Source organism: Actinacidiphila glaucinigra (assembly GCF_900188405.1).
Classification (GTDB): Bacteria; Actinomycetota; Actinomycetes; order Streptomycetales; family Streptomycetaceae; genus Actinacidiphila; species Actinacidiphila glaucinigra.
The window spans coordinates 114,026-170,895 of record NZ_FZOF01000020.1 but is presented as its reverse complement, the minus strand read 5'-3'; the positions used below and the strand labels follow the sequence as shown (position 1 = coordinate 170,895).

At 73.3% G+C, this 56,870-nt stretch carries 48 protein-coding genes, 4 tRNA genes and 1 pseudogene (2 of these 53 running past the window's edge); 21 read left to right on the top strand and 32 right to left on the bottom strand.

The window, feature by feature from the left end:
• The 13 genes from CHF15_RS30535 to CHF15_RS30470 form a co-directional block, all read right to left on the bottom strand.
• Positions 1-54, bottom strand: the 5' end (the start) of a protein-coding gene (locus CHF15_RS30535; RefSeq protein WP_089227128.1) for a phosphorylase family protein. The gene continues 549 nt to the left of window position 1, outside the view; 54 of the gene's 603 nt are visible here — the first part of the coding sequence; it begins with the start codon at positions 52-54; its stop codon lies beyond the left edge, outside the window.
• The gene (gene shc, locus CHF15_RS30530; protein ID WP_089227127.1) at positions 54-2,081 is read right to left on the bottom strand and encodes a squalene--hopene cyclase; all 2,028 of its coding nucleotides are present in this window, start codon (positions 2,079-2,081) and stop codon (positions 54-56) included. The genes CHF15_RS30535 and shc overlap by 1 nt, the downstream gene beginning before the upstream one ends.
• A 98-nt stretch (positions 2,082-2,179) precedes the next feature.
• Complete coding sequence (locus CHF15_RS30525; protein WP_179280035.1) at positions 2,180-3,301, bottom strand: polyprenyl synthetase family protein; 1,122 nt, start codon at positions 3,299-3,301, stop codon at positions 2,180-2,182.
• Positions 3,298-4,743: a hydroxysqualene dehydroxylase HpnE gene (hpnE, locus tag CHF15_RS30520; protein ID WP_089227125.1), complete on the bottom strand. Its 1,446-nt coding sequence runs from the start codon at positions 4,741-4,743 to the stop codon at positions 3,298-3,300. The genes CHF15_RS30525 and hpnE overlap by 4 nt, the downstream gene beginning before the upstream one ends.
• A 186-nt stretch (positions 4,744-4,929) precedes the next feature.
• Positions 4,930-5,838, bottom strand: coding sequence for a presqualene diphosphate synthase HpnD (hpnD, locus tag CHF15_RS30515; protein WP_089227124.1), 909 nt, complete (start codon positions 5,836-5,838; stop codon positions 4,930-4,932).
• 26 nt (positions 5,839-5,864) lie between these two features.
• Entirely contained in the window at positions 5,865-6,794 is a 930-nt protein-coding gene (gene hpnC / locus CHF15_RS30510) for a squalene synthase HpnC (protein WP_378355778.1), read from the bottom strand.
• A 594-nt stretch (positions 6,795-7,388) separates the two neighbouring features.
• A complete protein-coding gene (locus tag CHF15_RS30500) occupies positions 7,389-8,183 on the bottom strand; it encodes an ABC transporter ATP-binding protein (protein WP_089227121.1) in 795 nt (264 codons plus the stop codon).
• On the bottom strand, positions 8,176-9,099 hold the full coding sequence (locus CHF15_RS30495; RefSeq protein WP_089227120.1) for an ABC transporter permease: 924 nt from the start codon (positions 9,097-9,099) through the stop codon (positions 8,176-8,178). The genes CHF15_RS30500 and CHF15_RS30495 overlap by 8 nt, the downstream gene beginning before the upstream one ends.
• 72 nt (positions 9,100-9,171) lie before the next feature.
• On the bottom strand, positions 9,172-10,017 hold the full coding sequence (locus CHF15_RS30490; protein ID WP_179280038.1) for a glycosyltransferase family 2 protein: 846 nt from the start codon (positions 10,015-10,017) through the stop codon (positions 9,172-9,174).
• A gap of 53 nt (positions 10,018-10,070) precedes the next feature.
• A complete protein-coding gene (locus CHF15_RS30485; protein ID WP_089227119.1) occupies positions 10,071-10,856 on the bottom strand; it encodes a CDP-alcohol phosphatidyltransferase family protein in 786 nt (261 codons plus the stop codon).
• Positions 10,834-11,895: an iron-containing alcohol dehydrogenase family protein gene (locus CHF15_RS30480; protein ID WP_089227118.1), complete on the bottom strand. Its 1,062-nt coding sequence runs from the start codon at positions 11,893-11,895 to the stop codon at positions 10,834-10,836. The genes CHF15_RS30485 and CHF15_RS30480 overlap by 23 nt, the downstream gene beginning before the upstream one ends.
• On the bottom strand, positions 11,883-12,632 hold the full coding sequence (locus CHF15_RS30475; protein WP_089227117.1) for a phosphocholine cytidylyltransferase family protein: 750 nt from the start codon (positions 12,630-12,632) through the stop codon (positions 11,883-11,885). Before CHF15_RS30475 ends, CHF15_RS30480 begins: the two co-directional genes overlap by 13 nt.
• Positions 12,629-14,398: a DUF5941 domain-containing protein gene (locus tag CHF15_RS30470; RefSeq protein WP_089227116.1), complete on the bottom strand. Its 1,770-nt coding sequence runs from the start codon at positions 14,396-14,398 to the stop codon at positions 12,629-12,631. The genes CHF15_RS30475 and CHF15_RS30470 overlap by 4 nt, the downstream gene beginning before the upstream one ends.
• Before the next feature lie 545 nt (positions 14,399-14,943).
• On the opposite strand from CHF15_RS30470, the gene galE reads away from it, so the two are divergent.
• The 3 genes from galE to idi all read left to right on the top strand — a co-directional run bounded on the left by galE (position 14,944) and on the right by idi (position 17,789).
• A complete protein-coding gene (gene galE, locus CHF15_RS30460) occupies positions 14,944-15,933 on the top strand; it encodes a UDP-glucose 4-epimerase GalE (RefSeq protein ID WP_089227115.1) in 990 nt (329 codons plus the stop codon).
• 173 nt (positions 15,934-16,106) lie between these two features.
• On the top strand, positions 16,107-17,057 hold the full coding sequence (locus tag CHF15_RS30455) for a cation diffusion facilitator family transporter (RefSeq protein ID WP_089227114.1): 951 nt from the start codon (positions 16,107-16,109) through the stop codon (positions 17,055-17,057).
• Between the two features lie 123 nt (positions 17,058-17,180).
• Positions 17,181-17,789, top strand: a complete 609-nt coding sequence (gene idi / locus CHF15_RS30450; protein ID WP_179280034.1) for an isopentenyl-diphosphate Delta-isomerase — start codon at positions 17,181-17,183, stop codon at positions 17,787-17,789.
• 23 nt (positions 17,790-17,812) lie between these two features.
• Here idi and CHF15_RS30445 read toward each other — a convergent pair whose 3' ends face one another.
• Together CHF15_RS30445 and CHF15_RS30440 are read right to left on the bottom strand one after the other, a co-directional pair.
• Complete coding sequence (locus CHF15_RS30445; RefSeq protein ID WP_410169668.1) at positions 17,813-18,304, bottom strand: ATP-binding protein; 492 nt, start codon at positions 18,302-18,304, stop codon at positions 17,813-17,815.
• 211 nt (positions 18,305-18,515) lie between these two features.
• The gene (locus CHF15_RS30440) at positions 18,516-19,124 is read right to left on the bottom strand and encodes an HdeD family acid-resistance protein (protein WP_089227113.1); all 609 of its coding nucleotides are present in this window, start codon (positions 19,122-19,124) and stop codon (positions 18,516-18,518) included.
• Between the two features lie 150 nt (positions 19,125-19,274).
• On the opposite strand from CHF15_RS30440, the gene CHF15_RS30435 reads away from it, so the two are divergent.
• Complete coding sequence (locus CHF15_RS30435) at positions 19,275-20,051, top strand: enoyl-CoA hydratase/isomerase family protein (RefSeq protein ID WP_089227112.1); 777 nt, start codon at positions 19,275-19,277, stop codon at positions 20,049-20,051.
• Here CHF15_RS30435 and CHF15_RS30430 read toward each other — a convergent pair.
• Positions 20,029-20,712: a pyridoxamine 5'-phosphate oxidase family protein gene (locus CHF15_RS30430; RefSeq protein WP_089227111.1), complete on the bottom strand. Its 684-nt coding sequence runs from the start codon at positions 20,710-20,712 to the stop codon at positions 20,029-20,031. The genes CHF15_RS30435 and CHF15_RS30430 overlap by 23 nt on opposite strands.
• Before the next feature lie 170 nt (positions 20,713-20,882).
• On the opposite strand from CHF15_RS30430, the gene CHF15_RS30425 reads away from it, so the two are divergent.
• The gene (locus CHF15_RS30425) at positions 20,883-21,767 is read left to right on the top strand and encodes an SCO6745 family protein (RefSeq protein WP_089227110.1); all 885 of its coding nucleotides are present in this window, start codon (positions 20,883-20,885) and stop codon (positions 21,765-21,767) included.
• A gap of 605 nt (positions 21,768-22,372) precedes the next feature.
• Here CHF15_RS30425 and CHF15_RS30420 read toward each other — a convergent pair.
• A complete protein-coding gene (locus tag CHF15_RS30420) occupies positions 22,373-23,338 on the bottom strand; it encodes an EamA family transporter (RefSeq protein WP_089227109.1) in 966 nt (321 codons plus the stop codon).
• Positions 23,339-23,402: 64 nt separating this feature from the next.
• On the opposite strand from CHF15_RS30420, the gene CHF15_RS30415 reads away from it, so the two are divergent.
• Entirely contained in the window at positions 23,403-24,323 is a 921-nt protein-coding gene (locus CHF15_RS30415; protein WP_089227108.1) for a LysR family transcriptional regulator, read from the top strand.
• Positions 24,324-24,362: 39 nt separating this feature from the next.
• On the opposite strand, the gene CHF15_RS30410 is transcribed toward CHF15_RS30415, so the two are convergent.
• The 5 genes from CHF15_RS30410 to CHF15_RS30390 all read right to left on the bottom strand — a co-directional run bounded on the left by CHF15_RS30410 (position 24,363) and on the right by CHF15_RS30390 (position 30,505).
• The gene (locus CHF15_RS30410; protein ID WP_089227107.1) at positions 24,363-25,280 is read right to left on the bottom strand and encodes a DMT family transporter; all 918 of its coding nucleotides are present in this window, start codon (positions 25,278-25,280) and stop codon (positions 24,363-24,365) included.
• A 44-nt stretch (positions 25,281-25,324) separates the two neighbouring features.
• A complete protein-coding gene (locus CHF15_RS30405; protein WP_089227106.1) occupies positions 25,325-27,385 on the bottom strand; it encodes an FUSC family protein in 2,061 nt (686 codons plus the stop codon).
• Between the two features lie 162 nt (positions 27,386-27,547).
• Positions 27,548-28,264, bottom strand: coding sequence for a L,D-transpeptidase family protein (locus CHF15_RS30400; RefSeq protein ID WP_089227137.1), 717 nt, complete (start codon positions 28,262-28,264; stop codon positions 27,548-27,550).
• 2 nt (positions 28,265-28,266) lie between these two features.
• Positions 28,267-28,755: a glutathione peroxidase gene (locus CHF15_RS30395; RefSeq protein WP_089227105.1), complete on the bottom strand. Its 489-nt coding sequence runs from the start codon at positions 28,753-28,755 to the stop codon at positions 28,267-28,269.
• 109 nt (positions 28,756-28,864) lie between these two features.
• Entirely contained in the window at positions 28,865-30,505 is a 1,641-nt protein-coding gene (locus CHF15_RS30390) for an ABC-F family ATP-binding cassette domain-containing protein (RefSeq protein ID WP_089227104.1), read from the bottom strand.
• Positions 30,506-30,604: 99 nt separating this feature from the next.
• On the opposite strand from CHF15_RS30390, the gene ddaH reads away from it, so the two are divergent.
• Together ddaH and CHF15_RS30380 are read left to right on the top strand one after the other, a co-directional pair.
• On the top strand, positions 30,605-31,381 hold the full coding sequence (gene ddaH / locus CHF15_RS30385; protein ID WP_089227103.1) for a dimethylargininase: 777 nt from the start codon (positions 30,605-30,607) through the stop codon (positions 31,379-31,381).
• A gap of 89 nt (positions 31,382-31,470) precedes the next feature.
• Entirely contained in the window at positions 31,471-32,436 is a 966-nt protein-coding gene (locus CHF15_RS30380; protein WP_089227102.1) for an acyl-ACP desaturase, read from the top strand.
• On the opposite strand, the gene CHF15_RS30375 is transcribed toward CHF15_RS30380, so the two are convergent.
• The gene (locus CHF15_RS30375) at positions 32,354-32,956 is read right to left on the bottom strand and encodes a GNAT family N-acetyltransferase (protein WP_089227101.1); all 603 of its coding nucleotides are present in this window, start codon (positions 32,954-32,956) and stop codon (positions 32,354-32,356) included. The genes CHF15_RS30380 and CHF15_RS30375 overlap by 83 nt on opposite strands.
• Positions 32,957-33,053: 97 nt before the next feature.
• Positions 33,054-34,034, bottom strand: coding sequence for an AEC family transporter (locus CHF15_RS30370; RefSeq protein WP_089227100.1), 981 nt, complete (start codon positions 34,032-34,034; stop codon positions 33,054-33,056).
• 198 nt (positions 34,035-34,232) lie between these two features.
• Between CHF15_RS30370 and CHF15_RS30365 the strand changes: the two genes are divergently transcribed.
• The 10 genes from CHF15_RS30365 to CHF15_RS30320 are packed head-to-tail and all read left to right on the top strand — an operon-like array spanning position 34,233 to position 46,946.
• On the top strand, positions 34,233-35,030 hold the full coding sequence (locus CHF15_RS30365) for a TIGR03084 family metal-binding protein (RefSeq protein ID WP_089227099.1): 798 nt from the start codon (positions 34,233-34,235) through the stop codon (positions 35,028-35,030).
• A gap of 20 nt (positions 35,031-35,050) precedes the next feature.
• The gene (locus CHF15_RS30360) at positions 35,051-36,589 is read left to right on the top strand and encodes an acyl-CoA carboxylase subunit beta (protein WP_245939109.1); all 1,539 of its coding nucleotides are present in this window, start codon (positions 35,051-35,053) and stop codon (positions 36,587-36,589) included.
• A 13-nt stretch (positions 36,590-36,602) separates the two neighbouring features.
• Positions 36,603-38,495 carry an acetyl/propionyl/methylcrotonyl-CoA carboxylase subunit alpha gene (locus tag CHF15_RS30355; RefSeq protein WP_089227097.1) on the top strand — a complete coding sequence of 631 codons (1,893 nt, stop codon included), beginning with the start codon at positions 36,603-36,605 and terminating at the stop codon, positions 38,493-38,495.
• Positions 38,492-39,694, top strand: a complete 1,203-nt coding sequence (locus CHF15_RS30350; protein WP_089227096.1) for an acyl-CoA dehydrogenase family protein — start codon at positions 38,492-38,494, stop codon at positions 39,692-39,694. Before CHF15_RS30355 ends, CHF15_RS30350 begins: the two co-directional genes overlap by 4 nt.
• A 37-nt stretch (positions 39,695-39,731) precedes the next feature.
• On the top strand, positions 39,732-41,321 hold the full coding sequence (locus tag CHF15_RS30345) for a 4-coumarate--CoA ligase family protein (protein ID WP_089227095.1): 1,590 nt from the start codon (positions 39,732-39,734) through the stop codon (positions 41,319-41,321).
• Positions 41,321-42,070 (top strand): enoyl-CoA hydratase family protein, encoded by a 750-nt coding sequence (locus tag CHF15_RS30340; RefSeq protein WP_089227094.1) that lies wholly within the window; start codon positions 41,321-41,323, stop codon positions 42,068-42,070. The genes CHF15_RS30345 and CHF15_RS30340 overlap by 1 nt, the downstream gene beginning before the upstream one ends.
• Entirely contained in the window at positions 42,058-42,678 is a 621-nt protein-coding gene (locus CHF15_RS30335) for a TetR/AcrR family transcriptional regulator (RefSeq protein ID WP_089227093.1), read from the top strand. The genes CHF15_RS30340 and CHF15_RS30335 overlap by 13 nt, the downstream gene beginning before the upstream one ends.
• Before the next feature lie 37 nt (positions 42,679-42,715).
• Positions 42,716-43,771, top strand: coding sequence for a hypothetical protein (locus tag CHF15_RS30330; protein ID WP_179280033.1), 1,056 nt, complete (start codon positions 42,716-42,718; stop codon positions 43,769-43,771).
• Complete coding sequence (locus tag CHF15_RS30325) at positions 43,660-45,060, top strand: vWA domain-containing protein (RefSeq protein WP_089227092.1); 1,401 nt, start codon at positions 43,660-43,662, stop codon at positions 45,058-45,060. Before CHF15_RS30330 ends, CHF15_RS30325 begins: the two co-directional genes overlap by 112 nt.
• Positions 45,057-46,946: an AAA family ATPase gene (locus CHF15_RS30320; RefSeq protein WP_089227091.1), complete on the top strand. Its 1,890-nt coding sequence runs from the start codon at positions 45,057-45,059 to the stop codon at positions 46,944-46,946. The genes CHF15_RS30325 and CHF15_RS30320 overlap by 4 nt, the downstream gene beginning before the upstream one ends.
• Here CHF15_RS30320 and CHF15_RS30315 read toward each other — a convergent pair whose 3' ends face one another.
• The 7 genes from CHF15_RS30315 to CHF15_RS30285 all read right to left on the bottom strand — a co-directional run bounded on the left by CHF15_RS30315 (position 46,947) and on the right by CHF15_RS30285 (position 50,649).
• Positions 46,947-48,125 carry a leucine-rich repeat domain-containing protein gene (locus tag CHF15_RS30315; protein ID WP_089227090.1) on the bottom strand — a complete coding sequence of 393 codons (1,179 nt, stop codon included), beginning with the start codon at positions 48,123-48,125 and terminating at the stop codon, positions 46,947-46,949. It lies immediately after the preceding gene.
• A 1-nt stretch (position 48,126) separates the two neighbouring features.
• A complete protein-coding gene (locus CHF15_RS30310) occupies positions 48,127-49,488 on the bottom strand; it encodes an SDR family NAD(P)-dependent oxidoreductase (RefSeq protein ID WP_089227089.1) in 1,362 nt (453 codons plus the stop codon).
• Between the two features lie 30 nt (positions 49,489-49,518).
• Positions 49,519-49,591 (bottom strand) — tRNA-Ala (locus CHF15_RS30305).
• Positions 49,592-49,606: 15 nt separating this feature from the next.
• Positions 49,607-49,678, bottom strand: a tRNA-Arg gene (locus CHF15_RS30300).
• 20 nt (positions 49,679-49,698) lie between these two features.
• A tRNA-Glu gene (locus CHF15_RS30295) sits at positions 49,699-49,770 on the bottom strand.
• Between the two features lie 14 nt (positions 49,771-49,784).
• Positions 49,785-49,857 (bottom strand) — tRNA-Gly (locus CHF15_RS30290).
• Positions 49,858-49,977: 120 nt separating this feature from the next.
• On the bottom strand, positions 49,978-50,649 hold the full coding sequence (locus tag CHF15_RS30285) for a recombinase family protein (RefSeq protein WP_089227088.1): 672 nt from the start codon (positions 50,647-50,649) through the stop codon (positions 49,978-49,980).
• Between the two features lie 215 nt (positions 50,650-50,864).
• On the opposite strand from CHF15_RS30285, the gene CHF15_RS30280 reads away from it, so the two are divergent.
• From CHF15_RS30280 to CHF15_RS30270, 3 genes are read left to right on the top strand one after another with little or no spacing between them, the layout of a single operon-like run.
• Positions 50,865-51,407, top strand: a complete 543-nt coding sequence (locus CHF15_RS30280) for a PadR family transcriptional regulator (RefSeq protein WP_089227087.1) — start codon at positions 50,865-50,867, stop codon at positions 51,405-51,407.
• Positions 51,404-52,198 (top strand): ABC transporter ATP-binding protein, encoded by a 795-nt coding sequence (locus CHF15_RS30275; protein WP_089227086.1) that lies wholly within the window; start codon positions 51,404-51,406, stop codon positions 52,196-52,198. The genes CHF15_RS30280 and CHF15_RS30275 overlap by 4 nt, the downstream gene beginning before the upstream one ends.
• A 2-nt stretch (positions 52,199-52,200) precedes the next feature.
• Positions 52,201-53,979 (top strand): FtsX-like permease family protein, encoded by a 1,779-nt coding sequence (locus CHF15_RS30270; protein ID WP_089227085.1) that lies wholly within the window; start codon positions 52,201-52,203, stop codon positions 53,977-53,979.
• 26 nt (positions 53,980-54,005) lie between these two features.
• Here CHF15_RS30270 and CHF15_RS30265 read toward each other — a convergent pair.
• Positions 54,006-56,870: pseudogene (locus CHF15_RS30265) on the bottom strand (Tn3 family transposase); it runs 270 nt beyond the window's last position.

Sequence of the window (56,870 nt, the reverse complement as noted above, 5' to 3'; positions counted from 1 at the left end):
CCGTTCCACCCGCAGCGCGCAGACGATGACCAGGGCTGGGCCGGACGGCCCCATCAGGCCCCCTTCCGTAGCCCGCCGAACGGCTCCCCGCGCACGTAGCGCCCGAGCGCGGTGAGCGGGAAGACCATCCGGTAGAGGTGGTAGTTGATGGAGAAGTCCCTGGGGAAGCCGGTGCCGGTGAAGTACGGCTCGTCCCAGGACCCGTCCTCGTTCTGGGTCCCGGCCAGCCAGCGCACCCCGCGCCGTACCGCCTCCCCCTCGCGTTCGCCGGCCGCCAGCAGGGCCAGCAGCGCCCAGGCCGTCTGGGAGGCCGTGGACTCGCCGCGGCCGGCCCACTCGGCCAAGGAGTACGAGCGCAGGTCCTCGCCCCAGCCCCCGTCCTCGTTCTGCACGGACTCCAGCCAGCCCACCGCCCGCCGGATCGCGGGGTGGGCCGCCGGGAGGCCGGCCGCCACGAGGGCCGGGACCACCGACCCGGTGCCGTAGATGTAGTTGACGCCCCAGCGGCCGAACCAGGCACCGCTGCGCTCCTGTTCGGCGAGCAGCCAGTCGATCCCGCGCCGGGTGTGCGGGGCGTGCTCCAGGCCGAGGGCGGCCAGCATCTCGACCACGTGGGCCGTGACGTCGGCCGACGGCGGGTCGATGACCTCGCCGAAGTCGCAGAAGGGCAGCCGGTTGGGGAAGGCGCTGGTGTTGTCGGCGTCGAAGGCGCCCCAGGCGCCGTTCTTCGACTGCATCCCGACGTTCCAGCGCACCCCCCGGTCGACCGAGGCCTTCACCCGCTCCGGCTCCGGGTGGTCGACCCTGATCAGGGCGAGGACGACCTCCGCGGTGTCGTCGATGTCGGGGTAGGTGTCGTTCTGGAACTCGAACGCCCAGCCGCCCGAGGGCAGCCCGGGCCGTTGCACGGCCCAGTCCCCGGACTTGGTGATCTGCTCTCCCAGCATCCAGTCCACCGCCTTGACCAGCGCGGGGTCGTCGGCGGGCACACCCGCGTCGGCCAGCGCGATGGTGGCGAGGCAGGTGTCCCAGACCGGGGACTGGCACGCCTCGATCATCCGCGTGTCCTTGTCCGGCCAGACCGCGAACTCGTCGAGCGCCTTGAGTCCGGCGCGCAGCACGGGGTGGTCGAGGTCGTAGCCGAGCAGGTGGAGCGCGATGACGGAGTACACGGCGGGCGGCTGGATGCCGCCGAAGCAGCCGTCGTTCTCCTGGCGTTCGATGATCCAGCGCGCCGCCGAGCGCATCGCGGCCCGCCGCAGCGGACGGACGCTGACCTTGCGGTAGGCGTGCAGGGCCCGGTCGAGCCGCTGGAAGAACCCGTCCCAGCTGGACAGCGGCGCCCGCGGGACCGGCGGGTTGGGCCGCGCGGGGTCGGTGTGCAGCTCGTCGAGGACGAACGGGGCGGGCCGTACCGGCCGGTGGGCGGCGACGATGGTGAGCGGCACGATGGTCTGCCGGGCCCAGCTGGCGAAGGAGTAGATGTTGAGCGGGACCCACTTGGGCAGGTAGATGAGCTCGGGCGGCAGCTCCGGGAGGTCGTCCCAGCGCCACCAGCCGAACAGCGCGAGCCAGATCCGGGTGAAGACCCGGCACCGGGCGATGCCGCCCCGCTCGCGCACGAAGGCCGACGCGGCGGCCATCCACGGCTCCTCCGGGGCGTCTCCCGCGAGCCGCAGCGCGACGTAGGCCTCGACGGTGGCCGACAGGTCGCCGGGCCCGCCGTGGAAGGTGGGCCAGGCGCCGTCCTCACGCTGCTGGGACCTGATCCAGCGGCCGGCGGCCCCGGTGACCGTCTCGTCCTGGATGCCGAGGAACTGACGGAGCAGCAGGTCCTCGGCGTCCATCGTGACGTTGGTCTCGAGGTCGCCCTTCCACCAGCCGTCAGGATGCTGGCGGGCCAGCAGGTGGCCGGTGGCCCGGCGCGCGGCCTCGGCCGCGAGCTCCTCGGTCCGGCCGGAGAGGCCGCCGGTCCCGGGACCTGACGCCGGCTCCGGGATCGCGCCCGAGGTCTTCGTTCTGGCCGAGGGTGTCCCGCGGGCCGCCTCGCCCCCGGGACCGCCGTCGGTCGTCGCTGTCATGGCTTCCCCTTTGCACAGTCGTTCCGTCTGCGGTGTTGGGGCTGCCGTCGGCCGTCACGCGCGCCCGGCCGGCGACGTACTGCGCTCCAGTTGTGTCTTTACTTCTCGCGAACCACCACGAAATCCGCCAGACCCACGAGCTTACGGCGAACTTCTCCCGGCATGTCCATTTTGTCGAGTGCGGCGATCGCGGTGGCGTACTGCCGGCGGGCTTCCCGGGAAGTCCACTCCCGGCCGCCGGCTTCTTCGATCAACGCCGCGCGTGTGGCGAACTCTTCCTCGTCGAAGGACTCGATGTCGCTGCGTTCCGACGAATCCGCGGCCTTCGCGTCCGCGGCCAGGAGTTCGGCGAGGCGCCGCGAGGCGGAGCCGCCCGCGGCCAGCGCGGCGACCACCGGCAGGGACTTCTTGCGCTGCCGCAGGTCGCTCCAGGTCTGCTTGCCGGTGGCGGCCGGGTCGCCCCAGATGCCCAGCAGGTCGTCGATGGCCTGGAACGACAGACCGAGGTGGTAGCCGTACTCCTCCAGGGCGTCGGCGTCGGCCTCGGAGGCGCCGCCGAGCACCGCGCCGATGGAGCAGGCGCAGGCCAGGAGGGCGCCGGTCTTGTTGCCCTCCATCTCCAGGCACTCCTCGACGGTGACCCGCTCGCGGTGCTCGAAGGAGATGTCCTGGGCCTGACCGTCGATCAGCTTGCGGGTCGCGGTGGTGATCCGGCGGGTGGCCCGGCCGGCCTCGACGGTGCCCTGCTCCAGCAGGATCTCGTTGGCGAGGGCGAAGAGCGCGTCGCCGACCAGGATGGCCTGGGCGGGGCCGTGCACCTTCCAGACGGTGTCGCGGTGGCGGCGCTGCTCGTCACCGTCCATCAGGTCGTCGTGCAGCAGGGAGAAGTTGTGCACCAGCTCCACGGCGACCGCCCCGGGGACGCCCACCTCCGGAGCGGCGCCCGCCGCCTCGGCGGACAGCAGGGCGAGTGCGGGACGTACGGCCTTGCCGCTGTCGCCGTGGGACGGGTTGCCCGCGGCGTCGATCCATCCGAAGTGGTAGGCGGCGACGGTGTCCATCGGGGGTGCGAGGCGGTCCACGGCGGCGCGCAGCACCGGCGTGGACAGCTCGCGGCCGCGCTCCAGGAGCGCGGTCACGGTCGCTCTGTCGACGCCCGCGGTCATCTGCTCGTTGCCAGCGGTCACATTCTCTCCTCTGATTGCACTGGTCATGCTCATACCGGCTCCAGGCCTTCGATTGCGAAGGTACGTGGGTCGAAGGGATGGCGGAGTGCGGTCAAAGCTGCTCGGGAGGCTTGCAAACCGCTGCGGACCGCGCTTTCCATCGTCGCGGGCCAGCCGGTGGCGGTCCAGGCGCCGGCGAGCCAGACGCCGTCCGCCCGGGTGCGGGCACCCGGGCGGAGGGCGCCGACACCGGGGAGGGGCGCGAAGGTCGCGGTCCGTTCCCTGGTGACGAAGAAGTCCAGTACGGCGGCTTCGCGCGCGACCGGGAGCAGCCGCTCCAGCTCCGGCAGGTAGCGCTTTCGCAGCTCGGCCACCGGGAGGTCGATCTCCTCCTGGGCCGCCGACTGGGACAGGGCGACGTACTGGCCGCCGCCGGTGAGTCCGGAGTGCTCCGTGCGGTCGAAGACCCACTGCACGGGGCTGCCGAGGGCGGCGAAGAACGGCTGCCGCATGACCTGGCGGTCGTACACGACGTGCACGTTGAGGATCGGCGCGGTGCCGATGCGCAGCAGCGCGTCCTGGTCGGCCAGGGCGCCCGCGGGGAGCAGCCCGTGGGCCTCCTGCTGGGGCACGGCCAGGACGACCGTGTCCGCCGTGAAGCGCTCGGCGCGTCCGGGTCCGGTCTCGGCCTCGACCTCCCAGACCGGTCCGCCGCCCCCGGGGCCGCCGTCGCCGGACCGTACCGGCTCGGACGCGTCCGTGCGGGTGAGCGAGGTGGCGCGGGTGCGCAGCAGGGTGCGCACGCCCGCCTTGTCCAGGGCGGTGCGGGCGCGGTCGTCGTGCAGCTCGCCGAGCGGCCGGGCGGCCCAGCCGATGTCCGCGGCGCCCGGGGCGGAGAGCAGGCCGGTCTTGAAGACCTTGGCGGCCAGGCCCAGTGACGCCTCGTCGGCCGTGGCGTTGAGCGTGGCCACGCCGACCAGGTCCCACAGCGCCTCGATGGTGCGGGCCGACTGGCCGTGCTCGCGCAGCCAGGTGCCGAAGTCCACGTCGTCGAGCGCCGGGTCGGCGGGGTCGAGCGAGCGCAGCGCGAGCGCGGCGCGCCCGACGGACGCCCGCTCGGCCAGGGAGAGATGCGGGTACGTGGCCAGGCTCGCGGCCAGGTGCAGCGGTACGGGCAGCCCCGCGCGGCGCAGCCGGCCGAGCCGGGGCCGCGGGGTCGCCACGTCGAGTACCGGTACGTCGAGCCGGTCCTGGAGGGTGACGAGGTCGGCCGCGTCGATGCGCTCAAGGAACCGCAGGTAGGCGACGCAGCAGCGCAGGAAGACGTGCTGCCCGTTGTCGACGGTCAGGTCGCCGCGCTGGAAGGAGAAGGCGAGCCCGCCCAGCCGGGGCCGGGCCTCGAGCAGGGTGACGCGCAGTCCGGCGTCGGCCAGTGCCAGTGCCGCCGTCGTCCCCGCGAGCCCGCCGCCGATCACGACGGCCGTTCGCTCAGCCATGCGCCCTCCCCCGGGTGCCGCCGCGCGTGGCGCGGCGCACCATTGCCGACAGTGACGCCGCCGGCACGGCGGCGGTTGCCTCACGGCGGCGGAAAACAGTGGTTTTCCGCGATGCTGCCGCTCCCGTGCCGGTTGCGGTGCTTTTGCCGGTGCGGGTGAAGGGGCCCGCGGCCGGTGGCGCGGGTGTCACACGCGCCTCCTGGCGGCACGTCGGGCGTCGAGACCGGCGAGGCCGCGCGCCGCGACGTACGCCTTCTGGTGGCCGGGCAGCGAGACCCGGCCGCGCAGGACGGCCTCGGGATCGGCGGCGATGCGTTCCAGGAGGCGGCGGTAGATGCCGGCCATGGCCGAGACGCAGGCGCCGCTGCGGCGGTCCAGCATCGGCAGCAGCCGGTACCCCTCGGCGAACAGGGCGCGGGCCCGCTTCACCTCGTACTCGATCAGGCCCGCGAAGTCGGACCCGGGCGGCGGGGTGTCGGTGAGGAACCCGGCGGAACAGCCGAACTTCGCGAGGTCGTCCGCGGGCAGGTAGGTGCGCCCGTTGGCGGCGTCCTCGCGCAGGTCCCGCAGGATGTTGGTGAGTTGCAGGGCGAGGCCCAGGGTGTCCGCGTACTCCGCCGCGCGCTCCCGGCCGGGTGCGCCGGGCGCGGTGCCGAAGACGCCGAGCGAGAGCCTGCCGATGGCGCCGGCGACGCAACGGCAGTAGGACGCGAGGTCCTCCCACGTCTCGTAGGTGTCACCGCGCAGGTCCATCTGGACGCCGTCGATCAGTTCCTCCAGCCCGCCGAGCGGGATCGGGAAGCGGCGGCCGGCGTCGGCGAGCGCGACGGCCACCGGGTCGGTGTCGTCCTCGGTGACGGCGCCCTCCTGGACCCGGGTGAGCAGGTCCCGGGTGCCGTCGAGCCGCCGCTGCTTCTCCGGGAGGTCGAGGTCGCCGTCGCCGATGTCGTCCACCCGCCGGGAGAAGGCGTAGAGGGCGGACATCGCCTGGCGTTTGGGGGTGGGCAGCAGCCGGATGCCGTAGGCGAAGTTCCTTGCCTCGTGGCCGGTGACGACCTCGCAGTAGCGGTAGGCCGCGAGCACAGGTCCGGACATGCGATCGGAGCCGTTCACAGTCCGGCTCACCCCTCTCTTCGCAATGTCGACCCCACCTCGCGCAGCAGGCTCAACCTGCCCGCCTTGGGCGGCCCGGGCAGCACGTCGTACCCCGCGTCCGCGATCGCCCGCAGGGCGGCGCGGCCTCCTCCGGCGAACCCGGCGAGCAACAGCCTGAGCCTGCCGTGGACGCTACCCACCAACGGGGTGCCTTCATTCAGGAGGTCTCGGGCGCGTTCCGCTTCGTACGCAACCAGTGCGCGCACCTGTGCGCCCGCGGTCGCGGCGGTGAGATCGGTTTCGGTGACGCCGAAGCGCTTCATGTCCTCGGCGGGCAGGTAGATGCGGTCGCGGCCGAGGTCCTCGGCCACGTCCTGGAGGTGTTCGATGATCTGCAGCGCGGTGCAGATCGCGTCCGAGCGGCGGATCCGCTCGGGTGTCGCCGTGCCGGTGATGCCGAGCACGAGGCGGCCGACCGGGTTCGCCGACAGCTCGCAGTAGGCGAGGAGGTCCTCGTAGGTGGCGTAGCGGCGGACGACCTGGTCCTGGCGGTTGGCCTCGACCAGGCCGAGGAAGGGGGCCGGCGTCAGGCCGTGCCGCCGGACGGTGGGCCGCAGCGCGCGGAGCAGCGGGTGGCGGACGTCGTCGGGGCCGTCGCCGAAGACCCGGCGCAGGTCCGCCTCGAAGGCGTCGAGCATGGCGAGGCGGTCCTCGGCCGCCTCCGCGGGCAGCCCCAGCCGCACGGCGTCCGTGCGGCCGCCGTCGGCCAGGTCCCCGTCGCCGATGTCGTCGACGAGCCGGGCGAAGCCGTAGACCGCCATCAGGTCGGCGCGCCAGGAGCGGGGTACGAAGAAGGGCGCGACGGGGAAGTTCTCGCGGGCCGCCTTGTCGAGGACGGCACGTGAATGGGGGTCCGGCACCGTGATCGCCCGAGTCTCGGGCTTGAATCCGGTCACCGTGGACATCCCGGCGTGCGGGCGGTGGGCGTTTTCTCCCCAGGGGTCCACAGAGCCATTTCCGTCACATCCCCCGTTCTACACCGATAGCCCATTACACCCAATTTCGGACACGCCGCTCCTATAATTCCTGCTCCCGGCTGTCCCCGCACCCGACCGGCTCTCCGGACGTATCGCCCGAGATCCGGCGATTGAGTACCGCTACAGCTTACGGCGCGGATCCGCTCCGGCGTGCGCCGGGGGGCGGACCTATGCCGATCCGAAAGCAGGAACGCACAAACCTCGGGTTCGCGTCCCCGGTGTCTCGCAAAATCCCGGGAAAATCATCGGCCCCATTCGCCCCGCGAACCGCGCGCCGCGGATGCGCCGGGCGCGCGCCCACTCACTTGGCGTATCCGTACCGGGCCCGGACGGCGTTCCGCGGGACGGGGGGCGCGACCGGCGCGGGAGCGCGGCCGAACGGCGCGCGGAGGTGGGTGAGTTCGCCGGGCCGCCGGGCCCGGGCGCACGCCGGTGCGCCCTGCGGGCTCGCCTCCGACCGCAGGCATGCGCCGGCCCGCGCACCCGGTCGGGAGCGCGGGCCGGTCCGCGGGGTCACTTGGCGGTGAACTCCTCGTACGCCTTCAGGACGACGGCCGTCGGGCCGTCCATGCGCAGTTCGCCCTTCTCCAGCCAGAGCACGCGGTCGCAGGTGTCGCGGATCGACTTGTTGTTGTGGCTGACCAGGAAGACGGTGCCGGCCTCCTTGCGCAGCTCGCGGATCCGCGCCTCCGAGCGCTTCTGGAAGGAGCGGTCGCCGGTGGCGAGCGCCTCGTCGATCATGAGCACGTCGTGGCTCTTGGCCGCGGCGATCGAGAACCGCAGGCGGGCCGCCATGCCGGAGGAGTAGGTCCGCATCGGGAGCGAGATGAAGTCGCCCTTCTCGTTGATCCCGGAGAACTCGACGATCTGCTCGTAGCGCTCCCGCACCTCGTCCTGCGACATGCCCATGGCGAGGCCGCCGAGGATGACGTTCCGCTCGCCGGTCAGGTCGTTCATCAGGGCGGCGTTCACGCCGAGCAGCGAGGGCTGGCCCTCGGTGAAGACCCTGCCGCTCTCGGCGGGCAGCAGGCCGGCGATGGCGCGCAGCATGGTCGACTTGCCCGAGCCGTTGGAACCGATCAGGCCGATCGCCTCGCCGCGGTAGGCGGTGAAGCTCACGCCGCGCACGGCGTGCACCTTGCGGACGTTCGGGTTGCCGCCCTTGCGGGTGACCAGCCGGGACAGGGCGCCGACGGCGCTGCCCTTGCCCGAGCCGGCGCCGTGCACCCGGTACACGATGTGCAGGTCGTCCACGATCACGGTGGGGACGCGCTCGCCGCCCGGGGCGGTGTCGTTGTGCTCAGCCACGGCCGTACCTCTCCTCGGCCTTCCAGAAGTAGACGAAGCCCCCGACGCCCATGACCACGGCCCAGCCCAGCGCCAGCGCCCACACGTGCGGGGGCAGCTGCTCCGAGGTGAAGCTCTCGATCAGGGCGAAGCGCATCAGGTCGATGTAGACGGCCGCCGGGTTGACGTCCAGGGCGATCTTGACCACGGCCGGTGCGTGCGCCGCGAAGTGGCTGATGCTGTACATGACACCGGATGCGTACATCCAGGTGCGCAGGATGAACGGCATCAGCTGCGCGAGGTCGGTCATCTTGCTGCCGAGCCGGGCCATGACCAGTGCCAGGCCGGCGTTGAAGACGCACTGCAGGACGAGCGCGGGCGCCACGAGCAGCCAGGACGGGCCCGGCACTTCGCCGGTCATCAGCACGATCGCCAGCAGCACGAACATCGACATCAGCAGCTGCTGGAGCTGCACCAGGGTGAAGGCGATCGGCAGGCTCGCCCGCGGGAAGTGCAGCGCGCGGATCAGCCCGAGGTTGCCCGAGACGGCGCGCACCCCCGCGAGCACCGAGGACTGGGTGAAGGTGAAGATGAAGACGCCGGTGACCAGGAAGGCGATGAAGTTGTCGACACCGCGGTCGGTGCCCAGCAGCAGGCCGAAGATGAAGTAGTAGACGGCCGCGTTGAGCAGCGGCGTCAGCACCTGCCACAGCTGGCCCAGCCGGGCCTGGGTGTACTGCGCCGACACGCGGGCCCGGGCGAACGCCGAGATGAAGTGACGGCGGCTCCACAGCTGCCGTACGTACTCGGCGAGGCCCGGCCGGGCGCCGCTGACGGACAGGCCGTACTTGGCTGCCAGCTGGGACGGCGTGAGGCCGCCGCCCGCCGGGGGCACAGGGCCCACGGCGACCGCACCGTCGTGCGTTGTCTCGCTCACAGTTGACACTTTCGTCCTCTTGGCGCGCCTGGGGCCCTGCCCGTCGCGCGGGGTCACTCTCGTCCGAGCTTGTCAGATGATCGGGGGTCGCCCCAGTCGGGTGAGGCGCCACACCGTCCGCCACCGCATGGGCCGGCGCGTGCCGCTCGGGGCCGTCCAGCCCTCCTTGAAACCGCCGAACCACGCCCTCAGCGCGGGGCCCGAGGGTCTGCGCAGCAGGGTCAGCAGCATCCACACGCCGAGGTAGACGGGGACCAGGGTCCACGGCAGGTTGCGGCGGGCCAGCCACACGCGGTTGCGGGCCACCATGCGGTGGTAGACCGCGTGCCGACTCGGGGCGGTCAGCGGGTGGAACAGCACCATGTCGGCGCGGTAGTCGATCATCCAGCCCGCGTCGAGGGCCCGCCAGGCGAGGTCGGTCTCCTCGTGGGCGTAGAAGAACTCGCCGGGCAGGCCGCCGACCTCCCGGAAGACCTCCGTGCGGACCGCGTTGGCGCCGCCGAGGAAGGTTGTGACGCGCGAGGAGCGCAGGGGGTCGGAGGCCCGCAGCCGGGGGACGTGGCGGCGCTGGGTGCTCCCGGACTCCGGATCGGCGATCCGGAAGCTGACGATGCCGAGCGCGGGGTCCGCGGCGAAGGCCTCACGGACCAGCTCCGCGGTGTCCTCGTTCGGCAGCAGCCCGTCGTCGTCCAGGAACAGCAGCACGTCGACCTCGCCGCCATCGGGGCCGAAGGCCTCGATGCCGACGTTGCGGCCGCCGGGGATGCCCAGGTTCTCGGGCAGCTCGACGGTCCGCACGCCGGGGGGCAGCTCGGGCAGCGGCGACCCGTTGCCGACCACGGCGATCTCGATCGCCGAGCCGCGCTGCTTGGCGACCGAGTCCAGCAGGTCGCGCAGCTCCTCGGGGCGGTTGCCCATGGTGATGATCACCGCGCCGAGGCGGATCGTTCCGGCCGACGTCCCCACGGCGCTCACCTCAGCCTGCTCGACGCGAGGATCGACACCAGGTGCAGCAGCGTCTGCAGCACGGCGATGGCGGCCAGGAGGCAGACGACGATGCGGGTGAAGAGCAGGTCGCCGTGGACGAAGTCCGCGACGCCGGCGGCGAGGATCAGCAGCGAGGCCTCGACACCGCCCACCAGCCGGTGGAACTTCAGCGCGGCGGCGGCCTTGCGGGCCACCGCCAGACCGGAGGACCGGGGCACGGAGGCCTCGTCCTGGACGGCGGGCAGGCCGCTGCGGGAGCGGGCCACGTCCACCAGGTCCGTCTCGGCCTTGATCAGGATCGCGCCGAGCGCGGCCAGCGTCCCGAGGAACGCCCAGCCCCACTGGGTGGTGGCGCCGTCGCGGTGGAAGAGGTCCGCCGCGCGCAGCCCGAACCCGACCAGCAGCGCCGCCTCGGACAGGTAGTGCCCCACCCGGTCGAGGTAGACGCCGGTGATCGAGGTCTGCTTGCGCCAGCGGGCGACTTCGCCGTCGACGCAGTCCAGCAGCAGGTACAGCTGGATCAGCAGCGCGCCGGCCACGGCTCCGGCCAGGCCGGGCACCAGCAGCGCCGCGCCGGCCGCGATGCCCGCGACGATCATGAGGTACGTGAGCTGGTTGGGGGTCACCCGGCTGTTGACGAGGTGCCGGGTCCAGCGCAGCGAGATCTCCCGCATGTAGATGCGCCCGGCCCAGTGCTCACCGCTGCGACGGTCCTTCAGCCCGGAGGGGTGAACGACCGGCCGCAGCTCAGCTACCGATGGTTTTGGCATAGTCGGCGTATGCGTCCCTGATCTGGTCGGTGGAGAGCTCCAGGTGCTCCAGGATGGTGTAACGCCCGGGGCGGGTCTGCGGAGCGTATTCGACGGCCGTGACGAACTCGGCTTCGGTGAAGCCGATTTCACCCGGCGTGGTGGGCAGCCCGTGGCGGTGCAGGACCTCCGCGAAGAGGCCGGCCTCCTCCTCGGCGCCGCGCAGGAACATCGCGAAGGCGGCGGCGATGCCGACCTGCTCGCCGTGGGCGGCGGCCCGCTTGGGGTACAGCAGGTCGATCGCGTGGCTGATCTCGTGGCACGCCCCGGAGGCGGGGCGGCTGTCGCCGCTGATCGACATCGCGATGCCGGTGAGCACCAGCGCCTCGGACAGCACGGTCAGGAACTCGTCCTCGCCCGTGCCGCCCGGGTGCCGGAGCACCGACTCGCCGGCGGTGCGCGCCATGGCGGCCGCCAGTCCGTCGATCGGCTCCCCGGTCTCGCGGTGGGACAGCTCCCAGTCGGCGATCGCCGAGATGTTGGACAGGGCGTCGCCGATGCCGGAGCGCACGTAGCGGACCGGCGCCTCGCGGATCACGTCGAGGTCGATGACGAGCCCGATGGGGGTCGGCACGCCGTAGGAGCCGCGGCCGTTGTCGTTGTCCAGGGTGGACACCGGCGAGCAGATGCCGTCGTGCGACAGGTTCGTCGCCACCGCCACCAGCGGCAGGCCGACGCGCGCGGCGGCGTACTTGGCGGCGTCGATGATCTTGCCGCCGCCGAGCCCGACCACCGCGTCGTAGCGGCTGCCGCGCATGGCGTCGGCGAGCTTCACGGCACCGTCGATGGTGCCCCCGGCCACCTCGTACCAGTCCGCGCCCGGCAGCGCCGGGGCGAGCCGCTCGCGCAGTACGGCCCCGGAGCCGCCGCTTATCGCGATGGCGAGCCTGCCGGAGCTGGAGATGCGCTGGTCGGCGAGCACGCTCGCCAGGTCGTCCAGGGCTCCGGCACGGATGTCGACGACGACCGGCGAGGGGATGAGCCTCGTCAGTACCGGCACGCGATCTCCCGGGCCCGGTTCAGGTCGTCGTGGTTGTCGATCTCGACCCAGGAGACCTCGCCGATGGGGGCGACGTCGACCTGGAAGCCGCGGTTGACCAGCTCCTGGTAGCCGTCCTCGTAGTACAGCTGCGGGTCGCGCTCGAAGGTGGCCTTCAGCGCGTCCGCCAGGTCGGCGCCGGCCTCGGCCTCGATGAGGGTGACGCCGATGTACTCACCGGTCGCGGACGCCGGGTCCATCAGCTTGGTGATCCGCTGGACGCCCTTGCCGTCCGCGGTGATGACCTTCATCTCCTCGTCGGCGAGCTGCTTGACCGTGTCGAGGGCGAGGATGATGCGCTGCCCGTCGCCGCGGGCGGCGAGCAGGGTCTTCTCCACGGAGACCGGGTGCACGGTGTCGCCGTTGGCGAGGATGACGCCTTCCTTGATGACGTCACGGGCGCACCACAGGGAGTAGGCGTTGTTCCACTCCTCGGCCTTGTCGTTCTCGACGAGGTGGAGCTTCACGCCGTACTTGGCCTCCAGCGCGGCCTGCCGCTCGTAGACGGCCTCCTTGCGGTAGCCCACGACGATGGCGGCCTCGGTCAGGCCGACCTCGGCGAAGTTGCCCAGGGTGAGGTCGAGGACGGTGGTGGTGCCCTCACCCGCCGGGTCCACCGGCACCAGGGCCTTCGGCAGGGTGTCGGTGTAGGGGCGCAGTCGCCGTCCGGCGCCGGCCGCCAGCACGAGGCCGATCATGCAGGTCCTCCAGTTTCGTCGTGTACAGCGGGTGCTTGCGAGGACACCCAGAAGCCGATGCTCTCGGTGAGCACCACCACCGCCAGCGCGACGGCGAGAACCGTCAGCGCGACCGTGAAACCCGTGTTGTGCGCCAGGGCCGCGGCCGCCGCGGTGACCAGCAGTGCCCGGCCTTCGTGACCGCCGGTCGCGCGGACCAGGCGCCTCGGGGGCGCCCCGGTCCCGCCGCGGATGCGGTACACCGTGTCGTAGTGATGGTAGGCGACCGCGGCCACCAGCCCGAAAGCCGCGGGCAATGCTCCGTTCACGTCGGAGACCGCCGCCAGCACCAGGATGGTGGTGTATTCGGCGGCGCGGAAGACCGGCGGCACGATCCAGTCGAGGGCTCCCTTGAGCGGCCCGGAGACGGCGAGCGCCGAGGTCACGGCGTAGCAGCAGGCGGCGGCCACCGGCCACGGACTGCCGGCCGGGGCGAGCAGGGACGTGGCGATCATCACTGCCGCGCCCAGCAGCGCGGCCGCGGGCACGCCGCGGCCCCGGAAGAGACGCGTCAGGCCCTCGGCGAGCGGCCCGCTGTCGGCGAGGTCGGCCAGCGCCCGGGCGGCGGCGTCGCCCGAGGGCGTCCTGCGGCGCACGGAGCGCAGCACGCGGCCGACCGTGGTGTAGCAGGCGGCGAGCCCGGAGGCGACGATGAGCACGGTGAGGGTGATGCGCGGCGTGGTCACCGCCGTGAGCACCGCGATCAGCGCCCAGCGTTCGCCGATGGGCAGCACGATCATGCGGCGCAGCCACACCGTCCAGCCGACGCGGTCGAGCGTGCGGGAGAGCACCGCGGCACCGGCCCGGGCGTCCTGGTCGGTCTCGGCGAAGGCGAAGTCCACGACATGGCGGCAGGTCTGCAGCACCATGGCGCCGAGCGCCAGCGCCCAGACGTCGTCGCCGCCGCGGGCCGCGCCGAGCGCCAGGCCCGCGTAGTAGGCGTACTCCTTGGCGCGGTCGAAGGTCGCGTCCAGCCAGGCGCCGAGCGTGGAGTACTGCAGCGAGTAGCGGGCCAGCTGGCCGTCGGTGCAGTCCAGGACGAAGGACGCCAGCAGCAGCGCGCCCGCGGCGACGAAGCCCGGCCGGGTCCCGGTGGCCGCGCAGCCGGCCGCGATCACGGCCACCAGCAGCGAGGCGGTCGTCACCTGGTTCGGGGTGAGCCCGCGGCGGGCGCACCAGCGCGCGATGTAGCGGGAGTAGGGGCTGATGAAGAACGTGGTGAAGAAGCCGTCGCGGGACTTCACGGCGCTGCGCAGCCGCACCGCCTCGTCGTCGACGGCGGCGACGGCCGCCGCGGCGCCGGCGCGACCCGTGGCGTCGGCCGGGACGGTCGCGACCAGGACACCGAGCTCGGGACGGTGGACGGGCACGCCGTCCTTCTCCATCCGCCCGGCGAGCCGGTCGGCGAGGGTCTCGCCCTCGCCCTCCTCCCCGGTCTCCGCGACGGCCCGCACCAGGGCGGCGCGGGCGGTGGGGCGCACCGAGACGGCGCCGGGCAGGGCGGAGGCGTCGAAGCGGGGGTCGGTCAGCCCGAGGCGCAGTGCGTGCACGTGCCCGACGAGGCGGGGGTCGACCACGGCGACGCGCTCGGCCGCGGGGACTGCCTGCAGGTACGTGGCGAGCGAGGCGGCGTCCTCCGCGGTGACGACCTCGAAGCCGAGGTTCCGCAGGTCGCCCTCGATCGGCGACATCGCGACCGGCGGACCGGCGAGGATGGCGGTCGACAGAAGGACTCATCTCCCTGGACTTGCGAGTGTGCTCGGCGCCGACGGGGACGCCGCCGCACGGGTGCGACGCGCCGCGGGGGGCCGTGTCGGCAGAGGCTATCGGATTCCCGGAAGGCTCCGTTCACCGGCCGTTTCCCCTGTGATGGGCCGCTGGGCGTGATCATCATGGTTGATCACGCGGGCGATCGACAACGCCCGGTACACCGCGTGGAGCGGGGGTCACGGTGAGTGCCGGGAGCGCCCACCGCAGGACGGCCGGCCGCCGCCGGCGTGCGGGACTCGTCCCTGAGCATGTGGACTTGCCCGAGTCGTTGGAGCCGATCAGACCGATCGCCTCGCCGCGGGTGGGCGGCGAAGCCGCCACCCCGCACCGCGTGCACCCTGCGGACGTCCGGGTTGCCGCCCTTGCGGGTGACCAGCCGGGACAGGGCGCCGACGGCGCTGCGAGCGTCCGTGCCCTGTCGGTCTCGCCCCGCCCCGGTGACCTCCGAGGGGGGCCGGATCCGCACTCACCCGGCCGTGCACCGAGCCACTAGGGTGGCGCCATGACTTGGTTGATCACCGGCGGGGCCGGCTTCATCGGATCTCACGTGGTGCGGGCGATGAGCCGGGCGGGCGAGCGCGTGGTCGTGCTCGACGACGGCTCGTCCGGTGTACCCGCCAGGGTGCCCGCGGACGTCCCGGTGGTGACCGGCTCCGTCCTGGACCGCGCCGTGCTGGACCGCGCGATCGCCGAGCAGGGCGTGACGGGTGTGGTGCACCTGGCCGCCAGGAAGCAGGTCGGCGAGTCGGTGGAGCAGCCGCTGCGCTACTACCGGGAGAACCTGGGCGGCCTCGGGACGTTGCTGGAGGCGGTGGCGGACGCCGGCGTCGGCCGCTTCGTCTTCTCCTCCTCCGCCGCCGTGTACGGCCTGCCCGACGTGCCGCTGGTGACCGAGTCCACGCCCTGCCTGCCGCTGAGCCCGTACGGCGAGACCAAGCTGGCCGGCGAGTGGCTCGTCCGCGCGGCCGGGCGGGCGCACGGGATCTCCACCGCCTGCCTGCGCTACTTCAACGTCGCGGGGGCGGCCGAGCCCCGGCTCGCCGACACCGGGGTGTTCAACATCGTCCCGATGGTCTTCGACAAGCTGACCAGGGGCGAGGCCCCGCAGATCTTCGGGGACGACTACCCGACGCCTGACGGCACGTGCGTGCGCGACTACATCCACGTCGAGGACCTGGCGGACGCCCATCTCGCGGCGGCCCGCTGGGTCGGCGAGCGGGACGGCGGCGGCGCCGACCTGACGGTGAACATCGGACGCGGCGAGGGCGTCTCCGTCCGGGAGCTGATCGACATCGTCCTGGAGGTCACCGGCCGCAAGGACGTCGAGCCGGTGATCATGCCGCGGCGCGCCGGCGACCCGGCGAGCGTGGTCGCCTCGTCCGAGCTGATCCGCCGGGAACTGGGCTGGGCGGCCGGCCGCGGCGTCCGCGAGATGGTCGAGTCCGCGTGGCAGGGCTGGTGCCTGCACCACCCGGAGGCGCGGGGCGCCTGACCACGATCGTTCCCCCGCGGTGGAGCCGTGGCCCATCGCCGCAGGTCACCACCGCTGACAGCGGTCACCAGCGGCGAGTTGCCCACGGACGGTGACCGTTGTTCACTGGGCTCGCCGGTCTCCGCGCGCGGGCACGCCGTCGCGCGGGGGGCGACGGACGGGAGTGTCGGGCGATGGGCGCAGGACACGCGCACGGCCACGGCCACCCGCACGGGCCGGGGTCCGTACCCACGGGCACGGCGGCCGCCGCGTACCGCGGGCGGCTGCGCATGGCGCTCGGCATCACGCTGCTGATCCTCGTGGCGGAGGTCGCGGGCAGCGCGCTGACCGGATCGCTCGCCCTGCTCGCCGACGCCGGGCACATGGCCACCGACGCGGCGGGCCTGGCGATGGCGCTGGTCGCCATCCACTTCGCCAACCGCCCGCCGAGCGAGCGCCGCACCTTCGGGCTGGCGCGCGCCGAGATCCTGTCGGCGGTGGCCAACGCGGTGCTGCTGTTCGGCGTGGGTGCCTTCATCTTCTACGAGGCGGTCCGCCGGCTCATCACACCCACCGAGGTCGAGGGCGGGCTCACCGTCGTCTTCGGCGCGATCGGCCTGGTGGCGAACTCGGTGTCCCTGCTGCTGCTGATGCGCGGGCAGCGCGAGAGCCTCAACGTCCGGGGTGCCTTCCTTGAGGTCATGGCGGACGCCCTGGGCTCACTGGCCGTGGTCGTGGCGGCGCTGGTGATCCTGGTCACCGGCTGGCAGCGGGCGGACCCGGTCGCCTCGATCCTGATCGGCCTGATGATCGTCCCGCGGACGTGGAAACTGCTGCGCGAGGCGATCGACGTCCTGCTGGAGGCCGCGCCCAAGGACGTGGACATGGCCGACGTACGCGCGCACATCCTGGCGCTGCCCGGGGTGGCGGGGCTGCACGACCTGCACGTGTGGACGATCACCTCGGGGATGCCGGTGCTCTCGGCGCACGTCGTGGTGAGCCGGGACGTCCTGGACGCGGTCGGCCACGAGAAGATGCTGCACGACCTGCAGGGCTGTCTCGGCACCCACTTCGACGTGCAGCACTGCACCTTCCAGCTGGAGCCGGTGGGGCACGCGGAGCACGAGGCGCGGTTGTGCCACTGAGGGAGCGTCCTGAGCGGCATCGCATCGGGCACTCAGTGTGACGATATGCAAACACGCTGCAACCACACCGGGCGTCCCCGCGTGAGGCAGACTGAGGTCTTGTCGTCGAAGCAAAGGATGGCCATGCCCACAAGCCCCGCCGCCGACCGGCCCCGCACACCCGCCGCGGACCCCTCCTCCAACGGTGCCCCGGCGCCGATCCTCCTCGAGCTGGTCGACGAGACCGGCGCGACGATCGGCACCGCGGAGAAGCTGTCGGCCCACCTGCCGCCGGGGCGGCTCCATCGGGCGTTCTCGGTCTTCCTCTTCGACACGGAGGGCCGGCTGCTGCTGCAGCGCCGGGCCGCGGGGAAGTACCACTCGCCCGGCGTGTGGTCGAACACCTGCTGCGGCCACCCCTACCCCGGCGAACCGCCCTTCGTCGCCGCCGCGCGCCGCACCGCCGAGGAACTCGGCGTGGCGCCCGCGCTGATGCGGGAGGCCGGCACGGTCCGCTACAACCACCCGGACCCGGCGTCGGGGCTGGTCGAGCAGGAGTACAACCACCTCTTCGTCGGCGTGGTGACAGCACCCCTGGACCCGGATCCGGAGGAGATCGGCGAGACCGCCTTCGTGTCGCCCGCCGAGCTCGCCGCGCTCCGCGCCGCCGGGCCGTTCTCGGCCTGGTTCCCGACCGTGCTCGAGGCCGCGCTGCCCGCGGTGCGCGAGCTGACGGGCGACGCGGGCTGGTAGCCCGGCCCGCGCGGTCCCCGCGGTCAGTGCACCGCGCCGGGCGGCAGCGGCAGCGCGGCCCAGATGACCTTGCCGCCGGTCGTCGTCTGCTGGACGTCGCACATCCCGCCCGCCTCGGCGGTCACCGTCTTGACCAGCAGCAGACCGCGCCCCCCGGTGTCGGCGTCGTCGACCTGGAGGGCCTTCGGCCGGTACGGGTGGTTGTCCTCGACGGCCACCCGTACCCAGTCGACGCCCACGGCGAACTCCACCGCGATCTCCGGGGAGAGCAGCGCGGCGTGCCGCACCGCGTTGGTGACGAGTTCGGAGACGATCAGCAGCAGGCCGTGCAGCAGTTCGTCGCCGACCGGCACGCCCTGGCGGACGACGAGCTCGCGTACCGCGTGCCGGGCCTGCGGCACCGAGGAGTCCAGCGCGGGGGCCGTGAAGCGCCACACGCCCTCGTAGGGGCGCGGGACATCCGGCGCCACCGGGGGCACCGGATCGGGGGGCGGGACGCTCCCGCGTACGTCCATGGCGGTCTTCACCCTCGCATTCACGCGATACACCCCGCGGCTCCCGAGGGCCGCCCGCGGCGGCGACGGGGTTCGCCTCACGGATCGAGTGTCGGCAGGCAAGGGGCCCACCCCGAGCCGCTGACCGTAAATCCACATCTTTCGATCACGTCCGACCCATGGCGATCGGACGTGCCAGTCCAGTGAGCTCTACTGATCCGGCCGTTCCGCTTCACTGACGGGTCAGCGGGGCGTCCCGGGCATCGGCGACCATTCCGACGATCCGCCGGCCGCCCAGACCCGCGCCGAGCAGGCCCAGGCCGTCGAACAGCAGCGCCAGCGAGAAGAAGGCGCCGATGACGTAGAGACTGCTCTCCGGCCAGTTGCCCAGGACCAGGATCGCCAGCAGGATGCCGATGGCGCCCTGGATGAGCGTCCACACCATGTGCGGCCCGCGCACCACCATGCCGCCGAAGAGGCGGAAGATCCCACCGGTCAGGAAGAGCAGCGCCGCGAACATCGTCAGGGCGGCCGCCGTCTGCTCGGGATTGCGGATCACGACGACCCCGGCGGCGATGTAGAGGGCCGCGACGACCAGAGCGAGCCAGAAGAAGTTGGTGTTGCGGTTCTGCACCGCCTGGACCAGGCCGACGACGCCGCCGACCAGCAGCAGCCAGCCGAAGAGCAGCATCGAGGTGATGGTCGCGAAGCCCACGTAGAACAGCCCGACCAGGCCGCCCACGACCAGGATCGCGCCCAGCGCGGCGACCCAGCCGAAGCTGCGCTTGATCCCGGCCTCCGGGGGCTCCGGATGCTTCTTGCGTCCCTTGAACGGGGCCATGGCCGCCGCCTCCTCGCGCTCGTCGGAAGCCAGTCGGGAACTACAGCTCATATACCCGATTTGCCGTGGCACGGACCGGGATAGGATCCCCGTCCGGCGGCTTCGGCGATCTTCGCCGGCCGGGACGACGACGAGACGAGGGATGCGGGCATGTCCGAGCCGTCCGGGCCGGGCCTGGTGGTGGAGACGGTGGGCGCCACCGCCACTGTGACGATCAGCAATCCGGCCAAGCGCAACGCGATGACCGTGGCGATGTGGCGGGATCTGCCCGGCCTGCTCGACGGGCTCGCGGCGGACCCGGCCGTGCGCGTCCTGGTGCTCACCGGGGCCGGCGGCACCTTCTGCGCCGGCGCGGACATCTCCGGGCTGCGCGATCCGGCCGGCGGCCCCGGCGCGACGCAGAGTGCCGCGGTGGAGGCGGAGGAGGCGCTCGCGGCGTTCCCGAAGCCGACGCTGGCCGCGATCCGGGGTTTCTGCGTGGGCGGCGGCTGCCAGCTCGCGGCCGCCTGCGACCTGCGGTTCGCCGCGGAGGGCGCGCGCTTCGGGGTCACGCCGGCCCGGCTGGGCATCGTCTACCCGGCGTCCTCCACGCGACGGCTCATGGGCCTGGTCGGACCGGCGACGGCGAAGCACCTGCTGTTCTCCGCGGAGCTGATCGGCCACGATCGTGCGCTGCGGACGGGGCTGGTGGACGAGGTGCTGGCGGAGGACGAGCTCGACAAGCGGGTGGAGGAGTTCGCCGGGGTGCTGGCCTCGCGGTCGCTGCTGACGCAGGCGGCCGCCAAGGAGTTCACCGCGCCCGGACTCGACCCGGCACGCGTCGGGCACTGGGCCCGCCAGGCGGAGGGCAGCAAGGACACGGCGGAGGGCGTGGCCGCGTTCCTGGAGGGCCGTGAACCCCGTTTCACGTGGACGGTGGAGGGCTAGCGAGGACCGCCAGGTGCGGCGGCAGCGGCACGCCGTCGCGCAGCGCCGGGTCGGCGACGGGGGTGCCCCACGCGGTGGTGAGCGGCAGGACGCCCGCCCACACGGGCAGCGCGGCGTCGGGCCCTTCGCCGTCGTCGGGCGGGCCGCAGCGGAGCTTGACCGAGGCCTCGTCGGCGGCCAGCGCAAGCAGCGTCGTCGCGGCGAGTTCGCGGCGGTCCGGCCGGCGGGCGTGGTCCCACTGCCCCGGCGCGCACTGCTCGGTGAGCACGCGCAGTCCGTGCAGCTTCTCCCCGGGGTCGGTGACGGGGCGGGGCGTGCCGAGGACCATCGCGCTGCGGTAGTTGACGCCGTGCTCGAAGACGGAACGGGCCAGGACCAGGCCGTCCACATGGGTCACCGTGACGCACACCGGGGCGCCCGGGGCCGGGCGCAGGCTGCGGCTCGCCACGGAGCCGTGCAGGTACAGGGTGGCCGCGGCGGCGTCGTACCCGTACACGGTGGGCACGGCGAGCGGCGTGCCGTCGACGACGACGGCGAGGTGGCAGACGAATCCCGCGCCCAGTACGGCGTCCAGGTCGTCGCGGGAGACGCTGCCCTGCTCGCGGAGGCGGCGGTGGCGGGTGCGGTCGGTCACGGGGAGGGTGCGGTCGGGGGCTGGCATGGGCGGGGCCTCCGAAGGGTTGGCGGTTTCCGGGCGCCGAGGCTAGCCATATCGGCCGTGCGATGTCACGCCTTCCACGGAATCAGTGGCGGTCTTGGCCCGGGCGACGGAATCGGTGTTTCGGCGGTCCGGGTCTCGGCGACATGCCGACCGGTCGGTAACCTGCTGGCATGACCGACACCGCCCCCACCACGCCCGCGCTGGAGCCGCGCGCGGGCCGGCGCTGCCACAACGCCCTCAACCCGCTGCACTCGGTCGTGTACTTCTCGCCCGAGTACGACCGCGAACTCACCGCCCTCGGTCTGGAGCGCGGCGCCATGGCCTACTTCGCCGGGCGGGCCGCCCCGCTGGGCGCCGTCGCGGCGGGGACGGTCACCGCCACCTTCTACAACTTCAACCACGCGATCATCGCCCCGGTCATCCCGCGCGCCTGGGGCATCGCGTCGCCGGAAGCGGTCGTCGAGACCCGGCTGCGCGTCGCCGACGCCGTGCTGACGCGGCTGCTGGGACCGGAGGTCATCGCTTCCGCCGACCTCGCCGAGGCCGCGCGCCTCGCACTGCGCGCCACCGAGGCCTGCACCCGCGAGGCCAGGCCCCTCTACGCCGCCAACGCGGACCTGCCGGTGCCGGAGCAGCCCCACCTCGCGCTCTGGCACGCCGCCACCCTGCTGCGCGAGCACCGCGGCGACGGGCACCTGGCGGCCCTCGCCGCGGCGGGCCTGAACGGGCTGGAGGCCCTGGTGACCCACACCGCCACCGGCAAGGGCTTCACCCCGGGCTTCGTGCAGCGCAGCCGCGGCTGGTCAGCCCAGGACTGGGCCGCGGCCCAGGAGGGGCTCCGCGAACGCGGCCTCCTCGACGCGGGCGGCGACCTCACGGACCGCGGCGTCGAACTGCGCCGCGAGATCGAGGGCGTGACCGACCGCCTCGACCGCTCGCCCTACGAGCACCTCGGGGCCGCCGCCGTCGACCGCCTCACCACGCTCGCCGGCGCCCTCACCCACCGCGTCCTGGGCAACGGCGGCTTCCCGCTGGAGCACTTCGGCAAGAGCTGAGGCGGCGGGGCCGCCGGAACGGGCGCGGTGGCCTGCCCCGCACCTGACGGCGTCGGTCGACACGTCGACATGTGCACCCGGGCAAGGCCCCGCCATCGTGCCGGGCTCATGGGCGGCCGGGGCCGGGGCGGGGAGTTCGGCGCCCCGGTTGTCGTGTGCGGGTAGTTTGCGCCTGCGGGGGGCTGTCCCCCGCCCTCCCGCCCTCCCCCAGCCTTCGGCCGGGGGGAACCCCATCCGGCGCGGTCAGTGCGGGCCTGCGCACGTTGTTGTGGGGTCGGTGCCGCGCCGGCGCACTCCCCCAACCTCCGGCCGGGGGGACCCCCAGAACGCTCGCGGTTTGGCCTCGCGTCATTCGGCGCCCGGGTCCGCCGCTCGTCGTTTCCGGGCGCACCCCGCCACACCCCCTCCCTTTTGTATGGGCGCATGACGACCGGCGGAGGGTGAGTAGGGCACTTGCGGCAACCCCGGACCGCCTTCTCACCCCCGCTGGCCGTCAGTCGCCCACACGACCGGAGGGGGTGTGGGCGGGGTGATCCCATGGGGTCCCCCCAGCCTTCGGCTGGGGGAGACGAGCGGCGGAGCCCCCGCCTGCCACCGTGCCGGGGTCAGAGTGCGGGGGCGGCCGGGGCCGGGGCGGGAGCGGGGGCCGGGGCGGGGACTTCGCCGCGGGCGACCTCCGCCCCGGTACGGCCCGCCGCGCGCTTCTCGCCGCGGGCGGCGCCCACGCCCGCGACCACCACCAGGGCCGTCCCCGCCGCCTGGAGGGCGGTCGGCACCTGGGAGACCAGTACCAGCGCGGCGAGCAGGCTGACCGCTGGCTCCATGCCCGCGAGGGTGCCGTAGGCGGTCCTGCCGATCCGTTGGAGGGCCTTCATCTCCAGGAGGAAGGGCACCAGCGGCATCAGGACGGCGATGCCCGCGACCGCCGCGACGACCTGCCACGTGGCGCCGGACACCACGCCCGGGGCCCCGAAGGGCGCGGTGAACACCGTGGCGACTCCGAGCGAGACGGCGAGGCCGTGCTGCGCCGAGAAGCGGCTGCCGACGTGCTGGGTGCCGATCACGTACAGCGCCCAGCACGCGCCGGAGGCGACCCCGAACAGGACTCCCGCGAGGTCGGCCCCGCCCTGCCACGGCGAGGTGAGGCACAGGACGCCGGCCGCCGCGAGCAGCAGCCAGGCGAGTTCGCGTCGCTGCCGCAGGGAGGCGACGGCGACGGCGAGCGGCCCGAGGAACTCCAGCGCGGTCGCGGTGCCCAGCGGGATGCGCGCGGCGGCCTCCGAGAAGAGCAGCATCATGGCGCCGCTGACCGCGCCGAGCAGGACGACGGCCGTCAGGTCACGGGGCTGGGCCGCGCGCAGCACGGGCCACAGCGAGCGGCCCGTGAAGGCGAGCAGCAGCAGCGCGGCGACGCCGACGCGCAGCCACGTGGTGCCGGCCGGGCCGATGTCGTCGAAGAGTTCCGTCGTCAGGGCGCTGCCGGTGTGCAGCACGGTCATCGCGGCCAGGATCAGTACGGCACCAGGTATGCGGCGGGATGTAAAAGTATGCGGCTCGGACACGGGACTCATTGGACACGCCGTCCGTTGTTTCTGTCCACGAGTCATTGGCGGACGCATTGTTTACGATCAGTGGATGATGGATGCGTCCGACCAGCTCCCCGATCTCGGCCGGCTGCGCCTGCTGGTCGAGCTGAGCCGCGTGGGCACCATGGCCGCCGTCGCCGAGCGCACCGGATACGGCACCTCGGCGGTCTCCAAGCACCTCGCGGTTCTGGAGCAGGAGGTGGGCACCCGGCTGCTCACCCCGGTCGGCCGCCGGGTGCGGCTCACCCCTGCGGGTGAGCGCCTGGTCGCGCACGCCGTGGGAATCCTGTCGGCCGTCGAGGAGGCCCGGGCGGAGCTGCGCGGGGAGTCCGGCCCGGCCGGCCGGGTGCGGCTGGCGAGCTTCGTCAGCGCCGTCGAACCCACGGTCGTGCCCGCGCTCGGGCGGCTCCGCGCGGAGCACCCGCGCGTCGAGGTGCAGCTGTACGAGCACGAGCCGGAGCAGACCCTGGCGCTGCTGCTGTCCGGGGACGTCGACCTCGGGATCGTCTACGACTACAGCCTGGTGCCGCGCCCGGTGCCGGACGGTCTCAGCGCCCGGCAGTTCGCCACGCAGCCGATGGTGCTCCTGCTGCCGGGCGGGCACGCCGGCGACCCGGGGCCGGGCGGGCCGGTGCCGCTGTCCGGGCTGAGCAGGCTGTCCGGGGCGGGGTGGATCACCAACTCGCGCGGCAGCGACGACGACGAGCTGGTGCAGCGGGTGTGCGCGATGGCCGGCTTCACCCCGCGGATCGTCCACCGGGTCGACAGCCTGCACCTGGTGAACCTGCTCACCGGGGCGGGGCTCGGTGTGGCGCTGCTCGCCGAGTCAGGGGTGGAGCGGCAGCGGGACGACGTGGTGACCCGTCCGCTGGACCCGCTGGTGGGCACGCGGCGGCACTTCCTGGTGGCGCGCGCCGGTCAGTGGTCGTGGCCGCCGATCGCGACGGTCGCCCGGCTGCTCACGGGGTGAGCGGACCGGGCGACGGCGGTGGGCAGCGGCTCAGGCGGGTCACCGGACGATCCTGACGGGCTCCTCGCCCGAGCCGCCGACGCCGGCCGCGTCCTTCCGGGAGGTGCCGTGCGCGCAGGGCATCGCCGGATGCCGGCCCAGCAGCACGACCCCCACGGCGATCGCGGCGAGCCCCGCCGCCTCCCAGGCCAGCGCGCCGGGCGTGACCCGTACGCGGTCGCCGAGGAAGCCGACGCCGCAGGCGATACCGGCCAGCGGCTGGGCGGCCGTCAGCGCGGGCAGCGACATGCGCAGCGGGGCCGTCTCGAACGCGCTCTGCACCAGCATCAGCCCGGTCAGGCCCATCACGACGACGGCGTACGGCTGCCACTGCGTGAAGAGAGCCCCGACGCCCTCGTCCTCGGCCACCTGACCGGAGATCCGGGTCAGGGCGTCCTGGAGGCCGTAGAGCAGGCCCGCGGCGAGTGCCAGCACCGTCGCCTCCGGTGAGGGGCGCAGCCGCCGTGCGCAGGCGACCAGGAGCAGTGCCAGGCCGACGACGACGCCGACCACCAGCCAGTGGCGCAGCGCCCCCGCGGGCGGTCCGCCGCCCGAGGGGCGGCCCGCCACGATGAACGCCGTCACGCCGAGCGCCAGCAGCGCCACGCCCGACCAGCCGTGCCATCCGAGTCTCTGGCCGGTGAGGCGGCGCGAGAGCGCCATCGCGAAGAGCAGGTTGGTCGCGGTCAGCGGCTCGACGAGGGAGACCTCGCCCTTGGTGAGCGCGAGGGCGCTGAGCACCATGCCGCAGATCATCAGGAGGACGCCGAGCAGCCACTGCGGCATCCGCATGAGGTCCAGCAGCAGCCTGAAGGAGAGGAAGTCGGACAGGGGAGCGCGCTGGGCGGCCAGCTGCTGGAGGACGAAGCCGAGCCCCAGACAGCAAGCGGCCCCCACCCCGAGCAGGAATACGGCCACCTCGTCAACCTCCCGGTGTCGCCGACTGGCCCGACCTTAGCCCCTCACCTGTCTTGATCGCGACGATTGTCCGCACTCGGTTCCCGGCCTCCGGCCGGAGAGGTCGCGACGGGGCGCGGTGCGGCACTCCCGCCCCGCTCGGGCAGGTGCAGGCTCGTCACGAGGTCGCGGATGAGGTGCAGCTCGGCGACGACGTCGGCGATGGTCTCGCACTCGGGCGTCGCGGGGAGCTCCGGGGGACCCGCGGCGGGGGGCCGGCCGTCCAGGGTCTCGGCGACCGCCGTGAGCGCGGCGACCACCTGGGCTCCCTCGTGGGCCGACGGACGCGGGGCGCCTTGCTCCATCCGGAGGACGCAGGCGGTGGTCGCGTCCACGATCCGCTCCGAGGCGGCGACCACGCGGAACCAGTCGCCGTTGCCGCCGCGCCGGGAGGGCAGCTCGGCGGCGAGGGTCTCGGCGGCGACGCGGGCCTCGCCCAGGGCGCTGTAGGCCGCCCGGCGCAGCACTCTGCGCTCCTCGGGCCGCTCACCGGCGGGCACGGTCAGGACGTGGTCGAGGTAGTCCCGGGTGCGCCGCTGGGCGACGGCCAGCAGGTGGCCGACGCGGGCGCTGTGGTCGGTGAGCCGTGGGAGGTGGCCCACGACGACGACGATCGCGCACGCGATCGCGGTGTCCAGCAGCCTGGACAGGGCCGCCTGGGTGTCGCCTCCGACCCAGACGAACGCCAGCACCATGATCGTGACGGCGGCGGTCTGGAGCGCGAAGTGCCGGGCCGCGAACGGGAGGAGCGCGCCCGCCACGGAGGCGCAGACCGCGGTCCACCAGATCCCGCCGTCCAGGGGCGCCGCGAGCGCCGCGAAGACCAGTACGCCGAGCGCCGTGCCGAAGAAGCGGTTGACGACCCGGGAGAACAGCGGGCCGATGTCGGGCTTCACCAGGAACGCGGCCGTGAGCGGCAGCCAGTACCAGTGGTCCGCGCGCAGGGCCACGGCCACGGCCGCGCTGGCGGTGACGCACACGGCGACCCTCAGGCCGTACTCGCGGCCCACCGGTCCGAGGACGCGACGGCGCAGCATCGGCGCCGACCCGCGGGCGGGGAGCGGTGCGGCGTCCTCGGCGCGGTCCGTGTCCGGGGCCGTGCGGGCGAAGACGACGGAGGCGTGCAGCATCATGGCGTCGAAGGCGGCGCGGGCCGGGGTGGTCGACTCCGGCGCCGGCAGCGGGCCGGGCGGTGCTCCCGTCCGTACGGCCGTGGCGAGCCGTCGCGGGCCGTCCCCGCTCCGCGGCGGCAGGGGCCGGGCCTCCCAGAGCAGGGCGGCTGCGGCGTCGGTCAGCTCGGTGGCCACGCCGAAGCGCTCCGCGAGCAGCAGTTCGTCGGGGCGTGCGGGCCTGCGCAGCACCCGCCGGCTGAGCCGGCGCAGCCGGACGGCCTCGTCTCCGCGGTCCAGGGCGGCGCTCAGCCGCCGCCGTGCGGCCTCCGGGCCGGGCCCGCCGACGGCGTCGAGGGCGTCGGCGAGGGCGTCGAAGATCCGGGCCAGCGAGGCGCGCTCGCCTTCCAGCGCGCCGCCGAGCGGGCGCGGCGGGCGCAGGACGAGCCGCAGCAGGAGCAGCCAGCCGGCCCCGGCGAGGAAGTACAGCGCCTTGGAGCCGGTCCCGCCGGGCAGCGGCAGTCCCGTCCCGATCACGGTGGCGGCCAGCCCCTGCATGGCGGCCCGTGAACAGACCGGGCCGACCACGCTGACCGCGCCCGACGCCGCGCCCGAGGCGAACAGCACCGGCAGCACCCACCAGCCGGTCAGGGCGTTCTGCGTCACGGCGCCCACCAGCACGCCCAGCGCGGCGACGAGCGCGGGCAGCCCGATGTGGACGACGGCCGTCCTGCGGGTGCCGGGAAGGTCGTTGAAGCCCGCGAACAGCGCCCCGAGCCCGGCCAGCACCCCGATCTCGGGGCGTCCCAGCCCGATCCCCAGCGCGAGCAGCGGCCCGGCCGCGAGGGCCCCGCGCAGCACGGCCGGCCACGGCACCGGCCCCCGCTGCCAGCGCAGCGGATGGGCCAGCCAGGACGGCAGGGCGACGGGTCGGCGGCCGGGGCCACGGAGCAGCACGGGCATCCTCACGGGACGAGAGCGATCTCGGCGTCGGGAAAAGACGCAGGCCAGCGGGGTGTCGGGCCGTCGCCTCCCCCTGCTCAGCCTATCGGCCGCGGGTGTCCCGGTACGGCCGTGGGCCCTGTCGTCGCGGTCCCTCCCGGTGGTCGGCCGGGGGAGCTAGGTGGACGACGGGTCCCGCCGCGTGATCGCGGTCGGGCCCGACTCCGTGCCGATCGCGATGTGGGGGTGGCGGCCGGGGTCGGCCCAGGCCAGGACGCGGCGCATGACGCCGGCCGGGACCGAGACGCAACCCGCCGTGGCGGCGCGGCCGTTCACGTGGAGGAAGATCCCGGCGCCGCGTTCACGGACCGGGCGGCGGTAGTTGAAGCCGATGACGAGGGCGTGCGCGTACTGCTTCCCGAAGTCGGCGAGGTGCTCGGACTCCTCGGGGGCGCAGTCCTCGGGCAGGGGTTCGACCCAGCGGTTGTAGGCGTCCGAGGCGTTGTCCTGGCACCACCAGGAGTCCTCCGTGACCGCCAGGTACCGCGTCCTCGTACCGGGGGGCTGCCGCTCGGTGCCGAACGCGAACGGGAGGTCGTACAGGCCGGCCGGGGTGGTCGAGGTGTTCTGCACCCGGTCGCGCCCCTCGACGAGGCCGCCCCCGCCGAAACGGGCGGCCGCGGAGCCCGCGGCGACCCAGCGGCCGTCGCGGCGGTCCCACCAGGTCAGCGTCCCGGTGGTGGCCTCCGGGGAGGCGGCGACCGCGGTGATCAGCTGGGTGCCGCCGCCGGTGTCGGCCATGCGGTCCGGCAGCACGGGCGGCGGCCAGGGAACCGCGGCCGCCGTGCCGGCCACGACGGCCGGCACGGCGAGGCGGGTCAGTGCCGCGCGCAGGCTCAAGCGGGGAGCTGCGCCTCGATGGCGGCGACGATCTCGTCGGCCTCGGGCTCGGTGCGGGGGCGGAAGCGGCCGACGACCTGGCCGTCGGCACCGATGAGGAACTTCTCGAAGTTCCACTGGACGTCGCCGGCCTGGCCCTCGGCGTCGGCGGTCTCGGTCAGCGCCGCGTACAGCGGGTGCCGCTGGTCACCGTTGACGTCGGACTTCTCGTAGAGCGGAAAGCTCACGCCGTAGGTCGCGGAGCAGAAGGTCGCGATCTCCTCGGCCGTGCCCGGCTCCTGGCCCGCGAACTGGTTGCTGGGGAAGCCCAGGACGGTGAACCCCCGGTCGGCATACCGCTTCTGCAGCCGCTCCAGGCCCTCGTACTGCGGGGTGAGACCGCACTTGGAGGCCACGTTGACGATCAGCAGGGCCTTGCCCCGGTGGTCGTCGAGGGAGGCGGGCTCACCGGTGAGGGTGCGCAGGGGGATGTCGTAGATGCTCACGTCGGAATCTCCTCGTTTCGGGGCACGGACCACAGGTCGTCCGTTCAACCCCGGTCACGGTGCCGATCTTCCCATGGGAGGGGGTTCCGGGCGCGACCGCGGTGCGGTGTCAGTGCTCGGTGACGCGGCCGGAGTCGACGCGGATGCGGCGGGTGGTGTGGACGGACTCCAGCATGCGGCGGTCGTGGGTGACCAGCAGCAGGGTGCCGTCGTAGGAGGCGAGCGCGGACTCGAGCTGCTCGATGGCGGGCAGGTCGAGGTGGTTGGTGGGCTCGTCGAGGACGAGGAGGTTGACCCCGCGGCCCTGCAGGAGGGCGAGGGCGGCCCGGGTGCGCTCGCCCGGGGAGAGGCTCGCGGCGGGGCGCAGCACGTGGGCCGCCTTGAGGCCGAACTTGGCCAGCAGGGTGCGGACGTCGGCGGGCGCCGTGTCGGGGACCTCGGCTCCGAAGGCGTCCAGCAGCGACTCGCCGCCGAGGAACAGCTTGCGGGCCTGGTCGACCTCGCCGACGACGACTCCGGGGCCGAGGTGGGACGCGCCCTCGTCGAGGGGCACCCGGCCGAGGAGGGCGGCCAGGAGGGTCGACTTGCCTGAGCCGTTGGCGCCGGTGATGGCGACCCGGTCGGCCCAGTCGATCTGCAGGTCGACCGGTCCGAGGGTGAACTCGGGGCCGCGGCGGACCTCCGCGCCGCGCAGCGTGGCGACGACCGCGCCCGCACGGGGCGCGGCGGCGATCTCCATGCGCAGCTCCCACTCCTTGCGGGGCTCGTCGACGACGTCGAGGCGTTCGATCATGCGCTGGGTCTGCCGGGCCTTGGCGGCCTGCTTCTCGGTGGACTCGGTGCGCAGCTTGCGGCCGATCTTGTCGTTGTCGGTCGCCTTGCGTCGGGCGTTGCGGACGCCGTGCTCCATCCAGTTGCGCTGCATCCGGGCGCGGGATTCGAGGGCGGTCTTGGTGTCGGCGTACTCGTCGTACGCCTCTCGGGCGTGCCGGCGCGCCGTCTCGCGCTCCTCCAGGTAGGAGGCGTAGCCGCCGCCGTAGGTGTTGACCTCCTGCTGGGCGAGGTCGAGTTCGACGACGCGGTTGACGGTGCGGGCCAGGAACTCGCGGTCGTGGCTGACCAGGACGGTGCCCGCCTTGAGGCCCTTGACGAAGGTCTCCAGGCGCTCCAGGCCGTCCAGGTCGAGGTCGTTGGTGGGCTCGTCCAGGAGGAAGACGTCGTAACGGCTCAGCAGCAGGGACGCCAGGCCCGCGCGGGCGGCCTGCCCGCCGGAGAGGGACGTCATCGGCATGTCGAGACCGACGCCGAGGCCGAGCGCCTCGCCGACCTCCTCGGCCCGCTCGTCGAGGTCCGCGCCGCCGAGGGCGAGCCAGCGCTCCAGCCCGTCGTTGTAGGCGTCGTCCGCGCCGGGCGCCCCGTCGACCAGCGCCAAGGTGGCGGTGTCGAGCGCGGCCTGGGCGGCGGCCACGCCGGTGCGCCGGGCGAGGAAGGCCCGTACGGTCTCGCCCGGGCGGCGTTCGGGCTCCTGCGGGAGGTGGCCGACGGTCGCGGTGGGCGGGCTGAGCCGCAGCTGCCCCTGCTCGGGCGCGCTCAGGCCCGCGAGCATGCGCAGCAGCGTCGACTTCCCGGCACCGTTGGCCCCGACCAGACCGATGACGTCGCCGGGGGCGACGACGAGGTCGAGGCCGGAGAACAGCACGCGGTCCCCGTGGCCGGCGGCGAGATCCTTGACGACAAGAGTGGCACTCATCAGGCTGCGATCGTATCGCCCCGCGGGCTCGCGCCCCACGGCCCGGGCACGGCTCCCGGGACGGGCTCACGCGGCCCCGGCCAAGGGAGGGAACGCACGATGCCGGACAACAAGGCCCTCGTCCGCCGTCCGGGTCCGCGCCTCGCGGAGGGGCTGGTGACCCGTGTCGGGCGCACCCCCGTCGACACCGTGCTCGCGGCGCGTCAGTGGGAGGGGTACGTGGCCGCGCTGCACGCCCACGGCTGGGAGACGGTGGAGGTCCCGGCGGCCGACGACTGCCCGGACGCGGTCTTCGTCGAGGACGCGGTGGTCGTCTTCCGCGGCGTCGCGCTGCTCGCCCGGTCCGGTGCCGTGTCCCGGCGCCCGGAGACGGCCGGGGCCGAGGCGGCGGTCACGGCGCTGGGTCTCCCGGTCGAACGGGTCCGCGAACCGGGCACGCTGGACGGCGGGGACGTGCTGAAGGTCGGGGACACCGTGTACGTGGGCCGTGGCGGGCGCACCGACGACGGGGGCGTCCGGCAGTTGCGGTCCGCGTTCGAGCCGATGGGGGCGCGGGTGGTCGCCGTACCCGTCACCAAGGTGCTGCACCTGAAGTCGGCGGTGACGGCGCTGCCCGACGGCACGGTCATCGGTTATCCGCCGCTGGTTGACGACCCGTCGGTCTTCCCCCGCTTCCTGCCGGTGCCGGAGGAGCCGGGCGCGCACGTGGTGCTGCTCGGCGGCGGCCGGCTGCTGATGGCGGCGAGCGCGCCGCGCACCGCGGAACTCCTGACAGACATGGGATATGAGCCCGTTTCGGTGGACATCGGCGAGTTCGAGAAGCTTGAGGGCTGTGTGACCTGCCTGTCCGTTCGCCTGCGGAACCTGTACGCCTGACGGCGGGTTGCCTTTTCAGTGTCACCTAACCTACGGTTTCGTAACTTACGATTCCGTAAGCACTCTCCGCGAACAGCCAGGAGCCCAGCGTGACCATTGCCCCGTCCCAGAGTGCCGGTTCGGAAGCATGGAGTGACACCAGGCTGCTGTACGCCTTGGAAGAGGTCGTCGAGACCGAGATCAACCGCCACATAAAGGCGGCCAAGGAGTGGATGCCGCACGAGTACGTCCCGTGGAGTCAGGGCCGTGACTTCGACGGCGTGATGGGCGGCGAGGCCTGGGCGCCGGAGCAGTCCAAGGTGACCGAGATCGGCCGGATATCGCTGGTGGTCAATCTGCTCACCGAGGACAACCTCCCCAGCTACCACCACGAGATCGCCACCCTCTTCGGCCGGGACGGCGCCTGGGGCACCTGGGTGCACCGCTGGACCGCGGAGGAGGGCCGGCACGCCATCGTGATGCGCGACTACCTGCTCACCACGCGGGCCGTCGACCCGGTGGAGCTGGAGCGGCTGCGCATGCACCACATGTCGGAGGGCTTCGAGTCCGACAACGCGCACAGCATGCTGCACTCGGTGGCCTATGTGGCCTTCCAGGAGCTGGCCACCCGCATCTCGCACCGCAACACCGGCCGCGAGTCGGGCGACGCGATGTGCGAGCGCATGCTGGCGCGCATCGCGACCGACGAGAACCTGCACATGGTCTTCTACCGCAACCTGCTGGCGGCGGCGCTGCAACTGGCGCCGGACCAGACGATGCAGGCGATCCGCGACGTGGTCGTCGGTTTCCGGATGCCGGGGCACGGGATGCCCGGTTTCGAGCGCTCCGCGGCGCGGATCGCCATCGGCGGCATCTACAACCTCCGCATCCACCACGACGACGTGCTCCAGCCCGTGCTGCGGCACCTGAAGGTGCTGGAGACCTCGGGGCTCAGCCCCGAGGGCCTCAAGGCGCAGGAGGAACTGGGCTTCTTCATGGGCGAGCTGGACAGCCAGGCCCGTAAGTTCGAGGAGCGCAGGGACGCCCTGCTGGCCCGGCGGGCCGCTCGCGCCTGACGGACCCGTCCTCCGCGGTGGGGTGCCTCCCCGGAGGCGCCCCACCGTCGCGGGCCGGCCGGCCCGCCACCGTGGCGACCTCGCCCACCATCCAGACCAGGCGCTCGCCGTCGTGCTCGAACTCGTGCCGCCTGACCATGCCCATCCGCAGGTAGAAGCCCTCGGCGCGCGGGTCGGCGCCGACCCCGAGCAGACGCGCGTCCAGCGCGACCGCCCGCCCCGCCAAGTGCCCCCACAGCAGGCGCCCCACGCCGGTGCCGATGAACGGGCGGTCGACGAACAGCAGACCGATCCCCAGATAGTCCTCGTGCTCGTTGAGCGCGTAGAAGCCGACGGGCACGCCGTCCCGCTCCGCGACGGTGACGTGCCGGGAGGCGATGTCCGCCGCCGTCAGCTTCGGCGTCACATCGGGGACGTCCGCCACGCGGCCGCCCACCCAGTGCGACTTCGACCGCAGGACCAGCGCGTCCAGGAGCGGCAGCTCCTCCGGGCGGGCGGCACGGATCACGACACCTTCCATGCCACGAGCGTGGCAGCGCGCGGGCCGTGGCGTCACCGGATTTCCGTCCCGGGGGCGCGGGCGGCGGGACGGGACGAGAACGCGCCGACGAGGGAGCCTAGGCCGGCGCGGGACCGAGGACCCAGGCCGCGACGGAGAGGGTGGCCATCGAGAGCAGCGTGGAGAGCATGACCGAGTCGCGGGCGAGGGCCGTGCTCAGGTCGTACTGGCGGGCGTAGACGAAGACGTTCTGGGCGCTCGGCAGCGCGGAGAGGACGACCACCGCGAAGAGCTGATGCGCCGGCAGGTGCAGGACGAGGCTGCCGACCGCCAACGCGGCCAGGGGCTGGACGAGGGTCTTGATGAGGACGGTGGCGCCGACCTCCGCACGGAACGCCGCGCCGGTGGCGGGCGGGCGGCCGTGCAGCGACATTCCCAGGGTGAGCAGCGCGGTCGGCACACCCGCGCCGCCGAGCAGCCCGACCGAGTGGCCGAGCGCGGCGGGGAGCCGCCAGCCGGCCGCGGAGACCGCGCAGCCGAGAACCGCGCCCAGGATGACGGGGGTCCGCAGCGGCACCAGGAGCAGGCGGGCGGCACTCCCGGCTCCCCGCCTCCGCCCGCCTTCCCGCCTCGGCCCGGCTCCGCCACCGGTGCCCGCGTCGAGGACGGTGAGGATGACCGGGGTGACCAGCAGCACCTGGAAGAGCAGCACCGGGGCGACGAACGACGCGTCGCCGAGGATCTGCACCGCGACCGGGATGCCGAGGTTGGCGGAGTTGACGTACCCGGCCGCCATGCCGCCGATCGCCTGGTCGGGCAGACGCCGCCCGAAGAACCACCGGCTGACGGCGAACCCGAGCAGGCACGCCAGAGCCGTGCCGGCCGCGAAGGCGATCATGGACGTGTTCACGAAGGCGTCCAGGGGCGTTCCGGCGATCGTGGTGAACAGGGCGGCCGGCATGGCGACGTTGAAAACGAATCGCCCCAGCACTGACTCCGCATGCGGTCCCAGCACTCCGGTTCGGCCGACCGCGTAACCCACCGCACTGATCGCCCATATGGGGACGAATCCGGAAAGCAGTGGTGACAGGGCGTGCATGGGACCTCGGGTTGTCCGTGTGCCGTCGGGCGCGGACCCGGGATCGCCGGGCGGCCCCGTGCAGTCAATCAGGCGGCTTCCGGTCCGCCGCACCGGGCCCCGGCGGAAAATCATGCAAGCACGCTTGATTGTTTCCGGCCGCGGTGCCAGCCTGTGACGCGCACGGCTTCGCTGACGCTGCGTCATTCAGGGGGACCTTTGTCCGACCCCACACCCGTACTGGACGATCTGCGGGACGAGAGCGAGGGCCTGGACGCCCTGGTCGCCCCGCTCCCCGGGGACGCCTGGGCGGCGCCGACGCCCGCCCCGGGCTGGACGATCGCCCACCAGATCGCCCATCTGGCGTGGACCGACCGGCAGTCCGTGCTGGCGGTCACCGACCCGGAGGGCTTCGGCTCCGTGGTGGAGAAGGCGGCCGCCGCGATCGACACCTTCGTCGACGAGGGCGCCGTAGAGGGCGTGGCTCTCCCGCCCGCCGAACTCCTCGCACGCTGGCGCTCGGGGCGGGCGGAACTGCAGGCCGCGCTGCGGGCGCAGCCGCCCGGGACGCGCTTCCCCTGGTTCGGCCCGCCGATGAGCGCCGCGTCCATGGCCTCGGCCCGGCTCATGGAGAGCTGGGCGCACGGCGAGGACGTGGCGGACGCCCTCGGCGTACGGCGGGCGCCGACCGCGCGGCTGCGGCATGTGGCGCGGATCGCCGTACGGGCCCGCGACTACGCGTACTTCGTCAACGGGCTGACCCCGCCCGCCGAGGAGTTCCGGGTCGAGCTGACCGCCCCCGACGGCACGCTGTGGGCGTACGGCCCGCAGGACGCCGCGCAGCGCGTCACGGGCCCGGCGCTGGACCTGTGCCTGCTGGCGACCCGCCGCCGGCACCGTGCCGACCTGGCCGTGCGCGCCGAGGGCGCGGACGCCGACCGCTGGCTGGACATCGCCCAGGCGTTCGCGGGGCCGCCGGGTGCGGGCCGCGGGCCGGGTGAGGGAGGAACGGCGTGAGCACCGAGAACCGTACGACCATGCTGGAACGCCTGGCCGAGCTGGAGGCCGAGCACGACAAGGCGCTCGCGGGCGGCGGCCCCAAGTACGTCGACCGGCACCGTGCGCGGGGGAAGCTGGCGGCGCGGGAGCGGGTGGAGCTGCTGCTGGACCAGGACAGCCCGTTCCTGGAGCTGTCGCCGCTCGCGGCCTGGGGCAGCGACTACCCGGTCGGCGCGTCGCTGGTGACCGGGATCGGCGTGATCGAGGGCACCGAGTGCGTGATCACCGCCAACGACCCCACGGTGCGCGGCGGGGCGAGCAACCCGTGGACGCTGAAGAAGGCCCTGCGGGCCAACGAGATCGCGCTCACCAACCGCCTCCCGCTGGTCAACCTGGTGGAGTCGGGCGGCGCGGACCTGCCCAGCCAGAAGGAGATCTTCATCCCGGGCGGCGCGCTCTTCCGCGACCTGACCCGGCTGTCGGCGGCCGGCATCCCCACCGTCGCCGTCGTGTTCGGCAACTCGACGGCCGGCGGCGCGTACGTCCCCGGGATGTCCGACCACGTGATCATGGTCAAGGAGCGCTCCAAGGTGTTCCTCGGCGGCCCGCCGCTGGTGAAGATGGCCACCGGCGAGGAGAGCGACGACGAGTCGCTGGGCGGGGCCGACATGCACGCCCGCGTCTCCGGGCTCGCGGACTACTTCGCGCCGGACGAGCCCGGCGCGCTGCGCACCGCCCGCCGCGTGGTCGCCCGGCTCAACTGGCGCAAGCAGGGCCCCGCCCCGGCCGCCGGCTACGACCCGCCGCGGTACGACGAGGACGAGCTGCTGGACATCGTCCCCGCGGACCTGAGGACGCCTTTCGATCCGAGAGACGTCATCGCGCGGGTCGTGGACGGCTCGGAGTTCGACGAGTTCAAGCCGCTGTACGGGCCGAGCCTGGCGACCGGCTGGGCACGGGTGCACGGCTATCCCGTCGGGATCCTGGCCAACGCGCAGGGCGTGCTGTTCAGCGCCGAGTCGCAGAAGGCCGCGCAGTTCATCCAGCTCGCCAACCAGCGCGACATCCCGCTGCTGTTCCTGCACAACACCACCGGGTACATGGTGGGCCGCGAGTACGAGCAGGGCGGCATCATCAAGCACGGCGCCATGATGATCAACGCGGTCTCCAACTCGCGGGTGCCGCACATCTCGGTGCTCATGGGCGCGAGTTACGGCGCGGGGCACTACGGCATGTGCGGCCGAGCGTACGACCCGCGCTTCCTGTTCGCCTGGCCCAGCGCCAAGTCGGCCGTCATGGGCCCCACGCAGCTCGCGGGCGTGCTGACCATCGTGGCGCGGCAGTCGGCGGCCGCCCGGGGCCTGCCCTTCGACGAGGAGGCCGCCGCCGGGCTGAGGGCGATGGTGGAGCAGCAGATCGAGTCCGAGTCCCTGCCGATGTTCCTGTCGGGGCGGCTGTACGACGACGGGGTGATCGACCCGCGCGACACCCGCACGGTGCTCGGCGTGTGCCTGTCGGCGGTCCACAGCGCACCGGTCGAGGGCGCCCGCGGCGGCTTCGGCGTCTTCCGGATGTGAGGAGCACCTGACCGTGATCGCATCAGTGCTGGTGGCCAACCGCGGCGAGATCGCCCGCCGCGTCTTCCGCACCTGCCGCGACCTGGGCATCGCCACGGTCGCCGTCCACTCGGACGCGGACGCGACCGCCCTGCACGTACGGGAGGCGGACGCTGCCGTGCGGCTGCCGGGGGACGCGCCCGCCGACACCTATCTGCGCGGCGACCTGATCGTGAAGGCCGCCCTCGCGGCGGGCGCGGACGCCGTGCACCCCGGATACGGATTCCTGTCGGAGAACGCCGACTTCGCGCGGGACGTCATCGCCGCGGGCCTGACCTGGATCGGGCCCGCGCCCGAGGCCATCGAGGCGATGGGCTCCAAGACCCGGGCCAAGCGCCTGATGGCCGAGGCCGGCGTCCCGGTGCTGGAGGCCGGGCCGGACGACCTGCCCGTACTGGTCAAGGCGGCGGCGGGCGGCGGCGGACGCGGTATGCGCGTCGTCCGGGAGGCGGCCGCCCTGGAGCAGGAGCTCGCCGCCGCCCGCGCGGAGGCGCTGTCCGCCTTCGGGGACGGCGAGGTGTTCCTGGAGCCGTACGTCGAGGACGGCCGGCACATCGAGGTGCAGGTCCTGGCGGACACCCACGGCACCGTGTGGACGCTGGGCGAGCGCGACTGCTCGGTGCAGCGCCGCCACCAGAAGGTGATCGAGGAGACCCCGGCGCCCGGCGTCGCCGACGAGCTGCGCCGGACGCTGCACACGGCGGCCGAGGCGGCGGCGCGGGCCATCGGCTACGTCGGCGCGGGGACGGTGGAGTTCCTGGTCTCGCCGGACGGCCGGCCGTACTTCCTGGAGATGAACACCCGCCTCCAGGTGGAGCACCCGGTCACCGAGTGCGTCTTCGGCGTGGACCTCGTCGCGCTGCAACTGGAGGTCGCCGAGGGCGGGAGGCTCCCGGCCGCTCCCCCGGTCCCCTCCGGGCACGCGGTCGAGGCCCGGCTGTACGCGGAGGACCCGGCGCGCGACTGGCAGCCGCAGACCGGCGTCCTGCACCGCTTCCGGCTGCCGCGGGCGCCGGGGCTGCGGGTGGACGCGGGCTTCGGCGACGGCGACCGGATCGGCGTGCACTACGACGCGATGCTCGCCAAGGTCGTCGCCCACGCCGCCACCCGCGCCCAGGCGCTCCGGCTGCTCGCGGGCGCCCTGGAGCGGGCCCGGGTGCACGGTCTGGTGACCAACCGCGAGCTGCTCGTACGGGTGCTGCGCGACCAGGACTTCGCCGCGGGGCGGCTGTCCACGGCCTTCCTGGACCGCCTCGGCCCGGCGCCCGCCGAGGACGGGGGCGCGGCGCGGCTGGCGGCCCTGGCCGCCGCGCTCGCCGACGCCTCGGGACGCCACCCGCTGGGCGGCTGGCGCAACGTGCCGTCGGCGCCGCAGTCCAAGACCTACCGCGCCAAGCCGGGCGGCGCGGAGTACGAGGTGCGCTACCGGCTCGGCCGTGACGGCCTGACCGCGGAGGGGCATCCGGACGTCCGTCTGCTGGAGCGGGCGCCGGAGCGGGTCGTGCTGGAGGTCGCCGGGGTGCGCCGCGCCTTCGACGTCGCGGTCTACGCGGACCAGGTGTGCGTCGACGGGCCGTCGGGCGCCCACCGCTTCACCGCGCTGCCGCGCTTCCCCGACCCGGTCGCGCAGCTCGCGCCGGGCTCGCTGCTGGCCCCGATGCCGGGGACGGTGGTGCGCGTCGCGGACGTCGCCGTCGGCGACAAGGTGGCGGCGGGCCAGCCGCTGCTGTGGCTGGAGGCCATGAAGATGGAGCACCGGGTCGCCGCCCCGGCGGACGGTGTGCTCACCGCGCTGCACGCCGAGGCCGGCCGCCAGGTCGACGTCGGCGCCGTACTCGCCGTCGTTCAGGAAGAGGACTCGCCATGAGCGGTACGCCCGCTGTGCACGGACCGACAGGCACCTTCGACAACGTCCTGCTGGAGAGCGAGGAGCGGCGCGCGCTGCGCAAGGCCGTCTCCGACCTGGGGCGCCGCTACGGGCGTTCCTACTTCCTCGACGCCGTGCGCGAGGGGCGGCACACCGACAAGCTGTGGCAGGAGGCCGGCGCGCTCGGCTACCTCGGCGTCAACCTGCCGGAGGAGCACGGCGGCGGGGGCGGCGGCCTCGCCGAGCTCTCCATCGTGCTGGAGGAACTGGGCGCCGCGGGCTGCCCGTTGCTGCTGCTCATCGTCTCCCCGGCGATCTGCGGCACGGTCATCGCGCGCTTCGGCACGGAGGAGCAGAAGCGCCGGTGGCTGCCCGGCCTGGCGAACGGCTCCCTCCGGATGGCGTTCGGCATCACCGAGCCGGACGCGGGCTCCAACTCGCACCGGCTGACCACCACGGCCCGCCGAGACGGCTCGGACTGGCTGCTGACGGGCCGCAAGGTCTTCGTCTCCGGCGTCGACATCGCCGACGCGACGCTCATCGTGGGCCGCACCGAGGACGCGCGCACGGGCACGCTCAAGCCGTGCCTGTTCGTCGTGGAGCGCGAGACGCCCGGCTTCGAGTTCCGGCCGATCGACATGGAACTGTCGGCTCCGGAGAAGCAGTTCCACATCTACATGGACGACGTACGGCTGCCCGCCGACGCCCTCGTCGGCGACGAGGACGCGGGGCTGCTGCAGTTGTTCGCGGGCCTCAACCCCGAACGCGTCATGACGGCCGCCTTCTCGATCGGCATGGGCCGCTTCGCGCTCGACGCCGCCGTGGCCTACGCCCGCACCCGGCAGGTGTGGAAGGCCCCCATCGGCTCGCACCAGGCCATCGCCCATCCGCTGGCGCAGGCCCACATCGAGCTGGAACTGGCCCGGCTGATGATGCAGAAGGCCGCGTTCCTGTATGACGCCGGGGACGACGCGGCGGCCGGCGAGGCCGCCAACATGGCGAAGTACGCGGCGGCCGAGGCGGGCGCGAAGGCCGTCGACCAGGCCGTGCACACCCTCGGCGGCAACGGCCTGACGGCCGAGTACGGGCTGGCCTCCCTCCTGACGGCCTCGCGCGTGGGTCGCATCGCGCCGGTCAGCCGGGAGATGATTCTCAACTACGTCTCGCACCACACGCTGGGTCTGCCCAAGTCCTACTGAGCACTGAGCACGTCCTACCGAGGAGGGGGGAACGGCCATGGCACAGCCGGCCGTGTTCCACAGCGAGTACCCCGCGGTTCCCGCCATCGACCTGCCGATCCACGAGGCCGTACTGGGTCACGCCGCCGAGTTCGGCGACCGGCCCGCGCTCGTCGACGGGGTGGAGGGCACGACGCTCACCTACGCGCAGCTCGACTCCTTCACCCGCCGTATCGCGGCGGCGCTGGCGGAGTCCGGACTGCGCAAGGGCGACGTCCTCGCCCTGCACAGCCCCAACACCATCGCCTATCCGGCGGTCTTCTACGGCGCCACGCGCGCCGGCGCGGCCGTCACCACGGTGCATCCGCTCGCCACCGCGGAGGAGTTCGCGCGGCAGCTGCGGGACAGCGGCGCCTCGTGGATCGTCACCGTCTCGCCCCTGCTGGAGACCGCCCGCAAGGCCGCCGAACAGGCGGGCGGCGTGCGGGAGATCCTGGTCTGCGACAGCGCCGAGGGCCACCGTTCGGTCCTGGACCTGCTGGGCTCCACGGCCCCCGAGCCGGAGATCGCCTTCGACCCGGGCGAGGACGTGGCCGCGCTGCCGTACTCCTCGGGCACCACCGGTGTGCCCAAGGGTGTGATGCTGACCCACCGCAACATCGCCACCAACCTGGCCCAGCTGGACCCGACGCTGTCGATGGGTCCCGGGCACCGCATCCTGGCCGTGCTCCCGTTCTTCCACATCTACGGGCTCACCGCGCTCATGAACGCCCCGCTGCGCAAGGGCGCCACGGTCGTGGTGCTGCCGCGCTTCGACCTGGAGCAGTTCCTGAAGGCCGTGGCGACCCACCGGGTGCAGGGGCTGTTCGTGGCCCCGCCGATCGTGCTGGCGCTCGCCAAGCACCCGGCGGTCGCCGCGCACGACCTGAGCTCGCTGGAGTACGTGCTGTGCTCGGCGGCGCCGCTCGACGCGGAACTGGCCCAGGCCTGCTCCAAGCGGCTGGGGCTGCCGCCGATCCTGCAGGCGTACGGGATGACGGAACTCTCCCCCGGCACGCACGTGGTGCCGCTGGACGCGCGCGACGCGCCCCCCGGTGCGGTCGGCAAGCTGCTGCCCGGCACCGAGATGCGCATCGTGCCGCTCGACGAGGACGCGGCCACCGAGGGCGGCGACGGCTCCGGGGAGATCCACATCCGCGGTCCGCAGGTCATGAAGGGCTACCTGGGACGGCCCGAGGAGACCGCCGCCATGATCGACGAGGACGGCTGGCTGCACACCGGCGACGTCGGCCGGGTGGACGCCGACGGATGGCTGCACGTCGTCGACCGGGTCAAGGAGCTGATCAAGTACAAGGGCTACCAGGTGCCGCCCGCCGAACTGGAGGCCGTGCTGCTCACCGACCCGCGGGTGGCCGACGCCGCGGTCATCGGCGTGCTGGACGGGGACGGCAACGAGATCCCCAAGGCGTACGTGGTGCCGCAGCAGGGGGCCTCCCTCACCGCGGACGACGTCATGGCGCACGTGGCCGCGCAGGTCGCCCCGTACAAGAAGGTGCGCCGGGTGGAGTTCACCGACGCGATACCGAGGGCCGCCAGCGGCAAGATCCTCCGGCGTGAACTGCGCGCCCGGGAAAGGGGAACCGCCTGATGACCGACGACGCCGCGGCACCATGTGTGCGGAGCGCGTACGACCGGGGGATCACCACGCTCACGCTGGACTCCCCGCACAACCGCAACGCGCTGTCCGCACGCATGGTCGACGAGCTGTCCGACGCGCTGGCCCACGCCGGCAAGGACCCGGCCACGCGGGCGGTGCTGCTCACGCACACCGGCGGCACCTTCTGCGCGGGCGCGGACCTGAAGGAGGCGACGTCGCCGGAGGGGCCGCGGCGGCTCGTGGCGCTGCTGCGGGCGATCGTGGAACTGCCCAAGCCGGTCGTGGCGCATGTGAGGGGCCATGTGCGAGCGGGCGGCCTCGGGCTGCTGGCGGCGTGTGACGTCCCGGTGGCGGGGCCGCAGGCGAGCTTCGCGTTCACCGAGGCGCGGCTCGGCCTCGCCCCCGCCGTGATCTCGCTGACGGTACTGCCGCGCATGGAGGCCCGGGCCGCCGCCCGCCACTACCTGACGGGCGAGGTCTTCGACACGGCCGAGGCCGTCCGTACCGGCCTGGTGGCGGCCCCGGAGGAGGCGCTGGACGGCATCCTCGCGGGGCTGCGGGCGGGGTCTCCGCAGGGGCTCGCCGAATCCAAGGCGCTGACGACCGCCGCCGTGCTGCGCGTCTTCGACCGGGACGCGACGGCGCTGGTCGAGCGGTCGGCCCGGCTGTTCGGCTCGCCCGAGGCGGCGGAGGGGATGCGGGCCTTCCTCGAACGGCGGTCCGCGCCATGGGCGCTGTGAGCGCCACCGCCCGTACGCCCAAGCAGGACCGCAGCCGCGCCACCCGGCAGCGGCTGCTGGAGGCGGCCGTCGCCTGCCTGGCCGAACGCGGCTGGGCGGGCAGCACGGTGACGGTGGTCGCGGAGCGGGCGGGGGTGTCGCGGGGCGCGGCGCAGCACCACTTCCCCACCCGCGAGGACCTGTTCACCGGGGCGATCGAGTTCGTCGCCGAGCAGTGGCTGGTCGCCCTGCGGGAGCACGCGCACGCCCTCCCCCGCGAGGGCGTGCCGCGCACGCACGCCGTGGTCGGCATGGTCGTCGACCTCTACACGGGGCCGATCTTCCGGGCGGCCCTGCACCTGTGGGTGGCGGCGGCGAACGAGGAGCAACTGCGGCCCCGGGTCACGGCGCTGGAGTCGCGCATCGGGCGGGAGGCGCACCGGCTCGCCGTGGAGATGCTCGACGCGGACGAGGCGGTGACCGGGGTCAGGGAGACCGTGCAGGCCACCCTCGACATGGCGCGGGGTCTGGGGCTGGCGAACCTGCTGAGCGACGACAGCGCCCGCCGTACGGGCATCGTCCGCGAGTGGTCGGCGGTCCTGGACGGGGTGCTGCGCCGCGGAATCTGAGTCGCCCCCTGTCGGTGGCGGGTGAGAAGATCCCGGCATGCTGAACGAGGCGGTGTCCGCCGGCGAACTGGGCTTCCTGCTGGCTCTCGTCGACCCGGGGTCCGCCGCGCGTGTGCGCAGCCGCACGGGGGTCCCGGAGGTGGATCCGGCGGCGGCCGCGAAGCCGCCGGAGCACGTACCGTGGGGCCCGTGGTGGAACGGCATGCCGGTGTCGGTGCTCTGGTGGATGCTGCAGGAGGACGATCCCCGGGTCAACACGCTGGTGTACCACCACTGGCGTGCCGACGACCGTATGCGCCACGACATCATCAAGGGCGTTCCCTACGGACCGGATCGCTCCCGCCGCCTGAAGGTTCCCGCGGACCTGTCGCACTATCCGGCACCGGAGCTGGCGCTGCCGTCCGGCCCGGAGGCGCTGACCGCCGTGCTGCGTGCCGTCACCGGCATGTCCCAGGGCCGCGCCGCCGCGCTGCTGGTGGGCCGGGAGGACTGGGCGGTGGTGGCCGCGGCCGACCGCGAGCGGCCGCTGCCCGGCTACGCCCGCTGGGCGCTGGCGATCCGCCCCGACTGCCCGCCGGCGCTGCGCACGCAGTTCGGCACGCACCGCAAGTTCACCAACCGGCTCCGTGACGCGGGCGTGGTGGACGGTCCGGCGGCGTACGCGACCGGCACGCGCCCGGCACGCGATGTGCTGCGCGTCCTGGCCATGGGCCGCTGGGCGTTCCCGCTGCGGCTGGCGGAGGCGGCCGACGCGCTGCGGCCGCTGGTGTGCGCGGAACTGGGCGGGAACACCGAGGCGTGGGCGGTGCTGACGCAGCTCCTGCCGACGTTCACGGGCACGCTGCCGGAACTCGTCACGACGGCGGGGGCGATCGCGGGGAGCGCCGGTGAGACGGCCGAAGGCCCGTTGTCAGTGGCCTCTGGTAACACTGAGTCACCGGGGAGGCCGGAGGAGTCGGGGCACGAACACGGGGGGCCGGGATGGGATTCGACGAGCGGACACGACGACCCGTGGTCGACCTCGCCGACCGACGGGCGCTGGAGCGGTGGCGTCCGGCGGATCCGGACGTCGTGGCGGAGGCGGAGCGGCTGAAGGAGGCCGCGCTGCTCGACTTCGGGCTGACCGAGTCGGCGGTCGCGTCCTGGCTGTACGCGAAGTGCCCGCACCAGATCGCGACCACGGCCGTGGACACCGCGGCGGTGGTGGCATCCGGGGACGGCTCGGTGCTCCTGCTCTACAACCCGGGGTTCTTCGTCGACCTGGGGCTCGAAGGGGTCAAGTTCGTCCTGTTCCACGAGGCCCGGCACGTGGTGCACCGGCATCTGCTGGCGGAGCCCGCGCTGCGGGAGGACCCGGTCTTCACCACCGCGGCGGAGGTGGCGATCAACCATGTGGCGCTGGTCCGGCTGCGGCGGGACGCGCTGCCCCTGCGGGACGGACGGCCGACGGGAGTCGATCCGCGCGAGGTCCACGCCGCGTACGAGCGGGATCTGACGGAGCAGGGGCTGAAGCCACTGCCCTATGAGGAGTTCGTCGAGACCGACATGGGCGTCTACACCGAGCTCAAGCGGATGAAGCACCCGCCGGTGCCCCCGCTGTCGCTGTGCGTGCACCTCGAGGCCGGCGGCGTGCCGGGGGACCAGGGGACGGTCGACGCCCTGGTCTCCTCCTCCCTGCTGAACTCGCTGCTGGCCGCCCGCCGCGGGCACACCGGTGCCGAGCGGGAGCTGCTGGACCTGATGGGCCGCACCGAGGGCGCCTCGGAGCGCGCCGCCCGGCTGTGGGGACAACTGGGCGCCGGGGCGCTGCGCGGCGAGACGGTGCGGACCCGGCGGGTGGACTGGTGGCAGCGGTGGCTGGTCGACGTGGTCGCCTCGAAGCTGCGGGAGGGCGAGCGGCTGGTCTACCCGAAGAAGCGGGGTGCGCTGCTGGCGGCCCTCGGCCACGAGCCGATGCTGTCGCGGCGCGGCCCGGTCCGCGACAAGGTGCTGGTCATCGCCTACGACACCTCGGGGTCCATGCCGGGTTCCGTCATCACCTGGCTGACCGAGCTCGTCGGGCGGATCGACGGCGTGGAGGCCCACTGGCTCTCCTTCGACGGCGTCGTGATGCCCTTCGTCCCCGGGGAGCGGGTGTACGGCGGCGGGGGCACGAGCTTCCAGGTCGTGGCCGACTACGTGGAGGGGCGTACGGAGGTCAAGGGGCGGCGTTTCGAGGAGCGCCCCGACGCGGTGATCGTGCTCACCGACGGCTACGCCCCGCACATCACGCCGCAGGAGCCCGACACGTGGATATGGCTGATCACCGAGGGCGGTGACGACTGGCCCGACGCCCACACCCCGCCCATGGCCTGCCACCGCGTGACGACAGGAGCGACATGACCACCACCGCGACGACGACCGCGGCGACCGCGGCGACGACCGCCGCGACCGCCACGGCCGGCCCCCGGCCCTGGCGGGCCAACGCCACGTATCCGCGGCCGCCCGAGGGCGGGCCCGAGGCATCCCGGCTGGAGTCGTTCATCGACGCGATGATCGACATGGGCCAGACCGGGCAGGTCTTCGGCGAGCACGGCATCGGCAAGACGTCGACGTTCTTCTCGCACGTCGCCGAGGCCCACCCGCACGCCGAACTGGTCTACGTGCCCGCCGCCAACCTCACCCCGGACGACCTCCTGGTGAACGCGCCGGTCCGCGATCCGCACACCGGCGAACTGGTGCTGCGTCAGCTGGTGATGAGCGGGCTGCGGCCGGGGCGCCCGTTCGTGCTGCTCATCGACGACTCGCTGCAGGCCGGCGAGACGATCCAGTCGCAGCTGATGCAGGTCGCCTGCAACTGGACGCTCGGCGAGTACGACCTGCGGGAGCTGGGCTGCATCGGGGTGTTCCTCAGCGACAACGAGTCGCTGTCGGAGACGGCCGCCCGGCGCGGCGACCTGGCCGTCCTCGACCGCATGGTCACGGTGCGGGTGACCGCCAACGACACGGCGTGGCGGCGCAGTCTCGCCGAGAAGTACCGGAACTGGGACCTGAACGGGGTCTTCGCCCTGTGGGCCTCGCTCGGCCCGGCGGTGCGCGAGCTGCTCTCCCCGCGCACCCTCGACCACGTCCTCGCCAACGCGCGGGAGGGGTTCCCGCTGCGCTGGGGGCTACCGCTGGTCAACGGCGAGCGGCTGCGGCTGGCGGAGCCCCGGCCGGACGGCGGCCCCGGGCAGGACCGGACGCCGGAGATCCTGGACCGGATCGCCGCGGAGCTCGGTGTGCCCAACCCGGCGACGGTGCCAGACCCGGTGCGCTCGGTGGTGCGGGCGGCGCTGCGCAACCGGTGGACGGTGCTGCTCCAGGGACCTCCCGGCTGCGGCAAGACCGAGGTGGTGCGCGAGACGCTGCGCGAGGACCTGGGCCGTGACCCGCTGTACTTCTCCCTGCCGGTCACCAACGTCGAGGACCTGTGCGCGCCCGTCCCGGACCGGGACGGCTCTCTGGACACCCTGCTGGCGCAGAAGTTCACCGGGAGCGAGCCGAAGGCGATCGTCTGGGACGAGTACAACCGGCCCAAGGACAAGGCCGCGTTCGCCAAGCTGATGGAGATCACTCAGGAGTGGTCGCTGGCGGGGCGCCAGATCGAGAACCTGCGCGCCCAGATAGCGGTGCAGAACCCGCCGTACCATCTGGGCCGCCGGCTGATGGTGTCCCGCAACAACATCGCCCAGGCGACCCGCTTCACGGCCTCGCTCACGGTCGAGCCGGGCGACATCCCGGCCAACGAGTGGCTGATCGCGCGGTACGGCGGCCTCGCCGAGACCGTGCTGGAGTGGTGGAAGCACGACATCGACGAGGAGGGCCGCGCCTGGATCACCAAGCGCACCATCGAGCGGCTGATCAAGCTCCACCAGCGCGGTCTGCCGCTGCAGATGGCGACCGTCTACCTCGGCGACGGCGAGTACGCCCCGGTGCCGCTGACCGCGCTCGTCGACCGGCTCGCGAACCGCCCGGTGACCGGGCTGCGCGAGCTGGCCCGGGACGTGGACGCGTGGGAGGCACGGCTGAGACGTGCCCGGGAGGAGTCCGGGGAGGGCAACGACGAGAGCGACGTCGTCCACCAGGTGCTCGCCAACGCGGAGCTGTCCCAGCTCAAGCGGCACCGCAAGGCGGTCGCCCGGCTGGTGGCGCTGCTGCCGCCCAAGTTGCGCTCCACCTATCTGGTGGGGGCCTCGGAGCAGGCACAGCGCTTCTGGATCGAGACCTTCGCCCGTATGCCCCGCTGATCAGCGCGGGGTGCGGTGGACGCTGCGCACGGCGGCCACGTCCGCGGGCAGGGCCGGCGGCGGCAGGTGCGCGCTGAGCGCGTCGATCCGCCGCCGGACGCTGGTCGCGATGCCCTTGCCGAGGACGTAGCGGGTCGCGGTCGCCGCCCCCGGTGCGGCGTCGAGCAGACGGTGCGCCTCCCGGCTGCGCATTCCGGTGTGGGCCAGTACGAGATGGGTCAGCCGGTGCGGCGCCGAGCCCAGCGCCGCGGCCATCTCGGCGGCCGCCTCGGCGTCGACCCGGTTGTCCCCGGCGTCCAGGACGCGGGCGGCCTTGACCCGCCCGAGGTCGAGGAGTTCCACACCGGCGGCCGCGGCGGCGGCGACCAGTCGGGCGCAGGCCGCCGGCCCGATGCCGTTGCTGGCCACGGAGAGCCGGGTGAGCCGGCCGTACGGCGCCCGGGCGAGGGCCTCGGCGAGCAGGAGGGCGCCCGCATCGCCAAGTCGGGCGGCCGACACGTACAGTTCGGCGACCGCTCCCGTCGTGAGGAGGGTGGTCAGGCAGGCCGCGCCGGCCGTGCCGAGGGCGTTGCCGCCGACGAACAGCCGCTCCACGGCCCGTCCCGAGCGGGCCGCGGCGACGAGCGCGTCGGCCAGGACGGCGAGGCCCGCCGGGTCGAGTCCGGTCTGCACCAGATCCAGGGTGCGCAACGAGCGTGCCGCTTCCACGAGTCCGGCGCCGGCCTCACCCGCGCCGCCGCCGAGCGGGTTGCGCTTGAGCCAGACCCCTGTGACGGCCTGGGGCGAGGCCCGCAGGTTGTCGGCGATGCGGCAGGCGCCGCCCGCCGTGATGCCGTTGCAGCCCAGGTAGAGCGTCTCGACACCCGTGCCCTGGGTGCGTTCGGCGACGGCGGCGGCACCCGCGTCGCCCAGCCCGTCGGTGCCGAGCAGCAGGTGGCGTACGGCACCGGTCGCGGGTGCCTGGCGCAGGGCCTCGGCGACGGCTGCCGCCCCCTCCGGGCCCAGTGCCTGTTTGCACAGATCGAGGCGCCCGTCGGGCAGCGCGGTCCCGGCCGGGAAGTCCCGGCGTTCGGCCGCGCCTTCCCCGCCGCGCAGCCAGCCGAGCAGCGGTTCGAGGTCGGCGTGCGGGCGCGGCACGACCGCGGGGACACCCGCGTAGGGCGGCAGGTCGTCCGTCATGTCACCATTCGGCTTCCCGGTAGTCCTTGAGGAAGACCCCGGAGACCGGGTGTCCGGCCTCTCCGCGCACGATCGGGTCGTAGACCCGGGCCGCGCCGTCCACGATGTCCAGGGGGGTGCGGAAGCCCTGGCCGGCCAGCCGGTTCTTCTTCGGCAGCGGGTTCTCGTCGGTGATCCAGCCGGTGTCGACGCTGCACATGTGGACGCCCTGCGCCGCGAGCGCGGGCCCGCTGGTGCGGGTCAGCATGTTGAGGGCAGCCTTGGCCATGTTGGTGTGCGGATGGCCGGCGGTCTTGTTGCGCACCGCGAAGCGGCCTTCGACGGCGGTGACGTTGACGATGTAGCGGCGTGGCCGGGGGGACGCGAGCAGCAGGGGCAGCAGTCGGTCGCAGAGCAGCGCGGGGGCCAGGGAGTTGACGAGCTGGGTCTCCAGCAGCTCGGCCGGGTCGAGGCCGCCGAGCTCCGCCGACCAGGAGTTCCGGGGGGCGGTGTCGGGCAGCAGCCCGGCCTCGTCGGTCTCGGCCAGCGAGAGTTCGGCGGTGGGCCCGGCCGCGGCCGGCAGCACGTGGACGGTGCCGAAGCCGGGGGCGGTGAGTATCGCCCCGGCCCGCGGCCCGGCGGGCAGCGGCGCGCGTTCGCCCGCGGTGAGGGCCGCGTACGACTCGGGGGGCCGCCGGACGGTCTGGGCCGCGTTGTTGACCAGGATGTCGAGCGGCTCACCGGTCTCGCGGAGCCGTTCGCACAGGCCGACGACCTGGCGGGGGTCGCGCAGGTCGACGGCGACGACGGTGAGCCGGTCAAGCCATCGCTCGCTGCCGGGCGCCTCGGTGAAGCGGCGCAGTGTGTCGCGTGGGAAGCGGCTGGTGACCAGGAGCTCGGCGCCGTCCCGCAGCATCATCAGGGCCAGCTGGAAGCCGATCTTGACGCGGCCGCCGGTCAGCAGCGCACGCCGGCCGGTGAGGTCGGTGCGGGCCCGCCGGAGCGCGGTGTTGTCCACGGCGCAGTCGGGGCAGAGCAGGTGGTAGAACGCGTCCGCCCGCCGGTAGGGGGACTTGCAGACGTAGCAGCGTCGGGGCCTGGCGAACTCCCCCGCGGCGCCGCCCGCCGGGATCTCGTCGAGGGGGGCGTCCTCGCGGCGTTCCCGCGCGCCGGTCGCGGTGGCCGCCACGACCTCCGCGTCCGCGGTGGCGCGGTCCTCTCGCCGGGTCTTCCTGCGCCGCAGCCGTCCGTCACGTGCGAAGGAGGCGGCCACCTGCTCGGCGCGCAGCCGTACCGGGTCGTCCACGGGCAGTTCGCGCAGCCTGCCGACCACCGCGTCGAAGGCCGCGAGTTCCGCCTCCGTGATGCCGCCCGTGTCCCCCACTGCCCCTGCCCGTTCTCCGGCACCGCCCGGTGGATCCGGCCGGATTCGAACCGGCGTATCCGCCTTGCCTAGGCGGCGGCGCCTGCCTCTGCGCTACGGATCCGTGTGCCCCCGACTGCCCGGACGGCCGGATTCGAACCGGCGTGATCCCGTTGCGGAGACGGGGCGCCTGCCTCTGCGCTACATCCGGGCATTGCGATGATCCTATCGGGGGCCCGGCCGGATTCGAACCGGCGTATCCGCCTTGAGAGGGCGGCGGGTCTGCCTCTGCCCTACGGGCCCGTGTGCCTGCGCTGCCCGGACGGCCGGATTCGAACCGGCGTGATTCGCCTTGGCAAGGCGGTGCGCCTGCCTCTGCGCTACGCCCGGGCATCGGCCCGATCGTACCGCCACGGCGGAATCCCCCGCAGGCAGGTCCCACCGGCCAATCCGGGTGTGAGTAGTTGCGGTACAGAAAGTGCCGCTGAGATTGATCTTGCTGAGGCTGGGCTACTTCGCGGAGGCTTCAAGCTGCCGGGGCACGGCTCCGGCGCGCAGTTCCCGCAGGTCCGGGATGTGGTTGTAGAGGGTGCCCGGGGAGACGCCCAGTAGTTTGGCGATCGAGGTGATCGAGCGGCCAGGATCGGGCAGCAGGTCGCGGGCCGCACGGATGACTTCCTCGGTGGCGACGGTGGGGCGTCCGCCGACCCGGCCGCGGGCGCGGGCGGCGGCCAGGCCCTCGCGGGTGCCCTGGACGATGAGTTCGCGGATGAACTCGGCGAGAGCGGCGAAGACGTGGAAGACGAGCCGGCCGCCGGGGGTGGTGGTGTCGAGGTTCTCGTGCAGCGAGGTGAAGCCGATGCCGCGCTCGCGCAGGGCGGCGACCATGTTGATGAGGTCCTGGAGGCTGCGGCCATAGCGGTCGAGTGAGGGGACTACGAGGGTGTCGCCGGCGTCGAGGAAGGCGTGGCATGCCTTGAGTTCGGGGCGCAGGTCGGTCTTGCCGGACTTCTTGTCGGAGAAGATCTTGCGGCACCCGGCGGCGGTGAGCGCGTCGATCTGCCGTTCGAGCCTTTGTCCGCCGGTCGACACCCGCGCATACCCGATCTTGATCTCGGTGCGGACGAGTGGCTCGGCGACGAAGAGTTCGGGATGGCCGGATGGCCCTGAAAGGTCACTCATGACCCCGGATCATGTCAGAAAACGGTGGTCTGAGTTTCTTGAATGACCCAGGTTCTTGAAGGGGTTTTTGAAGGCTCTGCGGGGTGCCGGAATCTTCACCCGGTGATCTTCAGAAAACGAAGGTTTCTTGAAGATGGGAGCGCAGTTTAAGGGCCCGGTTTGACGCGGCTTTTAGCTAACCGCTATTCATTGAGTGGCGCAGAGGAGGGTGGTCCGTGCAGGACGTGGTGCTGGCGCTGTTGACCAAGGAGCCATCGCACGGGTACGACCTGCGCAGGCGGTTGGTAGCGGCGCTCGGGCCGTTGGGGGAGACGCTGAACGCGGGGCAGATCTATGTGACGCTCACCCGGCTCGAAAAGGCGGGTCTGGTCGTCCAGGAGCGTGAGGACGCGCCACTGCGTGGCCCGCGGCGCAAGGTCTATGCGCTGACCGCGGCCGGGCAGGAGCGGGTTGCCGCGTGGATGACTGAGGGCGTCGGGCCCAGAGCGGACGTGCCGGAGTTCCATCTGAAGCTGGTGGCCGCCGCCGAGTCGGGCATGGCAGAGCCGCTCGCGCTCGTCGAGGCCCGGCGCCGCGAGCTGAGGCGCAGCCTCGCCGAGGCTCAGCACGCCGTCCTCACTCACGGTACGGACTCGGAGGCCGGGCTGCTCCTGGAGGGCGTAGCGCTCCGATTGCAGGCCGATCTGCGCTGGTTGGAGGCGTGCGAGCGGACCTGGTCTGCCCGCGCCCCGCACGGGAAAGGCGGAGGGAACGGATGACGACACGAGGCGGCCGGTGGGGCAGAGGGCAGACCCGGCGCGGAGACACCGGGGACGAAAGCGCAGGTCCGGTGCTGCGCGCCGTTGGCCTGTCGCGGGTCTACGGGCAGGGCGTGAGCACGGTTGTGGCCGTCGACGGGGTCGACCTCGACATACCTGTCGGGCAGACGCTGGCTGTTACCGGTCCCAGCGGCTGCGGCAAGTCGACGCTGTTGCAGCTGCTGGGCGGCCTCGACCGGCCCGACGAGGGTGAGGTGTGGCTCGGCGGGCAGCGCATCGACCTGCTCGGCGAACGCGCGCTTGCCCGTCTGCGGCGCCGTGCCGTCGGCTTCGTGCACCAGGATTTCCACCTGATGGACGAGCTGACCGCAGCCGAGAACGTCGAGTTGCCCGCGCTGCTCGCCGGTGACTCGCCGCGTACCGCTCGCCGTCGCGCCGCCGCCCTTCTTGACCGTGTCGGGCTCGCGGACCGGGGCCGGCACCTGCCGTCCCAGCTGTCCGGCGGTCAGCGGCAGCGGGTCGCCGTCGCCCGCGCCCTGGTGAACGAGCCGCTTGTGGTCCTCGCGGACGAGCCCACCGGGAACCTCGACACCGCCGCGACCCATGACGTCCTGCGCCTCTTCGCCGACCTGCGGGCCACCGGACAGACCCTCGTACTCGTCACCCATGACGAACGCGTCGCCGCCACCGCGGACCGGGTCGTCTCCCTCCGTGACGGAGCATCGGCCGAGGACATACCCCTGGCTGCGGGTGGCTCACAGCTCGGCGCGCTCCTCGGCTGGGAGGAGTGACCATGGGCCGTCTGCTGCTGATCTGGCGGCTCATCGCACGGGACATACGGCGCCGCCCCGGCGAGGCCGTCATGTTCCTGGTCGCCGTCACCGCCGCCACCACGTCGCTGACCCTGGGAATGGCTACCGACAACGCCGTGGCCAACGGGTACATGAAAACCCGCGAGGCCACCGCAGGACCCGACATCACGGCCATCACCACCGCCACGGACCCCTCCGCCCTTGCCGGACGCATCGCGGACGCCCCCGGTGTGGACACGCTCGCCGACCCGGTCCCCGGATTCTCCACCACGGTCCGCGCCAACGGGCGGACGGAGAACACCGCGGTCGAGGGGCGCGAGCGCACCGTGTCCGCCGTGGACCGGCCGCTCGTGACCTCCGGCACGTGGGTGCGCAGGGGCGGCGCGGTGGTCGAACGCAGCTTCGCCCAAGCGCTCGGTGTACGTGTCGGTAACCGTGTCACTATCGGTGGGCGCGACTACCCGGTCGTCGGTACGGCCGTCAGCGCGGCCACCGGGGTGTATCCGTTCGGCAATTGGGCCACGGGCCCGGGGCCTTCCGACGGTGGCGGCCGAATCTGGCTCACCACCGACGACGCCCGTGCGGCAGCCGGCGACGAGCCCCTCCTGTACCTGCTCAACATCAAGCTGTCCGACCCCGCCGCGGCACAGAGCTGGGCGCACACCGTCTTCACCGACGACCTCAGGGGCCAGGACTGGGTCAACACCCATCCCTGGCAGCTCTTCATCGAAGGTGACACACGTGTGCTGAGGTCTGTCCGACCCACCCTGGTCATCGGCGGGGGTCTGCTCGCTGCGGCAGCGCTCGTCACCGTCGCGTCGCTGGCCGCCGTGCGCGCCCCGCGGGACCACCGGCGCGCGGGTCTTCTCAAGGCTGTCGGTGCCACGCCCCGTACCGTGGCCGCGCTGCTGCTCGCGCAGTATCTACTCCTCACTGTCCTGGCCGCCGCTGTCGGAGTCACCGTGGGATGTCTGACCGCGCCCGCGCTGGCCGACCCCAGTGCCGGGCTGCTCAACGCGGCCGGCCCGCCGACCACCGGCATCGTCGTGGACGCGACCGTGCTCGCCGTACTGGTGGCCCTGATCGGCACGCTCGGCCCCGTCCTGCGCACCGTGCGCTCCAGCACCGTCGATGCCCTGGCCGATCCGGCACACCTGATCACGTACCGTCCTCGGCTGACGGCCATGACGGCCTATCTGCCCACGCCGCCCCTGATCGGCGTACGGCTGATCGCCCGTCGTCCCGGCCGCGCGGCCCTGAGCGCCGTCGGCACGGCCGCCACTGCGGTCATGGTGACCGCGCTCCTCACCTTCCGGGTGTCGCTCAAAGCAGAAATCGCCCAGGGAACGTCCACTTTCGAGGACATCCGCAACGCCCTGACAGGCCAGGTGATGCTCGGTGTCACGGTCGCAATTCTGGCGCTGTCCGTGCTCAACACCGTCTACGTCAGCTGGAGCACCGCGGTGCAGGCCCGGCGCGCCCTGGCCGTCGCCCGCACCCTCGGCGCCACCCCCGGCCAGGTCATCGTGGCGCTCTGCACCGCGCAACTGCTGCCCGCTGTGGGCGGGATCGCGGTGGGTGTTCCGATCGGGATCGGCCTGTTCGCGCTGTTCAGCGCGGTCGTGGTGATACCACCGGGCAGCTGGCTCGCGGCCGCGGCCCCGGCCGTACTCCTTGCCGTAGCGGCGCTGGCCGCCTTGCCTGCCTGGCTCCACACCCGCAGCCCTGCTGGGCGCGTCCTCAACGCCGAACCAGCCTGACGGGCCTTCCCTGCCGGGGTCGGCGATCAGTCCTCGTCCTCACCGTCGTTGGCGGCGTCCGGGTCGCGGAAGGGGCGCAGGCCCTGGTCGGGGTCGCCAGCCTTGATGTTGAACAGCTAGCGGCCGAGGAAGTTGATATGCCGGTCCTTGAGCGGGGAGAGCCGGGCGACGCCCTCGTCCTTGATGTCGTGACCCTCGGCGCGGAGCCGGGCGACGGCGGCATCCAGGTAGCGGGTGTTCCACAGGACCACGGCGTTGAGGACGAGTCCCAGACTGGCCAACTGGTCCTCCTGCCCGTCGCGGTACGCCTGCCGGATCTGGCCCCGGCCTCCATGACAGATCGCGCGGGCGAGGCGGTGGCGGGACTCCTGCACGGTGAGCTGCCGGTTCATCAGGCGCCGGTAGGTGTCGTCGACCGGGTCGACCAGGGCGAGCAGGTGCATGGTCTTGTCGATGCGGCCGTACTCGGCGAACGCGGCACCGAGCGGGGTGGGGTGGCCCTCGCGGCCGAACATCCGCAGCAGGTCGTAGGCGCGGACCTGGTTGGTGATGAGAGATCCGGCGACCCGGAGCATGTCCGGCCAGTGCGTCTCGATGCGCTTCAGGTTGACCTTGTTGCGAGCGATGGCCTCCAGCGGCCCGTACCCGGCAGCCGGCGCCTCGCCGTCGGGCAGGTCGGCCCGCCAGAACCGCTGGTCGGCAAGGTCGCGGAAACGCGGGGCGAAGCGGAAGCCGAGCATCTTGTACAGGCCGAACGCCATGTCCGAGTACGAGGCGTTGTCGGTCGCCACCATCTCCGGCTTCACCCCGCCGTCAAGGTTGAGGAGGGTGTCCAGCGTGTACAGGCTGTCGCGCGGGGTGCCGCGCACGACCATAGCGCCGATCCCAGCGACCTGGTCATTGACGGCGTTTAGCCAGGTCAGGCCCCGTTTGTACCCGTAATATTTGGGCGAGGGCGCGGTGTTGATGCTTTTGACGGGGACGACGAAGCGCAGGCCGTCGACGGAGGCGAGCAGCCCGCCGCCCCACATCTGGGCCAGCTCGATGCGGGCCTGGGCGGTGATGAGCGCGGCGTTCGCCGCGGCGATGGTGTCCGCGCGCAGGTAGTTCTGGTCGACGTGGGACAGCCGCGAGCGGGCCAGCGCCTCGTTCTCCGGGTCGATGACCGGGGTCAACCCGATGTTGCAGCTCTCCGAGACCAGCAGCGCGACCAGGGAGACGAGCAGCCCCTCCATGCGGGTGGGCCTCTCGGAGACGTGCTTGAAGGCGTCGAGGAACCCGGTCCAGGAATGGACCTCGAACAGCAGGTCCGGCAGGTCGATCCTGGGGAGCATCGCCTCCGTGGTGGTCCTCAGCCAGGTCAGCGACTCCGGCTCGCCCACCGCGCCCAGCTTGTCCACCGACAGCCTGGCCCGGCCGCCGCCCTCGGGGACGACGATCTCCACCTTCGCCTCATCCCCGGCCTCGGCGAGCCGGTCGGCCATCTGCCGCCAGGCCGCATCCAGCCCCCGGGTGAGCTGGTCCAGGTGCTCGCCGACGTCCTCGGACAGGCTCAGGCCCGCGAGCACGTCCGCGCTCATCGCCTCCCACCGCGGCCCGGCCAGCAGCCTCGCGCGCGGGTCCGCCCACCGGTTGGACGGGGAGGCGAACACGTCGCGCCGGTTCAGGGCGCGGTGCAGCTGCTCCAGAACGCACACCACGTACGCGTCGCGGTCGACCGCGCCCTGCAGCAGCTTGGCGTTGGAGAACACCGCCCGCTTCCACATCGCCGGCACCAGCTCGGCGTCGACCTCGCGGGGAAGCAGCGGCCGGTCCTTGACCCGGCGGCGCGAGAGCGCGGGCAGACGGCGCACCGCCTTGAGGATGCGCCGCCCGGCGGGGGCGGCGTCCAGTGCATCGGACTCGCCCAGCAGGGACAGGAACGGGCGCACCGTGTTGTAGCGCAGCGCGAGCTTCTCGCGCATCGCCGCCTCGGCTGACCCGTCGTCCTCCGGCACCAGGGCCTCGACGGTCGCGACCGCCCCGGCCACCGCCGTACGCGGCACGGCCTCCTCCACCGCCGCCCACAGCGCGGCGACGTCCAGGTCCGTCCCGGCCTCGGCGACCAGGTCCAGCTCTTCGGTGAGGATCTTCGACGCCTTCGCCAGGACGCGGGCCGCCTTCTCCAGCTGCGGCAGCATCGCCAACCGGTCCCGGTCCGACGCCCGGCGGGCGGGGCTGATCAGCCGGGTCGCCATCAGCAGCGCGAACAGGTCGAGGGCGTCGTCGACCGCCTGCGCCTCCAGCTGGCGCACCACCGCCGTCAACAAGGCCGTGCGTCGCGGTTCCGGTGCCCGCTCGATCGTCTGCGCCTTGCTCAGCTGCCCGTACCGGGCCAGCGTGGAGAGCCGGTTCACCGGCACCCGGGACAGGTTCACCCGCCCTAGGGCGAAGGCGGAGATCTCCTCCACCCGTTCCATGGCCCGCACCATCGCGGTGCCCGTCGTCTTCACCGGCGGCGTGCGCAGCCGCTCCAGCTCCGAGACCCGCCTGCCCTCCGGCACCTCCAGCAGCGCCGCCAGCGCGGGCGCAAGCTGCGGGTCGGCCCGGTCTGCGGCCCGTGCCACCGCCTCGTACAGGCGTCGCTCGGCCGCCGTACGGGCCTCCGACACCTGCCGGGCCAGCACCGAGACACCCGGCAGCAGCACCCGGCGCCGGCGCAGCCACGTCACCGCGTGGTTGAACAGCGCCACCGGCCCCTCAGCGTGCGTCCACGCCCGCCCGTACAGGAAACTGCGGAACTCCCGGCCCCACCTGCGGTCGTTGAGGTCCCGATAGCTGAACCGCTCCTGGATCTCCGCCGCGTGCTCATACACCGTCGACCGGCGCTCCGGATACCGCTTCACACACGA

Bases quoted from the DNA above. Each gene is read 5' to 3' on its own strand.
- shc (WP_089227127.1), bottom strand. From the start codon at position 2,081: ATGACAGCGACGACCGACGGCGGTCCCGGGGGCGAGGCGGCCCGCGGG.
- CHF15_RS30525 (WP_179280035.1), bottom strand. From the start codon at position 3,301: ATGAGCATGACCAGTGCAATCAGAGGAGAGAATGTGACCGCTGGCAAC.
- hpnE (WP_089227125.1), bottom strand. From the start codon at position 4,743: ATGGCTGAGCGAACGGCCGTCGTGATCGGCGGCGGGCTCGCGGGGACG.
- hpnD (WP_089227124.1), bottom strand. From the start codon at position 5,838: ATGTCCGGACCTGTGCTCGCGGCCTACCGCTACTGCGAGGTCGTCACC.
- CHF15_RS30490 (WP_179280038.1), bottom strand. From the start codon at position 10,017: ATGGGCAACCGCCCCGAGGAGCTGCGCGACCTGCTGGACTCGGTCGCC.
- CHF15_RS30485 (WP_089227119.1), bottom strand. From the start codon at position 10,856: ATGCCAAAACCATCGGTAGCTGAGCTGCGGCCGGTCGTTCACCCCTCC.
- CHF15_RS30475 (WP_089227117.1), bottom strand. From the start codon at position 12,632: ATGATCGGCCTCGTGCTGGCGGCCGGCGCCGGACGGCGACTGCGCCCC.
- galE (WP_089227115.1), top strand. From the start codon at position 14,944: ATGACTTGGTTGATCACCGGCGGGGCCGGCTTCATCGGATCTCACGTG.
- CHF15_RS30455 (WP_089227114.1), top strand. From the start codon at position 16,107: ATGGGCGCAGGACACGCGCACGGCCACGGCCACCCGCACGGGCCGGGG.
- idi (WP_179280034.1), top strand. From the start codon at position 17,181: ATGCCCACAAGCCCCGCCGCCGACCGGCCCCGCACACCCGCCGCGGAC.
- CHF15_RS30445 (WP_410169668.1), bottom strand. From the start codon at position 18,304: ATGGACGTACGCGGGAGCGTCCCGCCCCCCGATCCGGTGCCCCCGGTG.
- CHF15_RS30440 (WP_089227113.1), bottom strand. From the start codon at position 19,124: ATGGCCCCGTTCAAGGGACGCAAGAAGCATCCGGAGCCCCCGGAGGCC.
- CHF15_RS30435 (WP_089227112.1), top strand. From the start codon at position 19,275: ATGTCCGAGCCGTCCGGGCCGGGCCTGGTGGTGGAGACGGTGGGCGCC.
- CHF15_RS30430 (WP_089227111.1), bottom strand. From the start codon at position 20,712: ATGCCAGCCCCCGACCGCACCCTCCCCGTGACCGACCGCACCCGCCAC.
- CHF15_RS30425 (WP_089227110.1), top strand. From the start codon at position 20,883: ATGACCGACACCGCCCCCACCACGCCCGCGCTGGAGCCGCGCGCGGGC.
- CHF15_RS30420 (WP_089227109.1), bottom strand. From the start codon at position 23,338: ATGAGTCCCGTGTCCGAGCCGCATACTTTTACATCCCGCCGCATACCT.
- CHF15_RS30415 (WP_089227108.1), top strand. From the start codon at position 23,403: ATGATGGATGCGTCCGACCAGCTCCCCGATCTCGGCCGGCTGCGCCTG.
- CHF15_RS30390 (WP_089227104.1), bottom strand. From the start codon at position 30,505: ATGAGTGCCACTCTTGTCGTCAAGGATCTCGCCGCCGGCCACGGGGAC.
- ddaH (WP_089227103.1), top strand. From the start codon at position 30,605: ATGCCGGACAACAAGGCCCTCGTCCGCCGTCCGGGTCCGCGCCTCGCG.
- CHF15_RS30375 (WP_089227101.1), bottom strand. From the start codon at position 32,956: ATGGAAGGTGTCGTGATCCGTGCCGCCCGCCCGGAGGAGCTGCCGCTC.
- CHF15_RS30370 (WP_089227100.1), bottom strand. From the start codon at position 34,034: ATGCACGCCCTGTCACCACTGCTTTCCGGATTCGTCCCCATATGGGCG.
- CHF15_RS30360 (WP_245939109.1), top strand. From the start codon at position 35,051: ATGCTGGAACGCCTGGCCGAGCTGGAGGCCGAGCACGACAAGGCGCTC.
- CHF15_RS30350 (WP_089227096.1), top strand. From the start codon at position 38,492: ATGAGCGGTACGCCCGCTGTGCACGGACCGACAGGCACCTTCGACAAC.
- CHF15_RS30345 (WP_089227095.1), top strand. From the start codon at position 39,732: ATGGCACAGCCGGCCGTGTTCCACAGCGAGTACCCCGCGGTTCCCGCC.
- CHF15_RS30340 (WP_089227094.1), top strand. From the start codon at position 41,321: ATGACCGACGACGCCGCGGCACCATGTGTGCGGAGCGCGTACGACCGG.
- CHF15_RS30335 (WP_089227093.1), top strand. From the start codon at position 42,058: ATGGGCGCTGTGAGCGCCACCGCCCGTACGCCCAAGCAGGACCGCAGC.
- CHF15_RS30330 (WP_179280033.1), top strand. From the start codon at position 42,716: ATGCTGAACGAGGCGGTGTCCGCCGGCGAACTGGGCTTCCTGCTGGCT.
- CHF15_RS30325 (WP_089227092.1), top strand. From the start codon at position 43,660: ATGGGATTCGACGAGCGGACACGACGACCCGTGGTCGACCTCGCCGAC.
- CHF15_RS30320 (WP_089227091.1), top strand. From the start codon at position 45,057: ATGACCACCACCGCGACGACGACCGCGGCGACCGCGGCGACGACCGCC.
- CHF15_RS30315 (WP_089227090.1), bottom strand. From the start codon at position 48,125: ATGACGGACGACCTGCCGCCCTACGCGGGTGTCCCCGCGGTCGTGCCG.
- CHF15_RS30285 (WP_089227088.1), bottom strand. From the start codon at position 50,649: ATGAGTGACCTTTCAGGGCCATCCGGCCATCCCGAACTCTTCGTCGCC.
- CHF15_RS30275 (WP_089227086.1), top strand. From the start codon at position 51,404: ATGACGACACGAGGCGGCCGGTGGGGCAGAGGGCAGACCCGGCGCGGA.
- CHF15_RS30270 (WP_089227085.1), top strand. From the start codon at position 52,201: ATGGGCCGTCTGCTGCTGATCTGGCGGCTCATCGCACGGGACATACGG.